The 54,544-nt window shown below is 38.8% G+C and carries 41 protein-coding genes and 1 pseudogene; 37 read left to right on the top strand and 5 right to left on the bottom strand.

Annotated features, from left to right (window positions below; translation table 11 throughout):
* Positions 1-74 precede the first annotated feature (74 nt).
* A pseudogene (locus ACR65M_RS11865) lies at positions 75-1,061 on the top strand (PTS fructose transporter subunit IIC); the annotation flags it as partial.
* 19 nt (positions 1,062-1,080) lie between these two features.
* Here the strand turns inward: ACR65M_RS11865 and ACR65M_RS11860 are convergent.
* Complete coding sequence (locus ACR65M_RS11860; protein ID WP_440273414.1) at positions 1,081-3,183, bottom strand: metallophosphoesterase family protein; 2,103 nt, start codon at positions 3,181-3,183, stop codon at positions 1,081-1,083.
* A gap of 344 nt (positions 3,184-3,527) precedes the next feature.
* On the opposite strand from ACR65M_RS11860, the gene ACR65M_RS11855 reads away from it, so the two are divergent.
* Both ACR65M_RS11855 and ACR65M_RS11850 read left to right on the top strand, forming a co-directional pair.
* A complete protein-coding gene (locus ACR65M_RS11855) occupies positions 3,528-5,246 on the top strand; it encodes an ABC transporter ATP-binding protein (protein ID WP_440273413.1) in 1,719 nt (572 codons plus the stop codon).
* A gap of 256 nt (positions 5,247-5,502) precedes the next feature.
* On the top strand, positions 5,503-7,077 hold the full coding sequence (locus ACR65M_RS11850; protein WP_440273412.1) for a SpoIID/LytB domain-containing protein: 1,575 nt from the start codon (positions 5,503-5,505) through the stop codon (positions 7,075-7,077).
* A 35-nt stretch (positions 7,078-7,112) separates the two neighbouring features.
* Here the strand turns inward: ACR65M_RS11850 and ACR65M_RS11845 are convergent, their stop codons facing one another.
* Positions 7,113-8,777 carry a glutamine--tRNA ligase/YqeY domain fusion protein gene (locus ACR65M_RS11845; protein WP_440273411.1) on the bottom strand — a complete coding sequence of 555 codons (1,665 nt, stop codon included), beginning with the start codon at positions 8,775-8,777 and terminating at the stop codon, positions 7,113-7,115.
* 405 nt (positions 8,778-9,182) lie between these two features.
* On the opposite strand from ACR65M_RS11845, the gene ACR65M_RS11840 reads away from it, so the two are divergent.
* The 4 genes from ACR65M_RS11840 (at position 9,183) to ACR65M_RS11825 (ending at position 11,881) form a co-directional block, all read left to right on the top strand.
* Entirely contained in the window at positions 9,183-9,926 is a 744-nt protein-coding gene (locus ACR65M_RS11840) for a threonine/serine exporter family protein (protein ID WP_341333335.1), read from the top strand.
* 17 nt (positions 9,927-9,943) lie between these two features.
* Positions 9,944-10,375, top strand: coding sequence for a threonine/serine exporter family protein (locus tag ACR65M_RS11835; RefSeq protein ID WP_341333334.1), 432 nt, complete (start codon positions 9,944-9,946; stop codon positions 10,373-10,375).
* 181 nt (positions 10,376-10,556) lie between these two features.
* Positions 10,557-11,378 carry a tryptophan 2,3-dioxygenase gene (gene kynA, locus ACR65M_RS11830; RefSeq protein WP_440273410.1) on the top strand — a complete coding sequence of 274 codons (822 nt, stop codon included), beginning with the start codon at positions 10,557-10,559 and terminating at the stop codon, positions 11,376-11,378.
* Between the two features lie 17 nt (positions 11,379-11,395).
* The gene (locus ACR65M_RS11825) at positions 11,396-11,881 is read left to right on the top strand and encodes a GNAT family N-acetyltransferase (RefSeq protein ID WP_440273409.1); all 486 of its coding nucleotides are present in this window, start codon (positions 11,396-11,398) and stop codon (positions 11,879-11,881) included.
* Between the two features lie 24 nt (positions 11,882-11,905).
* Here the strand turns inward: ACR65M_RS11825 and ACR65M_RS11820 are convergent, their stop codons facing one another.
* Complete coding sequence (locus ACR65M_RS11820; protein WP_440273415.1) at positions 11,906-12,742, bottom strand: GNAT family N-acetyltransferase; 837 nt, start codon at positions 12,740-12,742, stop codon at positions 11,906-11,908.
* 140 nt (positions 12,743-12,882) lie between these two features.
* On the opposite strand from ACR65M_RS11820, the gene ACR65M_RS11815 reads away from it, so the two are divergent.
* From ACR65M_RS11815 to ACR65M_RS11800, 4 genes are all read left to right on the top strand, one after another.
* On the top strand, positions 12,883-13,869 hold the full coding sequence (locus tag ACR65M_RS11815) for a LacI family DNA-binding transcriptional regulator (protein ID WP_341333330.1): 987 nt from the start codon (positions 12,883-12,885) through the stop codon (positions 13,867-13,869).
* Positions 13,870-14,190: 321 nt separating this feature from the next.
* Positions 14,191-15,588, top strand: coding sequence for a sucrose-specific PTS transporter subunit IIBC (locus ACR65M_RS11810; RefSeq protein ID WP_440273408.1), 1,398 nt, complete (start codon positions 14,191-14,193; stop codon positions 15,586-15,588).
* A 31-nt stretch (positions 15,589-15,619) separates the two neighbouring features.
* Positions 15,620-17,059, top strand: coding sequence for a glycoside hydrolase family 32 protein (locus ACR65M_RS11805; protein ID WP_440273407.1), 1,440 nt, complete (start codon positions 15,620-15,622; stop codon positions 17,057-17,059).
* A gap of 341 nt (positions 17,060-17,400) precedes the next feature.
* A complete protein-coding gene (locus ACR65M_RS11800) occupies positions 17,401-18,351 on the top strand; it encodes a carbohydrate kinase family protein (protein WP_440273406.1) in 951 nt (316 codons plus the stop codon).
* Between the two features lie 95 nt (positions 18,352-18,446).
* On the opposite strand, the gene ACR65M_RS11795 is transcribed toward ACR65M_RS11800, so the two are convergent.
* On the bottom strand, positions 18,447-19,820 hold the full coding sequence (locus ACR65M_RS11795; protein ID WP_440273405.1) for a dipeptidase: 1,374 nt from the start codon (positions 19,818-19,820) through the stop codon (positions 18,447-18,449).
* Between the two features lie 241 nt (positions 19,821-20,061).
* On the opposite strand from ACR65M_RS11795, the gene ACR65M_RS11790 reads away from it, so the two are divergent.
* The 22 genes from ACR65M_RS11790 to ACR65M_RS11685 all read left to right on the top strand — a co-directional run bounded on the left by ACR65M_RS11790 (position 20,062) and on the right by ACR65M_RS11685 (position 46,503).
* Positions 20,062-21,837, top strand: coding sequence for a SpoIID/LytB domain-containing protein (locus ACR65M_RS11790; RefSeq protein WP_341333325.1), 1,776 nt, complete (start codon positions 20,062-20,064; stop codon positions 21,835-21,837).
* Positions 21,838-22,258: 421 nt separating this feature from the next.
* Positions 22,259-23,419 (top strand): anhydro-N-acetylmuramic acid kinase, encoded by a 1,161-nt coding sequence (locus ACR65M_RS11785; protein ID WP_440273404.1) that lies wholly within the window; start codon positions 22,259-22,261, stop codon positions 23,417-23,419.
* 207 nt (positions 23,420-23,626) lie between these two features.
* Positions 23,627-24,964, top strand: coding sequence for an ABC transporter substrate-binding protein (locus ACR65M_RS11780; protein WP_440273403.1), 1,338 nt, complete (start codon positions 23,627-23,629; stop codon positions 24,962-24,964).
* A 68-nt stretch (positions 24,965-25,032) separates the two neighbouring features.
* Positions 25,033-25,953 (top strand): carbohydrate ABC transporter permease, encoded by a 921-nt coding sequence (locus ACR65M_RS11775; protein ID WP_341333322.1) that lies wholly within the window; start codon positions 25,033-25,035, stop codon positions 25,951-25,953.
* A gap of 12 nt (positions 25,954-25,965) precedes the next feature.
* Positions 25,966-26,934 (top strand): carbohydrate ABC transporter permease, encoded by a 969-nt coding sequence (locus ACR65M_RS11770; protein WP_440273402.1) that lies wholly within the window; start codon positions 25,966-25,968, stop codon positions 26,932-26,934.
* Between the two features lie 209 nt (positions 26,935-27,143).
* A complete protein-coding gene (locus ACR65M_RS11765; protein ID WP_440273401.1) occupies positions 27,144-29,021 on the top strand; it encodes a beta-N-acetylhexosaminidase in 1,878 nt (625 codons plus the stop codon).
* Positions 29,022-29,045: 24 nt separating this feature from the next.
* The gene (gene nagZ, locus ACR65M_RS11760; protein WP_341333319.1) at positions 29,046-30,656 is read left to right on the top strand and encodes a beta-N-acetylhexosaminidase; all 1,611 of its coding nucleotides are present in this window, start codon (positions 29,046-29,048) and stop codon (positions 30,654-30,656) included.
* Between the two features lie 104 nt (positions 30,657-30,760).
* A complete protein-coding gene (locus tag ACR65M_RS11755; RefSeq protein ID WP_121448380.1) occupies positions 30,761-32,374 on the top strand; it encodes an extracellular solute-binding protein in 1,614 nt (537 codons plus the stop codon).
* Positions 32,375-32,449: 75 nt separating this feature from the next.
* Positions 32,450-33,406 (top strand): ABC transporter permease, encoded by a 957-nt coding sequence (locus ACR65M_RS11750; RefSeq protein WP_440273400.1) that lies wholly within the window; start codon positions 32,450-32,452, stop codon positions 33,404-33,406.
* Between the two features lie 11 nt (positions 33,407-33,417).
* Positions 33,418-34,314 (top strand): ABC transporter permease subunit, encoded by an 897-nt coding sequence (locus ACR65M_RS11745; protein WP_121448379.1) that lies wholly within the window; start codon positions 33,418-33,420, stop codon positions 34,312-34,314.
* Positions 34,315-34,353: 39 nt separating this feature from the next.
* Entirely contained in the window at positions 34,354-34,974 is a 621-nt protein-coding gene (locus tag ACR65M_RS11740; protein WP_341333317.1) for a YesL family protein, read from the top strand.
* A gap of 18 nt (positions 34,975-34,992) precedes the next feature.
* Positions 34,993-35,931 (top strand): N-acetylmuramic acid 6-phosphate etherase, encoded by a 939-nt coding sequence (gene murQ, locus ACR65M_RS11735; RefSeq protein WP_440273399.1) that lies wholly within the window; start codon positions 34,993-34,995, stop codon positions 35,929-35,931.
* A gap of 294 nt (positions 35,932-36,225) precedes the next feature.
* A complete protein-coding gene (locus tag ACR65M_RS11730; RefSeq protein WP_121448376.1) occupies positions 36,226-36,936 on the top strand; it encodes a PIG-L family deacetylase in 711 nt (236 codons plus the stop codon).
* Between the two features lie 118 nt (positions 36,937-37,054).
* Positions 37,055-38,032 (top strand): ABC transporter permease, encoded by a 978-nt coding sequence (locus ACR65M_RS11725; RefSeq protein ID WP_121448375.1) that lies wholly within the window; start codon positions 37,055-37,057, stop codon positions 38,030-38,032.
* Positions 38,033-38,045: 13 nt separating this feature from the next.
* Positions 38,046-38,966, top strand: a complete 921-nt coding sequence (locus tag ACR65M_RS11720; protein WP_121448374.1) for a carbohydrate ABC transporter permease — start codon at positions 38,046-38,048, stop codon at positions 38,964-38,966.
* Between the two features lie 96 nt (positions 38,967-39,062).
* Complete coding sequence (locus ACR65M_RS11715; protein WP_440273398.1) at positions 39,063-40,658, top strand: extracellular solute-binding protein; 1,596 nt, start codon at positions 39,063-39,065, stop codon at positions 40,656-40,658.
* Between the two features lie 92 nt (positions 40,659-40,750).
* Entirely contained in the window at positions 40,751-41,374 is a 624-nt protein-coding gene (locus tag ACR65M_RS11710; RefSeq protein ID WP_440273397.1) for a YesL family protein, read from the top strand.
* 53 nt (positions 41,375-41,427) lie between these two features.
* Positions 41,428-42,576 carry an exo-beta-N-acetylmuramidase NamZ family protein gene (locus ACR65M_RS11705; RefSeq protein ID WP_121448371.1) on the top strand — a complete coding sequence of 383 codons (1,149 nt, stop codon included), beginning with the start codon at positions 41,428-41,430 and terminating at the stop codon, positions 42,574-42,576.
* Between the two features lie 12 nt (positions 42,577-42,588).
* On the top strand, positions 42,589-43,503 hold the full coding sequence (murQ, locus tag ACR65M_RS11700; RefSeq protein WP_440273396.1) for an N-acetylmuramic acid 6-phosphate etherase: 915 nt from the start codon (positions 42,589-42,591) through the stop codon (positions 43,501-43,503).
* 1 nt (position 43,504) lies between these two features.
* Positions 43,505-44,452 (top strand): GNAT family N-acetyltransferase, encoded by a 948-nt coding sequence (locus ACR65M_RS11695; protein ID WP_440273395.1) that lies wholly within the window; start codon positions 43,505-43,507, stop codon positions 44,450-44,452.
* 139 nt (positions 44,453-44,591) lie between these two features.
* Entirely contained in the window at positions 44,592-45,452 is an 861-nt protein-coding gene (locus ACR65M_RS11690; RefSeq protein WP_440273394.1) for a MurR/RpiR family transcriptional regulator, read from the top strand.
* A 73-nt stretch (positions 45,453-45,525) separates the two neighbouring features.
* Complete coding sequence (locus ACR65M_RS11685) at positions 45,526-46,503, top strand: N-acetylglucosamine kinase (protein WP_440273393.1); 978 nt, start codon at positions 45,526-45,528, stop codon at positions 46,501-46,503.
* 108 nt (positions 46,504-46,611) lie between these two features.
* Here ACR65M_RS11685 and ACR65M_RS11680 read toward each other — a convergent pair whose 3' ends face one another.
* Positions 46,612-49,245 carry a glycosyl hydrolase family 18 protein gene (locus ACR65M_RS11680; protein WP_440273392.1) on the bottom strand — a complete coding sequence of 878 codons (2,634 nt, stop codon included), beginning with the start codon at positions 49,243-49,245 and terminating at the stop codon, positions 46,612-46,614.
* A 348-nt stretch (positions 49,246-49,593) separates the two neighbouring features.
* Here ACR65M_RS11680 and ACR65M_RS11675 point away from each other — a divergent pair, with 348 nt between their 5' ends.
* The 4 genes from ACR65M_RS11675 (at position 49,594) to ACR65M_RS11660 (ending at position 54,450) form a co-directional block, all read left to right on the top strand.
* On the top strand, positions 49,594-50,550 hold the full coding sequence (locus tag ACR65M_RS11675) for a GNAT family N-acetyltransferase (RefSeq protein WP_440273391.1): 957 nt from the start codon (positions 49,594-49,596) through the stop codon (positions 50,548-50,550).
* Positions 50,551-50,558: 8 nt separating this feature from the next.
* Entirely contained in the window at positions 50,559-51,605 is a 1,047-nt protein-coding gene (locus ACR65M_RS11670; RefSeq protein ID WP_440273390.1) for a serine hydrolase domain-containing protein, read from the top strand.
* A gap of 662 nt (positions 51,606-52,267) precedes the next feature.
* On the top strand, positions 52,268-53,455 hold the full coding sequence (locus tag ACR65M_RS11665; protein WP_440273389.1) for a glycine C-acetyltransferase: 1,188 nt from the start codon (positions 52,268-52,270) through the stop codon (positions 53,453-53,455).
* Positions 53,456-53,490: 35 nt separating this feature from the next.
* Positions 53,491-54,450, top strand: coding sequence for an L-threonine 3-dehydrogenase (locus ACR65M_RS11660; protein ID WP_440273388.1), 960 nt, complete (start codon positions 53,491-53,493; stop codon positions 54,448-54,450).
* Positions 54,451-54,544: the final 94 nt, after the last annotated feature.

The raw sequence follows: 54,544 nt of genomic DNA, 5'->3' as shown, positions 1-54,544 counted from the left end.
CAAATTAATGAAAAAGTGTTAAATTTAATATGGATAGGTGTTTTATATATGTCTCATTTGGCTAGGTCAGTTCAATGAATGGTGTTTCTAATATGCTTCCGTTTGTTGTAGGTGGCGGACTCTTAATTGCCATTTCATTTATTTTTGGAATCAATGCTTCAGACCCGAATGATCCATCCTATAGTCCGATTGCTGGCGCGTTGATGACAATCGGAAGTGCTAATGCGTTTCAATTAATGATTCCTGTTTTAGCAGGATTTATCGCCATGAGTATTGCTGACCGTCCCGGATTAGCACCAGGCATGATAGGCGGTCTAATGGCGACAACTGGCGGAGCTGGATTTTTAGGTGGATTAATAGCTGGTTTCCTTGCAGGATATGTGGTCTTATTACTGAAAAAATTGTTCTCAGGTTTACCATCATCATTTGAAGGTCTAAAACCAGTGTTGATTTATCCGTTCTTTGGAATTTTGATTACAGGTGCAATTATGTATGTACTTGTTGGTCCGTTAAAATTTGTAATGGACGGATTGACCGGTTGGTTAGAAGGACTAGGTACAGGGAACTTGATTGTACTTGGTTTAATTCTAGGGGGAATGATGTCAATTGATATGGGTGGCCCAATTAATAAGGCCGCATTTACCTTTGGAATTGCCATGATTGATGCTGGAAATTACGCACCACATGCAGCTATTATGGCGGGTGGAATGACACCGCCGCTTGGACTAGCTTTAGCAACAACCCTCTTTAAAAATAAATTTACAAAGCAAGAGCGTGAAGCTGGAAAAACGGCTTATTTCATGGGTGCATCATTTATTACAGAAGGTGCAATTCCATTTGCTGCTGCTGATCCTGGGCGTGTTATTCCTTCTGCGGTCATTGGTTCAGCAGTTACGGGTGCACTTACCATGTTGTTTGGTATTGGCTTACCTGCTCCACATGGAGGAATATTTGTTATTCCTTTTGTAAATGGTAGTTGGGCGTTATACGTACTTGCGATAATCATCGGTACAATAATAACGGCGCTATTAGTTGGGTTCTTGAAAAAACCGATAAAATAAGGGTATTACCCCGTGCTATTTAGGCACGGGGTATTTTTAATGATAATGTAATGGGTTTATAAGTGATGGTGTTATTGTTTTGAAGTAGCGCATTGTTTGCTTGAGTCGAGGTGAGTACAAGGTGGCCAAGATTATTTCCAGTTTCAATGATTGGTCCTTGATCCATTGACAGGTAACGGATCTTTTCTTTCCACGTAAAGTTTGTGGGACAAGGGGTATTTCCTTTTTGTTTAATGATATCGTAGGTCGAATCACAGTATCTGTTGATTTCTTTATTCCTTCTTTTCGCTGCATTTATTGTAACGATTGCCTTCATCAATCCGCCTTGTATCCCTGAAAAACTCATATTGTTCATTGGACTACTCGTAAATTGGTAGATGCATAAACCTTCTCCATCGGGAAATTCGATATTGGTTGAAACAGCAGAAGCGTAATGAACATCTCCTGATAAAATAAAGCAGTGACTCGGGTTCCATTCTTTGATTTGGTGTAGGAGTTCACTAAAGCCCTCTCCGTTATACTTCCAGGATTCAAAGTCAAATGCTGTTGTTGCGGGAACTCCAATTGTTTTTAATGGATACATATATTGATTGAGAAAGGACTCAATTAAGCCAATTCCATAGACCGGTGCTGGGGAGATTACAAGGAGTGGTTCACCGCTTTTCCATCCACTACCATTTAAACAATCTGTTAAGTTCCGCCAACCGCGTTCACCAATGAGCTGCGGAGGACGGTCCTTTTCTTCGATCGTACGACCAAGGGAAACTGGGAGAGGGGTGTGATCGTACTTTCGTTGTGTTCTTGTATCAAGGAAAATGGATGCTGGGCTTGTCGGTGCAACAAAATTCCACTGATCGAATTTCCAAAGTATTTCTTCCCATGCTTCATGTGAACGTGAACGAGTATCATAAGTTTTACTATATCCCCACATCTTACGGAGAAATACAGGGTCAAATCGGTCTGGGTCATTACCCCATCCTTGAAACAGCCAATACGCCATAAGTCCATTGGCAACGACATGTCTTCCAAGTTTTGATGAATAGACGCTATTTTTCCAATTGTGACTGATGTTCCAATCATCTGTAATATCATGGTCATCAAAGATCATATAGGTCGGAATGTTAGCAAGTAATCTTCTTACCTTTGTAAGTGTTTGGTAGGTTTCCTTCACATCTTCCACTTGTTCGTTATACTCTTTTTCATATACTTTCTTTTCCTTCTTTCGCTTCCCTTTTTTGTAAATATAATAAAGTTGGTTTTTCCTAGTTTGGTCTTTAAATGAAGGAAAATCACCATCATCTGTGTAAGCACCCCAAAGTTCTGGTGACCATGCTAGTAAATATAGAGCGGCATATTCACCAAATGTCATTGCATGGTTCCGGGCATTTGCGGAGGTGAATTTGCAAAAATGCTCCATGATAAATTGTCTTCCTCGGGTTTGGTTTATTGATTTTTTGAAAGGTTTATTTTCTAGGCGAGGCTCTATTTCAGTAAGGTTTTCTCCTCTACCAATTAGTTTTTTACCTGCTTCTGTCATGATGTGAAATACTGGATCTGGCACATCATCTGCATAAATTTGGTCACCTAATAAAAATAAAGCGTCTGGGCGCTTTTCGAGGTCTAAAAAGTTCATTTTGATTGTTTCGTCTCCTTGGCTAAGGGCATCCTCACCTTTTCCATGAAGTTTTCGACATGAGCCATATAGGAGATTGGTTTTTTGTTGAGTTAGATCTCGAATAAAAAAGCTAGGAAAATCGAGGTCTCCATATGTGATGGAGTTTGGTTGCTCTTTTCCTAGGAGTCCGAAGTCTTGTAGGTCATAAATCTCAGAATTCTTTTGGAAAAGGAGATTATAGGCTAGGAGTGTGTTTACAGGGAACTGTGCTTGATACGGTGGTGTTAGTTTGATTAGGCTAATATAAAGTTGTTTTCCAGCACGGAAAGTGGTTGTTTCAGTATCACAATCTATTTCATGGTACGCAAAATTGGTATCATCTATTTTTTCAATTTGATACAGCTTTGCACCAAGTCTGTATCTTTTTCTTAACGCAATCCAAATATAAATGTGAGAAGGCTCAACTCGGCGTAGGATTGGCCCCGATAAAATTGTCGGTATATCCATTTTGTTCACCATCCCATTTTTTTATATCCTATTCAGGGTTCTAGGCGGCTGTTCATTTCAGGTATGTAACAGAATTGTGTTGGAACGGGAGATTGGGTGTTTTGATTGAGAGTTCGCGATGCAAGCTGGAGTGAGAAGGGAGAGTAAGGGTGTACTGTGGTTTCGCGAAACAATCTAGAGTGAAAAGAGCGTCAAGATTGGGTTCCCCGTACAAGTGGAGAAGAAAGTGCGTAAGTGAGAAAAGCCAAACAAAAAAACTTCGAGTAACAAAATAGTTTGTCAAATTTAGGTGATACAGCTTATAATTCGTTATAGCAGTAGGAAAATCACAAGGAGAGAGCAAAATGATTCGACGTTTTTTTACATATTATAAGCCCCATCGCACTTTGTTTTTAATAGATTTTAGTTGTGCGGTGATTGTTGCGATTCTAGAGCTGGCCTTTCCGCTAGCCGTGCAGTGGTTTATTGATAAACTTTTGCCAACTAATAACTGGTCTGCAATCATATGGGTGAGCATTGGATTGTTAGTATTATATTCAGTTAGCACAGGTCTTCACTTTATTGTAGGCTATTGGGGCCATAAGCTTGGGATTAACATTGAAACGGATATGAGGCAGCAGTTATTCCAACATGTGCAGCGGCAGTCTTTTCGCTTTTTTGATAATACAAAAACAGGTCATATTATGAGCCGCATTACGAATGATTTGTTTGATATTGGTGAGCTTGCTCATCATGGTCCTGAGGATTTGTTCATTGCCATTATGACATTTGTTGGGGCATTTTGGATTATGTTAACGATCAATGTGAAGCTTGCTCTAATTGCGATTATTGTTGTGCCATTTTTAGTATGGTTGATTGCATTTTCAAATGTCCGTATGAATCGTGCATGGAAGGCGATGTATAGCAATATTGCGGATGTAAATGCTAGGGTCGAAGATAGTGTGGCGGGGGCACGTGTTGTCCAATCCTTCACAAATGAAGAATTTGAAATTTCTAGATTTAGAGTTGATAACCGTAAGTTTCGTCGTTCAAAGCTTAGTGCTTATAAAGTAATGGGATCAGCATCTGCTGGTATCTACCTCATGACACGTCTGTTTGTCCTTATCGTGTTAGTAGTCGGTGCGTGGTTAAGCTTTAGCGGGGAGCTTACTTACGGAGAATTAGTTGGGTTCGTCTTATATGCCAATGTCCTGTTTAAACCGATTGATAAAATTAGTGCCCTATTGGAACTGTACCCAAAAGGGATGGCTGGTTTCAAACGTTTTACAGAGCTACTCGATATGGAGCCTGAAGTGAAAAATGCGAAAGATGCAATTGCAGTACCATCCCTTCGTGGAGATATTGCGTTTGATCAAGTAACCTTTGGCTATGATGAAAAGCAGGGACCGGTCTTAAAAGATATAAATCTTAAGGTTCATGCTGGAGAGACAGTGGCCTTTGTCGGCCCTTCTGGAGCCGGGAAAACGACTATTTGTTCTTTAATTCCTCGTTTCTACGATGTTGATGGAGGTTCCATTTCGATTGACGGAATGGATATTCGAATAATGACAAAGGAATCGTTGCGTTCCCAGATTGGAATTGTTCAGCAGGATGTTTTCCTTTTTACAGGAACGCTGCGTGAAAATATTGCATACGGATTGCTTGGGGCATCGGATGAACAAATTGAAGAGGCTGCAAGGCGTGCTCACCTGGAGGAGTTTATTGCTGGACTACCAGATGGCTATGAAACACAGGTTGGAGAACGTGGTCTTAAGCTTTCAGGTGGTCAAAAACAACGGATTGCCATCGCTCGAATGTTTTTAAAGAATCCACCAATCTTAATATTGGATGAAGCCACTTCTGCTTTAGATACGGAAACAGAGCAGATTATCCAAAAAGCCTTAACAGAGCTTTCAAAAAATCGCACAACACTTGTTATCGCACACCGTTTGGCTACAATCCGAAATGCAGATCGCATCATCGTGGTGACAGAAGAAGGTATTGCGGAACAAGGTGGACATGATGAACTACTAGAAAAAGGCGGGATCTTCGCAAATCTACATCAGGTCCAATATCAATCATAATAACCAGGAAACCCTGGTTATTTTTTTATGCCAAATTGGGCCAAAGGTCATATAAAAATTTCAGATAGATGGCGGCCAATCGCACGGAAAAGGGTAGAAGAAAAATGAATCTTGTCAGTTTCAATCGGATGGTAGGGAAAAAGTAAAATTTATTTGTAAAATTTTATTTCAAAAAATGGTAAATTTGTACGAAAGGATGTTTTATTCTCCTTAACGAACTAAAGAGTATGACGAAAAATTGTAGGGGGAATCGTGCGTGAAAAAGGTGTTTAAGCTATTATTTGTGTTTACCTTTGTCAGTATTTTTTCACTCCAGGGAATCTGGGGCAACCCAGCAGAGGCAAGTGAGGGAGAGGAGCCAGATATTCGGATTGGGGTTGTGCCTTCTGTAGAGTCTTTGGCAGTCGGTGCGGTAAGTAAGTTTGATGTGATTAACAAAGAAACAGGTGAGGTCCTTTTAACAGGTGATAATGAGGAGGTTCAAGTTGAGCTTGCAGGCTCATCTGTTATAAAAACAAATTATCGATTACAGGTTGCATATTCCACAAGCAATGCTTATATTCAGGATTGGTTACAGCGTGCTGAAACGTTTGGATATTCAACTTATCTTGAAGAATACAATAATGGTTGGCGTTTATTAATCGGAGAATTTCCGTCAGATGCATCTTTTACGGTAAGAACTGCTTTTAAAGATGAAATTGTGGCAAGAGGATTAGGTGCTAGTGATGCCTACTGGAGATTAATTACAACTGTTGAAGGCGAATCAACAATCAAAGTCTCAAAAGGGGAAACAGCCATCACCACAACAAATCCGATTCAGATTGTTTCAGAGGATTTAGTGACGATTAACGGGAATCAGTATCGTGGAATCGCTGAGGTTGGTTTTAATAGTTCGGGGGCACTTGCGGGAATCAACGAACTGCCAATAGAGGAGTATTTATATGGTGTTGTCCCACGCGAATTACCTCCTGTACCATACGGGGAATTAGAGGCGCAAAAGTCACAAGCCATTGCTGCAAGAACATATGCATTATCAAATATGGGTAAAAGAGGTAATGACGGGTATGATCTTCTTCCAACAACGTCTGACCAAGTGTATGGTGGTTTTGAGGCTGAACACCCCATTTCGAACGATGCAGTTGATGGTACACGAGGGATTGTTGCAACTTACGAAGGAAAATTAATTACGGCTGTCTTTAATTCTACTAGTGGCGGTTTTTCGGCCAATAATGAAGATGTGTGGAATTCAGACCCTGTTCCATACTTAAGAGGAGTTCCAGATGCACAAAGAGGTAAGGCGTTTGAGCACGTACCCTCTCTTGAGGTCTTCAAAAACAATAGCAACTCCAAATCCCTGCGTGCAGCAAGTGAGGGAGATTTTGAGGCAGATTGGTCTAAATACCATCGCTGGAATTTTGAATGGACAGCCGAAGAAATGAGCGATGTATTGAGTACATCCTTTAACACTGAGGTTGGTAAGGTTTATGAAATTAATGTTTTAGAGCGCTCAAGTTCAGGTCGTGTGCTCGAAATGGAGTTTGTTACGGAGAATGGTACATTTTATGAAACCAAGGATCGCATTCGAACAACTTTAAAATATATTAATGCAAGCGGTAACCAAGCTTCCCTGCTAAGTACGTTGTTCCACATTGAGCCAATTAAAGACAATAAATCAAAAGAAGTTACTGGATTTAAAGTATACGGTGGCGGCTGGGGTCATGGTGTTGGCTTGTCGCAAACTGGTGCAGTCGGAATGGCTGAAAAAGGGGCAACCTTTGAGGAAATCCTCAAGCATTATTACCAAGGAATCGACATAGAGGATAGATACTAATAAAGAAGACTCGTGCATGGACACGAGTCTTTTTCTTATAATTTAAATGAACTTTTCAATGAAACAGTTCGGTTAAAGACCGGTTTGTTAGTTGTAGAGTGTGTTGGATCCACGTTAAAGTAACCATGTCTAAAGAATTGGAATTTGTCATGCGGCTTGACATCTTTCATGTTCGGCTCTACGAATCCATTTAATATCTCAAGAGAGTTTGGATTGACGTAATCGAGGAATGTTTTATCCTCTTCTTCCTCTTTTTCTTCAGCATCTAAAATAAGTGGCTCATACAAACGGAATTCAGCAGGAATCGCTTGTGTTGCCTCAACCCAGTGAATGGTACCTTTTACCTTACGACCTGTAAAGCCTGTACCACTCTTTGTTTCAGGATCATACGTACAATGAAGCTCCACCACATTTCCTTCCTCATCCTTAATGACTTCTTCACATTTAATGAAATACGCGTGCTTTAGACGAACCTCATTGCCAGGGAAGAGACGGAAATACTTTTTCGGCGGATTTTCCATGAAATCCTCTTGCTCGATGTAAATTTCACGAGAAAATGGAATTTGTCTTGTACCCATTTCTGGATTTTCAGGGTTAATTTCTGCATCCAGCATTTCCACTTGTCCTTCTGGATAGTTGGTGATGACCACCTTAAGAGGATTAATAACCCCCATTGTACGTGGTGCTTTAAGCTTTAAATCTTCACGAACGAAATGCTCAAGCATTTGTGTATCAACGGTTCCGTTGTTTTTCGCAACCCCTAGCTCACGCAAGAATGTACGGATGGCTTCAGGTGTATACCCTTTTCTTCTAAGCCCTGAAATGGTTGGCATGCGTGGGTCATCCCATCCATCCACAAAGCCTTCGTCTACAAGCAGCTTTAGCTTACGCTTACTCATCACCGTATTTGTTAAATTGATACGGCCAAATTCAATTTGTTGTGGCTTACTTTCCATTTCACATTGCTCAACAACCCAATTATAAAAAGGACGTTGATCTTCGAACTCAATCGTACATATAGAATGAGTCACACCTTCAATTGCATCCTCAATAGGATGAGCAAAAGCATACAACGGATAAATGCACCATTTATCACCAGTATTGTGGTGAGTTGTATGTGAAATTCGGTAAATGACAGGGTCACGCAAATTGATGTTCGGTGATTTCATATCAATTTTTGCACGTAAAACTTTTTCACCATTTCCGTACTTACCAGCACGCATGTTTTCGAACAACTCAAGGTTTTCTTCAATTGAACGATCACGATACGGGCTTTCTTTTCCAGGTTCTGTTAGGGTTCCACGATATTCACGGATTTCATCTGCGCTTAAATCGTCGACATAAGCAAGGCCCTTTTTAATGAGTAAAACAGCACGGTCGTACATTTCCTCAAAGTAATTCGATGCAAAAAATAAACCGTCCCAATCATAACCAAGCCATTTCACATCTTCTTTAATCGAGTTCACAAACTCAATGTCCTCTTTTAAAGGGTTTGTATCGTCAAATCGTAGGTTCGTTTTACCTTTAAATTCATCTGCAAGGTCAAAATTTAGAATGATTGATTTAGCATGTCCGATGTGTAAATACCCATTTGGTTCTGGTGGGAAGCGGGTGACAACGTGGTCACGCTTTCCAGTTTCTAAATCGTCGATTATGATATTTCTAATAAAATTTGAAACATTATTATTTTCCACGGCCATAACCTCTTTCGTTATCCTGTACTGGACGCTCAAAAAGTCTTGGTACTATTAATTGCATTGCTTCTTTTTGAACATCGTCTATAATGGATGAATATATCATAAAACCAGAATAATTACCATTATTCTCATGTTTACCAAAGATTAAGTTGATTATTAGGCTGTCTTTCATATAAGCTTTACTTTATCTGAAATTATCAACTTTATTCAGTGGGGGTTAAACCCCACTGAATAAAGTTAAAGCCTCCGGCGGAGACATGCGATTTTTAAAGGAAGTTTTTCGATCAGTAAGATCAAAGACTAAAAGCGCCACTTCCTGTGGCAACGTCTTTATGACCCACTTCCTGTGGGCCTAAATCTGGGCGCAAATACGCCAAGGCGCATTTGAATTTATTGGAGCGAGGTTTTATGGAAAATAAGATTGAAATTATTGAGATCTGCCTGTTAGCGGGAAAGATTATGCTCGAGAGTGGGGCAGAAACCTATCGAGTAGAGGACACAATGAATCGTATGGCTGCCGCTTTTGGGAACGTAACGTCTCAAAGCTATGTAACACCAACGGGAATTATGTTCTCGACAAGTGGTACAGAACCTACAAATATAGTACGAATAAATGAGAGGTCTACTGATTTAGAAAAAGTAACCCTAGTAAATAACATTTCGCGAAAAATTAGCAGCGGGGAATTAACGCTTCAAGAAGCAAAGCGGGAGTTAGAGGAGCTTTCAAAAAAGAATCTTTCTTTTCCGATTTGGATTCAGGTTCTTTCAGCAGCCATAGCTAGCGGTTGCTTTACGATTATGTTCCTTGGGAGTTGGACCGATTTTTTACCAGCTTGTATCGCGGGAGGAGTGGGCTTTGCCTTTTTTTTCTTCCTTCATCAGCTGGTTCGAATAAAGTTCTTTGCGGAATTTATGGCGTCATTTTTAATTGGAATGATTGCCTATCTGTTTATTGTAACTGGACTTGGGGCTGAACTCGATAAAATTATTATCGGTTCTGTAATGCCACTTGTACCTGGTTTATTGATTACAAATGCCGTTCGTGATTTAATTGCAGGACACCTTGTTTCGGGGATTTCAAAGGGGGCGGAAGCATTTCTAACTGCTTTTGCCATTGGAACGGGAGTAGCGGTAGTTCTCGCTATTTTCTAAGTTGAAAGGAGTTTAAAATGCTTTCCCATCTGATTACAAGCTTAATTGCTTCAAGTACATTTGGAATCATCTTCAACGTTCCGAAAAAGTCGCTTATTAAATGTGGGTTTGTCGGAATGATTGGCTGGATGTTATATATCTTTTTATTTCTACAAGGGATTGATGCTGTATATGCGACACTTGCTGCCTCTTTTTTAGTTGCAGTCATCAGCCATATCTTTGCAAAGGTCTATAAAAACCCAGTGATTATCTACAGCATCGTTGGAATCATCCCCTTAGTACCTGGTGGAATCTCATACGACGCAATGAGGAATTTTGTTGAAAATGACTATTCAACAGCACTCCCACTAGCAGCAAGGGCATTTATGATTTCTGGCGCGATTGCCTTCGGACTTGTCTTATCCGAGGTACTAAACCAGTTAATTTTTAGGAGAAAGAAGAGAGTTTAGTTGAAGCTTCCGGAATATCATATTCCTGGAGGCTTTTTATTTTGGATAGGTGTATGGCTAGAGCCTTTGGTCCGAATAAAAAGTTCATGAAATATAAAGGAATCTCGGCATATTCATAGAAAGTAAGGGTGTATAATATTTGGTCACACAAACACCAGCCTCAAACCGAAGGGAGACGTCTATGAGCAAAAACGATGGCATTTATAATGATTTATCGAAGGACATGACATATGGTGACTATCTTCAACTAGATACATTACTCTCGAGCCAGCATCGCCTTTCCGAGCATCATGATGAAATGCTTTTTATTATTATCCACCAAACAAGTGAGCTTTGGATGAAGCTTATTTTACATGAAATTAAAGCTGCAAAAGCGTCTATCTTAAAAAACGACCTCGAACCTGCTTTTAAGATGCTATCAAGGGTATCAAAAATTCAGCAGCAATTAATTCAATCCTGGGATGTCCTTTCAACATTAACACCTTCTGAGTATATGGAATTTAGGGGGCAACTTGGAAAGTCATCAGGCTTCCAATCCTATCAAAATCGGTTAATCGAGTTTGCACTGGGCCATAAGAAGCCCAATGTGCTAGGGGTATATAAGCATCAACCTGAAATTTACAAACAGGTTGAAAATGCGCTTCAAGAAAGAAGTATCTATGATGCTGCTATCTTAGCTCTTTCAAAAAGAGGCTTTCACATTGATGAATCGTACCTTAAAAGGGATTGGACGGAGGATTATCAGGCAAATGATAGTGTTGAACAGGCCTGGCTAGAAGTCTATCAAAACGTAGAAAAGTATTGGGATTTTTACGAACTCGCGGAGAAGTTAGTTGATATTGAATCTCACCAGCAGAAATGGCGCTATAACCACATGATTACGGTTGAAAGAATTATCGGATATAAGAGAGGGACTGGTGGCTCGGCGGGAGTTGAATACTTAAAGCAGGTAATTAACCATCGCTTTTTCCCAGAGTTGTGGAATATGCGGACGAAATTATAAAGGGGCTTAATGCAAATATGGAGATACAAATTCAAGCCGTTTCAAAAGAGGAAGAAGACGTTTTACATAATCTCATGCAATTTTATATCTATGAATTTACGAAGTATATGAGTAGTATAACGATTAAAGAAAATGGCTGTTTTGAAAGATTTAATCTGGATGTCTATTGGTCTGAGCGTAATCATCATGCATATTTTGTAAAAGTGGATGGTTTACTTGCAGGATTTGTGTTACTTCAAAGTCAATCAGAGAAAGAACCCAATTCAATAGAAGAATTTTTTATCATGAGAGGTTATGAAGGCAAGGGTATTGGCTCCCGTGTTGCGGAGGAAATCTTTTCAATGTTTCCAGGAAGGTGGCATGTGCGACAGTCGGAAAAGAATGAGCGTGCCCGGGTGTTTTGGAGAAATATCATTTCAAAATGTACGACGGGAATCTTTGAGGAACGATTTGATGAAAGAAACTGTTCGATTCAAGAGTTTACTATAGAAGAAAGTATATAAGGAGTTCACCAAGTGGTGAATTCCTTATTTGATTATAAATTCCTCAAACGGCAAGTAATAAACGGGGTAGTGTTCTATCTGTTCAAAGCCTAGTTTCTTTGCAATTGCAATCGAGTCTTTGCGAAACGACTCCGTTGTCCAGTGAGGGATTACATCCCGTCTTATACATTCTTCGATAAATGCCCTGGCCATTGCGGTAGCAAGTCCTTTGCCCCGGTGGTTTGTGTCATATGTATTAATTCCAATTTCATATTCATTTTCAGATACAAAGACAGAGAGACAAGTTCCGATCACGTTTGATCCTTGAACAACAGCGTAGCCGAAGCCCTTTTGGAAAAATGGACCAAGGGATTCTCCCCAAAATTTTATGATTTCGTTTTTAACAATATCATCTCTATCTCTTTCAATTAGCTCCTGACTTATGGGTTGTACCTCATATCCTTCAGGCACATCTTTAGAATCACTAGAATTAAACCATTCTTTATGGAAAACAAACGGCACACGCTCCCCCTTCAAAAGGGAAACTCTCGTAAAAATGGATTCAACAGATCCATTCCATTCATGGTTTGGGTAAATTTCGAGATTTAAAGTATCCTCCTCTGGGAGTGCCTCAAGGCGGATTTCAGATGCGATATATTCCTCAAGTTCTGAGTTAAACTTCTCATTATCAATCCTACCGCAAAGATAGAACATCTCATTTTTTGCCCAAATAAAGGCGGTTTTAGGATTTCTCTCGTTATCTACGTAAATCTCACCGAGATTATTACCATCAATCACTCCATGCATAACTGGATGGTTTTCTAATCCAGTGAGGAGTGGTTTCACATTTTTAAACTTAACAGCATCGAGCTTCATAATCATTTTCTTCACGACCTTTTATCGATTCAGGTGTCTTCTTGAATCCTGTTACAACAATTATTCTCCAAATCGAGTAAAATTTCCTTTAGTCTCTGGAACTTTTGTGTAAAATAAAGAGGATGAATGTAATGGAGGAAAGTGACATGATTACGATGAAAGAAATTGCGAAGCTGGCTAATGTCTCTAGTGCAACTGTTTCGCGTGTGCTGAACAATTCAGGATATGTGAGTGATGACGTTCGCAAACGTATTTTAAAAATCATTGATGAAACTGGTTATATACCAAGTGAGCATGCGAAGGCATTACGGACAAAGCAATCCAATGTCATTGGTGTCATTTTACCAAAATTAAGTACTGAGACAGCTAGTAGAATTGTAAGTGGAATCAGTGAAGAACTAGCCAAACACGGCTATCAAATACTATTAACCAATACAAATCTTGATCCGAAAAAAGAAATCGAGTATGTAAAACTTTTAAAAAGCAAACAGGTTGATGGTATCATTCTTCTTGCCACAAACCGAAGTGAGACACTACTTAAGGAAATCGAAAAACTTCGCATCCCTTTTGTGGCGACTGGACAGGAATTTGAGGGGATACCTTCTGTTATTAACAATAACTACGGGGCTGCAAAAGACATCACCAATCTCCTAATCAATAAAGGCCATACTAAAATTGCTTTTATCGGTGTAGACGAGTCAGATTATGAGGTAGGATTCAAGCGTAAAGCGGGATACTTAGCGGCGCTGAAGGAAAGCCAATTACCGGTTATAGATCAGTGGATCCAAAAAGGGGAGTTCACGATTGAGTCAGGCTATATGATGGCAAAAGAGATCATTGAATCTTCTTCTGAAAAACCAACTGCAATTGTCGCGGTTACAGATCGTTTAGCAATAGGCACCATGGAATACCTGAAAGAACAAGGTTTACATGTTCCAAAGGATATTGCTCTAACAGGTATGGGTGCGTCTGATTTATCAAAATATATCACCCCTAAATTAACTACAGTTGATCTATTAAGTGAGCATACAGGAGCGGAAGCAGCCAAGACATTATTACAGATGTTGCAGGAAGGGATTTCCTTAGAAAAAAAACAAATCGACTATAGACTAATAATTAGAGATAGTATATAATCGGTTTTGTAATGAATGTGTAATCGATTACACACAGGACATTCATTTTTTTGAGTGATATGTAATCGATTACCTATTAACATAATTCAGCAGAAACACTGCTGAATTATGTTAAAGCCTCCGGCGGATGCCACAGATTTTCAATGGAAACTTTTCGAGCTTAAGATCAAAGACTAAGTACGCCACTTCCTGTGGCAACGTCTTTGTGACCCTCATCGTGTGGGCCTAAAAAATCTGGGCGCAAATACCTCAAGGCGTATTTGATTTTTAACGAATGTGTAATCGATTACACACAAACACTATTTAATAGAGGTGATAGTAATGTCAGAAAATCGTCGAATTGCTGAAGAAATTATTGCAGCGGTTGGTGGTAAAGAAAACATCCTTTCTGCCGCACACTGTGCGACAAGATTACGAATTATGGTACAAGATAAAGAAAAAATCAACCAAGAAAAGATTGAGAATGTAGATAAGGTTAAGGGGGCATTCTTTAACTCCGGTCAATTCCAAGTCATCCTTGGTACAGGAACAGTAAATCGTATTTATGAAGAAGTCGAGAAACTTGGAATTGAAACATCAACGAAGGCCGACCAATCAAAAGAGGCAGCGAAAAGTGGAAATGCCTTTCAACGTGCTATCAGAGCATTCGGTGACGTGTTCGTTCCAATCATTCCAGCTTTAGTTGCAACAGGTCTTTTCATGGGTGTACGAGGCTTAGTGATGCAGGAACAAATCCTTGCATGGTTTGGCTTAACTCCTGCTAGTATCCCTGAAAACTTCATTTTATTCACACAAATTTTAACGGATACAGCCTTTATTTTCTTACCGGCCCTAGTAGCATGGTCAACTTTCCGCGTGTTTGGAGGAAACCCAACTATCGGACTCATACTAGGATTAATGTTAGTTAGTCCATCATTGCCAAATGCATGGGGAGTGGCAGGCGGTGATGTTGAACCACTGAAATTCTTTGGATTTATCCCAGTGGTTGGTTATCAAGGTTCCGTGATCCCAGCATTTATCACAGGTATTGTTGGTGCAAAGCTTGAAAAGTGGATTCGGAAACGTGTACCAGAAGCATTGGATCTAATTGTAACGCCGTTTTTAACATTACTAATCATGATTGCTTTAGCACTCTTTGCAATTGGACCGGTATTCCACACAGTTGAAAACCTGATTTTAGACGCAACAGTAGCGGTACTTGAGTGGCCATTTGGATTAGCGGGTATTGTCATTGGAGCCTTAAACCAAATCATCGTTATTACAGGTGTCCATCACGTCTTTAACTTATTAGAAATACAACTACTTGAAAACTTCGGCAATAATCCATATAACGCGATTGTTACTTGTGCAACTGCAGCACAAGGTGGAGCGGCTTTAGCTGTAGGATTAAAAACAAAATCAAAAAAATTAAAAGCTTTAGCACTACCATCATCATTATCGGCATTTTTAGGAATAACAGAACCAGCTATTTTCGGGGTTAACCTTCGTTATGGAAAACCGTTTATTATGGGTATTATCGGTGGTGGTGTTGGTGGTTTCTTTGCCTCAATCTTTGGACTAAAAGCAACAGGGATGGCAATCACCGTAATTCCTGGAATACTGCTTTATCTAAATGGACAAATTTTGCTCTATATTCTCGTGAACGTAATCGCAGTAGCGGTAGCATTCATACTAACTTGGATGTTCGGTTATTCAGATAAAATGCTAGAAGGCAAGTAATGACTTGCCTTCTTTACGTAAGGAGTTCATCATGAATCAACATGAATTAATAGAAAAGGCAAATCAAGAAGTTGAGCGAAATAGGGAAATGGTAGAAAGTGATCCGTATCGTTTGCGATTTCACCTAATGCCCCCAGTTGGTTTGTTAAATGATCCAAATGGCTTCATTCAATTTAAGGGGGTATACCACTTGTTTTATCAGTGGAACCCATTTGAAACGGCACACGGTGCGAAGTTTTGGGGACATTATACCTCAAAGGATTTCATAAACTGGGAGCACCAACCAATTGCTCTAGCTCCAAGCGAATGGTATGAGAAAAATGGCTGTTATTCAGGAAGTGCCATTGAGAATGATGGGAAAATGGTGTTATTTTATACGGGAAATGTGAAGGATGAAAATGGGGACCGTGAGACGTATCAATGTATGGCAGTTTCACAGGATGGAATTACGTTTGAGAAAAAGGGACCCGTCATTTATCTTCCAGAAGGCTATACCGCTCATTTTCGTGACCCAAAGGTTTGGAAAAAAGAAGATACGTGGTATATGGTGCTAGGAGCACAAGACGAAGACAAGCAGGGGAAGGTTGTTCTTTATTCCTCTACAGACCTTATGAATTGGAATTTGCTCGGTCCACTAACGGGCTCGGCGATGAATCAACTTGGGCCATTCGGTTACATGTGGGAATGCCCGGATTTGTTCGAGTTAGACGGGAAGGATGTTCTGCTTGTTTCACCTCAAGGGCTTGAGCCAGAGGGAGACGTATATCATAATTTATTCCAAGCAGGTTATTTTGTTGGCGAGTTAGATTATCAAAAAGCTTCTTATCAGCATGGCTCTTTTACTGAATTAGATCGCGGGTTTGACTTCTATGCTCCGCAAACAACCGTTGATGAAAAAGGAAGAAGACTCCTTTTTGCATGGATGGGAATTACGGATGATAATGAAAAATATCAACCGACTATTGAAAAAGGTTGGATCCATGCGATGACCCTGCCACGTGTTCTTACACGTAAAGGGGAAAAAATTGTGCAGCAGCCAGTGGAAGAGTTGCAGCTGTTACGTAAAAATGAAGTGTCCTATAATGAGGTTCAAATCATAACATCTAATGTTACTCTTGAAGGGATAAAAGGAGAGGCGCTTGAACTCCTTTTTGATGAAATAATTTACGAAGGGGACTCCTTTGAAATCAATTTTAGAGGTGGAGCAAGGTTCGAATATTCTTCGAAACTAGGAAAAATGAGGCTCCAGCGCAAAAACTTTAAGGATGGAAGCATAGAATCACGCCATTGTAAGATTGATGCGGTGAAAAAACTACACGTGTTTATAGATACTTCTTCGATTGAGATTTTCGTGAATGATGGAGAAGAAGTGTTTACAGCAAGGTATTATCCAGATGTTGCGGATCAAACCATAACATTCTCAGCCTTTGGAAGGGTACAGTTTGATTTGAAGAAATGGGATTTGGGCTAAGGTACACGCTCGGAGTTAAAAGACTTGAGCTTGTTCTTTAGAATGGTTTCGCGGTACATGCTCAACGCCTAAAGGCTCGAGCGTGACCTGCAAGAAGGGCCTCGCGTACATGCTCAACGTCAAAAGGCACAAGCGTGTCCCGCAAGAAGGGCCTCGCGGTACATGCTCAACGCCTAAAGGCTCAAGCGTGTCCCACAAGAAGGGCCTCGCGTACATGCTCAACGTCAAAAGGCTCAAGCGTGTCCCGCAAGAAGTGTTTCGCGGTACATGCTCGACACCTAAAATCCTAAGCATGTACTTTTAGCCCCTAAAAATAAGTTTAAACGAAAGAAAGTGATGCGATGAAACAGGGTGTTATTTGTTTAGGTGAAGCATTAATCGATTTCATTCCATTTGACCAAGACAATATGCAGTTTCTCAAGAGTCCTGGAGGTGCACCGGCGAATGTTGCGGTAGGTGCAGCAAGACTTGGTGCAAAGTCGTCATTCATCGGGAAAGTTGGGGATGATGTTCTTGGCAATTTTTTAAAAGTGACTTTGGAGAATTATAATGTTCAAACGGAAACGATGTACCTTTCAAATGAAGTTCGTACAGCTATTACGTTTGTTACATTGGGAGAAGATGGTGAGCGAGAGTTTTCGTTTTATATCGAAAAAACCGCGGACCGCTATTTAACTCCTGAAGAGATTCCAGTGTCTCTTTTTGATGAGCATAATGTGTTCCACTTTGGTTCAATCTCTCTCATTGATGACCCGGCGGAGTCGGCGACGAAGAGGGCGCTCCAGCTGGCGAAGGAAAAAGGTTTAGTCGTTTCCTATGATCCAAACCTAAGGCCAATGCTATGGAAGGATTTAGACATAGCGAAACAGAAAATCACTTCTATGCTTCGTGAGGCAGATGTCGTGAAATTATCAGAGGTTGAGTTAGAGTTTATTACAGGTGAGAAAGATATTGAACGTGGTGTTACAAAACTAGCACAATACAATATTCCACTATCATTCATCACGCTTGGTAAGGATGGAGTGCATGCTTTCTTTAAGGGAGAGTCCATTTTTGTGGAAGCGAGAAAGGTAAAAAGCGTGGATACAACAGGTGCAGGAGATGCGTTTGTGTCTGGATTGTTGTACCAGTTCAGCCGTAGAGATAAAGAGATAGTAGAATATTCGCTTGACGAAATCAAGGAGATTGCTACGTTTGCTAGTGTATCCGGTGCACTTGCAGTATCACAAAAAGGAGCCATGTCTGCATTGCCGACACTTGAGCAAGTTCAGGCATTTTTAGCTAAAAAATGAGGTGGATCAATTGAGAGTCCGCCATTTAATTGTGATATAGTAGTGTGTTCAAACCAAAAAAAGGTGGATCCCAACGAGGGAATCCACCTTTTCTCTTACAATGACTTTTCTAATTCAAACCAATATGTGCATAGCGTTTCCAACCCTTTGTCAAAATTCTCGAGGTGGAAATGCTCGTTTGGTGCATGGAAATTTTCAGTTGGAAGTCCGAATCCCATTAACACAATTGGCGCATGTAGGACTTGATCTAGGGTTGAGATAATTGGCAATGTACCGCCACCGCGTGTAAATGAGGTAGGCACCTTATATACTTGCTCATAAGCACGACTTGCTGCTTGAATGGCAGGGTGGTCAAATGGAGTTACATATGGTGCACCTTTGTCAAAAAGCTGCAAGCTCACTTCAATTCCAACCGGTTTATTTTTCTCAATATGTTGTTTAAGTTGTTCGACGATTACATCAGGATCTTGATTCGGAACAAGTCGACATGTGATTTTTGCATGTGCCTCAGAAGGAATTACTGTTTTAATACCCTCACCTTGGAACCCTCCGTAGATTCCGTTAATATCGAGAGTTGGTCGGACCCAAGTGCGCTCAAGATAACTATAGCCCTTCTCTCCAAAAAGAGCAGGGACACCAAGCTCTTGACGTTGCTTCTCCTCATCGAAATTTAAATCTTTAAATGCTTGTCTTTCCTCCTCAGTTATTGGAAGAACATCATCATAGAACCCTTCAACAGTCACTTTTCCGTCTTCATTATGGAAAGAATCTAGTAATTGCACAAGTGCATTAATCGGATTATGTACGCCACCACCATAGAGGCCAGAATGTAGGTCACTTTTTGCACCTTTTATATCAATTTGAAGGCCTGCAAGTCCTCGTACTCCATAGCTAATGGTCGGTTTTCCGCGTTCATTCATACTAGTATCAGAAACTACGATAACATCTGCTGCAAGAAGTTCTTTGTTTTCCTCAACAAATGCTGGAAGACTCGGACTACCGATTTCCTCTTCACCTTCAATAAGAAACTTGAAGTTTAGTGGCAGTTTTCCTTCCGTTTTTAAAATCGTTTCCAAAGCCTTAAAATGCATAAACGTTTGGCCTTTGTCATCACTAGCTCCACGTGCAAAGATTTTATCGTCGCGAATTTCTGGCTCGAACGGAGGGCTGTCCCATAAATGAAGTGGGTCCACTGGTTGAACATCATAGTGTCCATAAATTAAAACAGTTGGCTTTCCTTCTGCGTGAAGCCAGTCCCCATATACGACTGGATGTCCTTCAGTAGGATGAATGCTGACATTGTCTATACCAATATTTCGTAGGCTTTGAGCAACCCATTCTGCAGTTGCGTTTACATCTTCTTTGTGATCAGGTAATGCACTGATACTAGGGATTGAAAGGAATTTGGAAAGTTCCTCTAAATGAGAATCTCTGTTTTCTTTTAGATAGGTTTGGATGTTTTTGTTCAAAGTTGTCTCCTCCTTTTTTGATGTGCAATAAACAACTCTATTACATTATTTTACATCAATTAAATGAATAGGGAAATAATTTAGAATCTTAATAACTAAAACAAAAGCACTAAAATTTTGTTTCATAAAATGGTGCAAAAGTACGAAGGTGAATTTCATAAATGTAAAGAAATAGAGGTTATAACAAAACTTTAAATGCATAAAGGGGCAGGTTTAAAACAATGGGGGAGTGTGATGGTATATGCTGATTAAAACGGCACGAAAGTTCTTGGGAGTTATGGTCATAATCGTTCTTGTAGCAAGCCTTTTTTCACAGGTTGGACAAGCTTCGGCAGCTGAAGAAAACAGATCGTGGAAAGAATACACAGAAAAAATTATGGCGAAGGATAAAGATAATGGAACTTTAGAATTGGAGCTTCAGGGCACTAAAACGCTTGCGAAGAATTATGACGTTACCCTAAGAGGAAAAAATAGAGTGTACCAAAAATCTCTTGCTGATGTAAGAGTTGGTGCGGAAAATGTAACCGTACGAGTCAATCACAAAAATGAAATTACGAAAATTTTTATCGATGGACCTACTCCAATTGAAACAATGAGGGTCGGGATCATGACCACAAACTTCGCATCTGTCGACCACGATACAATTGTGTTGAGTTCTCAAAGTGGACTAGAAATTGTGGATAAAGTGGCGGAACAGACATTTGAAATTCCAGCTAATGAAAAAGTAACTTTTACACCTTCTGAAAGTGAAATCACATTAACGAATGCTACTGGAGAGGTTTTATACACAACACCGAATCGACTTTATGCTTTTACTGAAGAGGGAAGTAAAATAAAGGTGGAAAATATTACACGGGCAAGTGGAGATCCATCTTACCGTGGGTTCTTTGAAATAACAACATCACAAGCAGGAGATCAATTGAATTTAATCAATGAAGTTGATTTTGAGCAATATTTATATCAAGTTGTTCCGAGTGAAATGCCAGCCTACTTTGGAGTAAATGCACTAAAGGCACAAGCAGTTGCCGCTAGAACCTATGCGTTAGGCGACTACTTAAGCGATCGTTTTGCAAAGGATGGATTTTTTGTATTAGATAGTGTCATGAGTCAGGTTTATAACAATACTCCTGAAAATGCTGCTACAACACAGGCTGTAAATGAAACAGAGGGAATCATTATGTTAGGTGAAGATGGCAGTTTAGTAGATGCACGATACTATTCAACCTCAGGGGGCTACGGGGCGTCTAAACACCAGGTTTGGGCTGAAGAAGACGGTACATTCCCAAGTAAGGTTCTACCTTACTTAATCGCGCAAAGTCATACATTTGATCCAAATGATCCTAGTAAAATGCTAGAAATTGACACACAAAGTGAAGAAGAGGTTCTTGCATTCTATAAAACATTATCTCATACAGGATATGATGGAAATTCTCCATGGTTTAGATGGAAGGTAAGTCTATCCAAGGAAGAATTAGAGAATACAATCAATGCTAACATAGTGAGTAGACAAGCCGCAGACCCTAAGTTTGTGTTAACTCAAAACGAAGCAGGAGAGTTTGTAAGCCAACCGATTCCTGCTGAAGGAATTGGGGAGTTTATCAATATGTACGTTGTAAAACGTGGTGATGGTGGAAACATTATGGAGCTTGTCATTGAAGGTACAACAGGAACGTACAAAATTATTAAAGAGTACAATATCCGTTTCACAATCAGACCATCAAATGCGTTTACACAAGGCGATACTGTTGTGTTGCATCGTGCCACTGCAGGAAGCTCTGAATACACAGGTACACTAGATAATTATACGATTTTACCTTCAGCTTTCTTTGGTTTTGAAATCGATGAAGAAAAGGGTGCAACTTTTTATGGAGGCGGAAACGGGCATGGTGTTGGTATGAGTCAATATGGCGCATACTATCTAGGAACTACTTTAGGATATGAGTTTGATAGAATCCTAACTTCTTATTATCCAAACATGTCTTTACAGAGTAAATCTGTTTTGAGTAAGGTGAAATAAGAAATACCACGGAAACTGCTGTTCGAGAAAGAGCAGCGGTTTTTGTGGTATATGGACTTATAAACTATTTTGAAGTAAATAAAATAATATTTTTCTTGTGCATACATAATAATAAAATAAAATGACGCTGTTCTTAAGAACTGCTAAGCAATGAATATTAGGAGATTAGATGAGTTTAACAGGTTAAAATATAAGTACATCATTTTTTGGTTTATTTTGAATATTTATTTCAAAGGAAATAAAGTTTTGTTATAATTAATTTACATTTTATCCCCTAAAAGGAAATAATTTATCAAAGGAGTCACGAAATTAAGATAGAAGGCTAATATGTAAGCGTTTTACTAGTGGAGATTTATATAAAAATAGATTTTAAGAGCTACTGTTCAGAAAAGCGAACGAACAAATGATGGGAGAGTTTGAAGTGAGCCAAAAGCAAGTTGTGGGCTTGATGTCTGGTACATCTCTAGATGGAATAGACGCAGCACTAGTCAATATTTCCGAAGATGACCATCAAAAAATTCAAGTCAATCTGATTCAATTTTCAACACTATCGTATTCAGAAACCATGCGTGCAAGAATCTTGGCATTATGTGACCCGAGTAAAGCTCGGCTTGAGGAGATATCTTTAACAAATATGCTTCTAGGTGAGTTGTTTGCGGAAGCAGCAAAAAAAGTTGTTACTGAAGCGGGTCTTGAAATGAAAGATGTAGACCTGATTAGCTCACATGGTCAGACTATTTTTCATCAACCTGAAGGTAAAAGGGTAGAAGACTATACGATTACTTCAACCTTGCAAATTGGGGATATTGCAGTGATTGCAGAAAGAACAGGTGTTATAACGGTTGGGGATTTCCGGACTCGTGATATGGCGGTTGGCGGCCAAGGTGCACCACTCGTTCCATATGCTGATGATCTATTATTTAGAGCGGATACAAGTGGTAGAATCCTAGCAAATATTGGCGGAATCGCAAATATCACCGTTTTACCCCCAGCTAAAAGTCATGAAAAGGTGCTTGCGTTTGATACAGGCCCAGGAAACATGCTGATTGATGCCTTTACAATGTGGGCAACGAACGGAAAACAAACCTATGATAAAAATGGGGAAATAGCTGCAGCTGGTAAGGTAGACGAACAATGGCTTGAGGAGCTTTTAGATCATGAATACTACCGCTTGCCGGCACCAAAAAGTACAGGTCGAGAGCTGTTTGGATTTGATTATGCAAGAGAACTTTGGAATGCAAAAGCAGATTTAGGACCTGACGATAAGGTAGCAACCATTACAGAACTAACAGCACGAACAATCGCTGAAGAATGTAAGAGATTTATAGATTCTTATAAAATCCAAGAGATTTTTATTAGCGGTGGTGGTTGGTACAATCAAACACTACGAAAGAGATTGCAAGCTAATCTGCCTCCGTCAATCAAATTAGGAAGTACAGATGAGCTGGGCATACAAGCTGATGCTAAGGAAGCCATTGTCTTTGCATTACTAGGCTACCAATGCATCAACAAACGACCCAATAATCTTCCATCGGCAACAGGAGCAAGCGCCCCGGTTATTATGGGGAAAATTGCTCTATAAATAAAACTTTTACATGTATAAATGAGCGAAAATAGCGAGATTCATGCGGGAAAAGTAGGTCAGGTGAGAACCCGCAGTGAAAGCGAGCGGTTTTCGCACATTATACCATTGAGTTACTGAAGGGAGGCGAGGGCAAGAGCTACGAATATAGTGTTCCGTTGGTACTGAAAAAACAATGATGAAAGATACGTAAGGGGGAAAAGTAGAATGAAAAAATGGCTTAGTCTTTTTCTTATAAGTATTTTAGTAGTTGGATTGTTAGCGGCATGTAGCAAGAAAGAGAACACAACAAAAGATGGCGGCGAAGATAGTGAAAAGGAATGGACGGGTACAATCACAGTATGGGATGGACCACGTTGGCCAGATGATAAAGACAATAAATTCCACTGGATGGAAAGTAAAATTAAAGAATTCGAAGCAGCGCATGAAGGGGTTAAGGTTGATCTAGTTCAAGTTCCATGGGCAGAGCTTCCTGATAAATTAGGCGTTTCAATCGCAGGGCAATCTTGGCCTGATGTTGCGCCAGTTGATATTAGTGGTAGTGCGGTAAGTATTGACCATATTGAACAAGGTGTAATTGAATCAGTTGATGACTTATTTACAGAGGATGAACTAAAGGACTTTTATGAAAATGCATTAGATGCTTACACATTTGATGGGAAATTATATGGAGTTCCAAACTCTCTAACTGTACATGCGATGCTTTTAAACCTAGATCTTTTCGAAGAGCGTGGAGTTGAGCCACCAGCAAATGGTGAATGGACATGGGATGAATTCTTTGCAGCAGCTGAAAAGCTAACATTTGATCGTGATAACGATGGTAAAACAGATGTATTCGGATTCTCAACATATATCCTTCCTGGTTACTATGAAGCATGGCCGTTCTTCTATATCAATGGTGGAAGCCCATTAAATGAAGATATGTCAAAATTTACGTTCACCGAGCCAGAAGCGGTAGAAGCGATTCAACAACTTGCTGATTTGAAATTAAAGCATAATGTAGCGCCTGAAACATTAGGTGGTCAGGATGTTGGTGGTACATTCCAAGCATGGGCAAACGAAGAGCAACGTACAGTTGCCATGCAGCCATGGGCTACATGGGCGATTAGCTCAGCACAAACAAAATATCCTACAAACTTTGCAGTTGCAAACTACCCAACAGGTAAATCAGGTGAGCCTGTAACAATCGGTGGTGTAGGTGGTTGGACAATGTTCCACCAAGAGGATGAAGGGAAAAAAGAAATGGTTGGCGAATTTATTAAGTTCATCTCAACAACTGATGAGCAATTTACGATGGCAACTGAGTATGGTATTTTCCCTGCACGTAAGAGCGCTGCAGACATGGACCCTTATAAGGACAATCCAGAAATGAAGCGTGCACAAGAAATGTCTTCACAAGTTGTTATGCTTCCACGTCACCCTGAATGGAAGAAAATTGATGAAGCCATTCAAACAGAGCTTCAGTTAGTATTCAATGGTGAAAAGACAGCAGAGGAAGCAATGAAGGCTGCTGAGAAGAAGGTCAATGAATTGTTAGGTGAGTAGTAATAGGCATAAGGTGGGTAGCCTTAAATGGGCTACCTGCTGCCAAATGAAAGATTGGGGGAATTGCGTTGAAACCCGTTCATCAAACTGCAAATGCAGTAGTACAGACAAAAAAACCAACTATCTGGCTACAAATGAAAAAGAACTATTCCGCATATTTATTTTTACTTCCAAAACTTATCCTGTTTATAGCATTTATTGCGATCCCGGTTGTGTGGGCGTTTATCATCTCCTTCCAGGAATACAAAATTTTTGGGAGTGAATGGGCAGGTTTAGACAACTATATCAAGGTGTTTAAAAGTGATGCCTTTTACGACGCGTTAGGAAATACATTCTTATTTACTGTTGTAACGGTACCTTTTAACGTAATAAGTGCACTTATCATTGCTTCTCTCATCCATCCTCTTGGCAAACTATCTCAAAGCTTCTTCCGAGGAGCCTTTTATTTACCAACAGTTACATCAATGGTAATTGTTGCGATGGTCTGGCGCTGGATGTACAACTACGACTTTGGATTGTTTAACTATGTGCTAGGGTGGTTTGGAATAGAACCTCTTAACTGGTTGGGACAATCTTCATCCGCACTTTGGGCCTTAATCATCATGCAATGTTTAATTCCATTTGGAGTCGGAATCATTCTCTATCTTGCTTCAATGGGTTCGATTTCAAATACATTATATGAAGCGGCAACTATTGATGGAGCAAATAGTTTTCAAAAGTGGTACCGCATTACATTGCCATTATTAAAACCGTCTACCTTATATTTAGTATTACTTAGTACAATCGGTTCGTTTCAGGTATTTACACAAATTATCATGATGACGGGCGGTGGACCAGGCACGGCTACAGAAACTCTTGTTCACTTAATCTATAAGACAGGCTTTAGAGACTTCGAGTTTGGCTTTGCAGCAGCACAATCCGTTGTTTTATTCTTTATCATTCTTTTATTTTCAATTATTCAATTCCGTTTACTTCGGTACGATGACTAGGAGGGAAGCATAATGACATCAGGTATTCAAAAAGTAAACAAGCTTATTATTTATGTATTACTATCGGTTTTTGCCATTGTTTCCCTTTTACCGTTGTATTGGGTATTTAGTACCTCCTTGCAACTAAGCAGCTACCAAGATGAAGAACTAGAACGTCAAGTATCTTATGTAGATTCAAATCCTCCGAAAATGTACCCAGTTGGGATTACAGAGTACTTTGAGCATTGGGGGAAGGCTAGGGACGCGGAAAGTGCTGGTGACGCTGAAGCAGCAGCCTATCATCGTGATGTTATGGACTACATCATTGAAGATACGTTCTCAGGATTTACGACCTTGTTTAATAAAAATAATGTAGGTATCTGGTTTTTTAATAGTTTTTATATAGCTGTAGTGGTGACAATTGGGATACTCCTCTTTGACTCAATGGCCGGGTACGTCCTCGCGAAAAAGCGGTTCCCGGGAAGGAATCTCATTTTCTGGTCGATTATTGCTACGATGATGATTCCAGGTCAAGTAACGTTAGTGCCGTTGTTTATCATGGTACGAAACTTTGGAATTATGGATACCCACTGGGCTCTTATTTTTCCAGACTTAGCAATGGTATTTGGGGTATTTTTAATGAGGCAATTTATGCACTCGATCCCGGATGAACTAATAGATGCAGCGAAAATCGATGGTGCAAGCGAATGGAAAACGTATTGGAAAATCATTCTGCCATTGGCAAAACCAGGTCTTGCAGCTCTAGGAATCTTTACCTTTATGAACGTCTGGAATTCATTCCTGTGGCCAATTATCGTGTTAAACGATGCAAATCTATATACATTACCTGTAGGGTTAAAAACATTACAGGATGCAAACCTTGCAAGTTTCAAGCTTCTAATGAGTGGGGCAGCTATTGCATCGATCCCTATGATTATTGTATTTATGATGTTTCAACGCCACTTTGTAAAAGGATTAACCCTTGGTGGGGTAAAAGAATAAATAGAAATAGTTTAACTTTGCTCCTATTCTCTGATAAGAACAGGGGCCTTTTTGTCATAAATGAAATATATATACAAAAAATTATAATATTATTTAAAATTTTATTTTAAAACCACTTCTTTTATGGTATCTTTATTAATAGAATAGCAATTTGGAAAACATTAACTTGGAAACGTTACCAAAGGCTGAACAAGGAGGATATTTTCAAAATGAAAATTAGATTTACGGGTGAAATCGAAAATATCAAAGACGGCATACATTTACTTTCCTCTGAATTATCATTTCAAGAAGAGGATGAAGGCTTCCAAGTTCAAGTCATTCAAAGAAAAGGACCAATCTTTGTTAAAAGTGAAGCGAATAAGGCAGAAATTCATTTCGAGGAAAAGATTCATTTCTTTAGAGGATTAGGTATATGGCTTGAATATTTCAAAAAACGTGGAGTGTTTGAAATAACAGAAGAACCACAATTTGAAATGACAGGGGCAATGTTAGACGCATCTAGAAATGGTGTTTTGACAGTTAGTGAGATTAAGAGCTTATTAAGGAAAATGGCAGTCATGGGATTAAATACTCTTATGATCTATACGGAAGATACATATGAGGTAAAGGAATTACCGTATTTCGGCTACATGAGGGGGCGTTATACAGAGGAAGAACTTAGAGTCTGTGATGAGTACGCCCAGGCTTTAGGAATTGAAATGATCCCTTGTATCCAAACACTTGCACATTTAACGGAAGCTCTCAAATGGAATTTTGCCACTAATATAAGAGATACAGCCGATATCTTATTAGTAGGTGAACCAGAGACCTATCAATTTCTGGAAAAAGTTATTACGGCTGCAACAAAACCATTCAAATCAAAAAGGATTCATATCGGAATGGACGAAGCACATCAGCTAGGATTGGGCCGATTTTTAGATAATAACGGCTATGAAGAGCGCTTTGTGATTATGAATAAACACCTTGAAAAAGTAGTTGATATCACGGAGGGGCTCGGACTAAAGTCAATGATTTGGAGTGATATGTACTTCCGATTGGGTTCAAAATACGGCGGTTATTATGACTTAGAGGCGGAAATCCCTCAAGAAGTTATTTCATCTATTCCAAATGCTCAGCTCGTATATTGGGATTATTATCATTCAGATGAGGAGTTTTATCGTACTTTTATTCAAAAGCATAAAGAACTTGGTTCTAATCCCATTTTTGCAGGTGGAGTATGGACTTGGAATGGGATATCCCCTAACTACGGAAAGGCAATTGTTACAACAGAGGCAGCATTAAATGCATGTAAGAAAGAAGGCGTAAAAGAAGTATTTGCAACGATGTGGGGGGACAATGGTGCTGAAACTCCACTAACAACTTCCCTGCCGATACTGCAGCTTTTTGCAGAGCATGCCTATCATAAAATCGTAACTAGACAGGAGGTTGCGGAACGATTTCACTTCTGCACAGGTGGAACATACAGCGATTTCATGGTTTTAAATCTTTTTGATGAAACACCTGGAGTATCTGAAAACAATCTACATGAATCAAACCCATCGAAGTTTTTACTTTGGCAGGATGTGTTAATTGGACTATACGATCAGAATATCAAAGGCCTGCCGATGAATCAGCATTACAAAAACTTGATTCCGAAGCTAAAAGATGCAAGTAGAAAGAATCCTGAATGGCAGTATATGTTTGAATTTTATGAGCAGTTGGCGCGAGTCCTAAGTGTGAAAGCGGAAATCGGAATCCAGCTTAAAGAAGCATATGATGCAGGTGATAAAAATGAGATGGAATCGATCAAAGTACAATTAGCTAGTTTAATAGAGAGCTCCAAAATACTACGCTTAAAACATAGAAAACTCTGGTTTTCGATGAATAAACCTTTTGGCTGGGAAGTCATTGAAATCAGATATGGTGGATTGCTTTCTCGTTTAGAAACGGCACAGTTCAGAATTGAAGAGTGGTTGAAGGGCAACATCAGTCATATTGAAGAACTAGAGGAAGAACGTCTTTACTTTGAAGGACCGTATAAAATGCCGGAGGGAACAATTGGACGGAATATTTACCGAAGGATTGTAACAGCAGGTAATCTAACGTAACAAAAAATAAAGGAAGGTGTAACGATGAATCGTGAAAAATTAGCAAAAAAAGTAGGACAATTACTTGTAATTGGCTTTAACGGAACTAAGGTCCCACAGGAGATACGAGATTTAATTCATACCTATCATATTGGAGCGATTATTTTATTTGGCAGAAATATTGGAGCCCCTAAGGAGGTACTAGCTCTTACTACAGACCTCCAACGAGAGGCAAAAAAGGCTGGGTATACGCATCCACTATTGATATGTGTGGATCAGGAAAATGGAGTGGTTCGTCGTTTAGGAGAGGGAGCTACTATTTTTCCAGGAGCTATGACCCTTGGTGCTACAGGTAATCCTAATCACGCATACAATGTGGGGGTCGCTACAGGAATCGAGCTAAAGGCTTTAGGGATTAACTGGAATCTCGCTCCTGTTTTAGATGTTAACAATAATCCGGATAATCCTGTTATCGGAGTTCGCTCATTTGGAGAATCCGCTGAAAGTGTCTCAAAGTTTGGCCGGGCTTCCATGCAAGGAATGCAAGAGGCTGGTATTGCTACAACCCTTAAGCACTTTCCAGGCCATGGGGACACCAATGTTGATTCACATTTAGATTTACCAACGATTCCACACGGATTGACAAGACTTGAAGAGATTGAATTAAAACCTTTTAGAGAATGTATTGCAGAAGGTGCAGATACAATCATGACTGCACATGTTTACTTTCCATCGATAGAAACAGAACCAGGTGTACCAGCAACGATCTCCAGGAAGGTTATCACGGGTTTATTGCGTGAAAAACTAAAATTTAATGGTGTTGTCACAACAGATTGTATGGAGATGAATGCAATTTTACATGGAGTTGGTACGGAAAAAGGAGCTGTTGCTGCCCTTAAAGCTGGGGTAGATTATGTGATGATTTCCCACACCCTTGAAAGACAGGTTGGGGCGATTGAGGAAATTTTAAAAGCAATTGAAAATGGAGAGTTAACTGAAGAAGAAATCGACCAAGCACTTCAAAGAATCAAAGTGCTTAAAGAAAAGTACTTGAGCTGGCAAGATATTTCTTTAGAGGATGAACCAATTGTACCTGAAACAGTAGGAAGTAAAGAGCATGAAAAAATTGCTTATGAAGCCTATAAGGATAGTGTGACGATTGTAAAAAATGATGGAATGTTACCGCTTCCCCAAAATAACTCGCGCATACTTGTAGTACATCCCGACAATGGCACAACCATGCAGGTGGAGGATAAGCGATATGCCAACCTTTCATTAGGTGCAGCAATAAAAGAGTATCAGCCAGAGGCGGATATCTACCCGTTTTCAAGTGCGTTAGATGAAAAAGAGGTTTCAGCCATTGTTGAAAAGGCAAAAGGGTATGACACGGTTATTGTAGGGACGCTCACAATTACCCCGAGCAGTAATCAAATTGCTTTAGTTGAGAAGCTAATAAAGGAGAAGGGCTCTGTCATTGTAATTGCGATGAGAAGCCCGTACGATTTTGGATATTTACCAGATGTTCCAGTCTATATAAATACCTATGAATTCACATATCCAGCCTTAAAAGTAGCAGCTGGCGCAATTTTCGGAAAGGAGGAAGTTAAAGGAAATCTACCGGTTACTGTTAAGAAAAGATTAGTGGAAGGTAAATAGTGAATCTATTATACCGCTATGAAAGGGAGAAAGTAATGCAGGGAACGGTGAGTTTCTGTAATTTGAATAAGCACAAAGAGTACCAATAAAGGGGGACTACAAATATGAAACTGACAAAACAATTGTTTTTAGTAGGAATAGCGTTAATCATGCTCCTCGCTGCATGTAGCAACAATACATCCTCAAAAAAGGAAGAAAATCCAAAATTAGATGAGGAAGCGTTAGCCAATGTTAATGAAACAGGTTTTCCTATTGTCAAAGATCCATTAACGTTAAAAGTCTTTACAGGGAAGTCGGCTCAAAATGTGAATTCCGATTGGAATGACATCTTGATTTGGAATACATATGCCGAAATGACAAATGTCAATCTTGAGTGGGAACAAATACAAACAGATTCCTTAGAAGAAAAAAGAAACCTTGCTTTAGCTGGTGGAAATCTTCCAGATGTGTTTTTCTTATCTGCAATGCCAACACTAGATCTTTTTAAATACGGTAAACAAGGAACTTTTTTAAAGTTAAACGATCTAATTGATCAATATGCACCAAATTTAAAGAAACTAATGGATGAAAACCCTGAAATACGAAAGGCAATTACTTTCCCAGATGGAAATATTTATTCTCTTCCATCTATAGTTTCACCAGATTTTATGTCTGTTCGAATTGCTAGTAGACCTTGGTTTAGTCAAGAAGCCCTTGATGCAGCGGGTATGGAGGTACCAGAGACAACTGAGGAGTTTTACCAATTCTTAAAAGCATCAAAAGAAAAAACCGGAAAAATACCATATGGTGGGACAAGTATGGCTGAATTTGTATCTTGGTTACAGGGTTCATTCGGAGTCAGTAACAAGGGTGTCAGAAATGCAAATATTGATGTAAACCCAGAAAATGAAGACGAGGTCCGCTTCTATGCAACATCAGATGATTTTAAAGCATTGCTAGAATATGTACATAAACTTTATTCAGAAGGCTTGGTTGAGCAAAATATTTTCTCCATTGATTGGGGTCAATACTTAGCAAATGCTTCAGAAGGAAAGTATGCAAGTACCGTATTCTATGATCCGATAGAACTTTTTGGAGATGAAATCGGAAGTGATTATGTAAGTGCATCAGCATTAAAGGGTCCTAACGGACATCAAGAATTTTCTAAGGTTGCACCGTCAGTATCTTCCATTGGAAACTTTGTCATTACGAGTGAAAATCCAAATCCAGCAGCTACGGTTAGATGGATGGACTACTTCTATAGTGATGAAGGTGCGAGACTTTACTACATGGGTGTAGAGGGAGAAACGTACGAGAAAACAGCTGATGGAAAATATGTATATACAGATAAAATCGTAAATAGTGCTGAAGGCTTAACGATGGAACAGGAGCTTGCAAAGTATCTTACTTGGTTAGGTGGAATTCAAGGAATCATCAAACAAGAATATTTCCAAGGCTCTGAAAATGCCCCAACCTCATTAGAAGCAGCAGAAAAGATTACGCCATATGTTCCTGAAGAAATTTGGCCAGCGTTCTTGTATACAGAAGAGGAAAATAGGTTTTTATCGTCTACAGGAGCAGATATTAATAAATATGTAGCAGAACAAAGAGACAAGTTTATTTCTGGTGACCTTCCATTCTCGGAATGGGATAACTACGTAGAAACGATTGAAAAAATGGGACTAGAAGAATTAATGAAGATCCATCAGGCTGCGTACGACCGTTATAAAAAAGAATAGTAACGAAACAGGAAGATAAAGGATGTCTAGGGGGAGACCTCTTCCCCCGTTTTTGTTTGGAAAGGAGGCTATTAAGTGGAGGCTAAACCAGAAACAACCATACAAACACAGGTATATGCGAGTAGTAGATTAAAACGTGCTAAAAAGAATCTATTACTCAATTGGCAGTTATATGTATTTTTACTACCAGCATTTACATATTTCACCATCTTCCACTACATCCCTATGTACGGAGTTCAAATTGCTTTTAAAGACTTCTATGCGAATCTGGGAATAGTAGGTAGTCCTTGGATTGGATTTGAACACTTTGAGCGTTTTTTTAATTCCTATTATTTTTGGCGACTCTTAAAAAATACAATCATATTAAGCGCGTATGGTTTAATACTATTTCCGTTACCAATCATTTTTGCCCTCGCTTTAAATGAGTTAAAGCATGGACCATTTAAAAAATGGTCGCAGACACTCACATATGCCCCACATTTTATATCTGTGGTTGTTGTTGTAGGTATGCTGGTTGCATTTCTAGATCCTGTAACAGGTTTAGTTAATCATATTGTTGTAACCCTGGGCGGTGAACCAATTAGATTCCTAACAGACCCTGACTGGTTTCGACATATATATGTTTGGTCTGGTCAATGGCAGTCACTTGGTTGGGGGACGATTATTTATCTAGCTGCGTTAGCAGGAGTAAATCCAGAATTACATGAGGCGGCAAGGGTTGATGGTGCGACCAGAATACAACGAATTATTCATATTAATATTCCATCGATATTCCCTACAATTGTCGTGTTATTTATTCTAAATATTGGAAGTTTCATGTCTATTGGTTTTGAAAAAGTTCTTTTGATGCAGAACTCATTAAATGCGGAGACATCTGATATCATTCAAACATTTGTATATCAAACCGGTTTGATTGAAGGACAGTATAGTTTTGCTGCTGCTATTGGATTGTTCGATTCTGTTATTAACATCATACTACTAGTACTCGTCAACTATTTAGCAAGACGTGTTAGTAACAATAGCTTGTGGTAAGAGGTGATCACATGAAAACATTTAGTCTATCAGATAAAGCGTTCGATATCATGAATACAATATTTGTAGCAGTTATTACGTTAATCATTGTATATCCGTTAATTTTTGTTATTAGTGCTTCTATTAGTGATCCCGATGCGGTAAATAGCGGTAGGATGTGGCTTTGGCCAGTTGATGTATCATTTGCAGGTTTTCAAAGGGTCTTTCAGAATGACGCCATATGGGTTGGGTATAAAAATACAATTATTTATACCATTGTGGGGACCTTACTTCACCTACTCGTTCTTCTACCTTGTTCATATGCATTATCTCGAAAAGAACTTAAGGGGAAAAAGATTTTGCTATGGGTGATTTTAATCACCATGCTATTTAGTGGGGGGTTAATTCCAACCTACCTTGTTGTTCAGTCCCTAGGGATGTTGAATACCATTTGGGCGATTGTCATCCCAGGTGTTGTAGGAGCATGGTCCATTCTTGTTGCTAAAACCTTTTTTGAACAGACGATTCCAGACCAATTAGTGGAGGCTTCTAAAATAGATGGTGCCTCTGACTTTACCATTTTTCGTAAAGTGGTTTTACCCTTATCGCTTCCGATTATAGCGGTAATGGCACTATTCCATGCTGTTGGATTATGGAATCAGTATTTTAACGCATTAATTTATTTATCTGATGAAAGTCTTTATCCACTGCAACTGATTTTAAGACAAATACTGATCTTAAATGAAGTTAGTGCTGAAGGTATCGCAGGGGGAGCGGGGACAGCTCAGTCTTTTGTTGAGCAAGTAAAAACGGCTTCACTAGTAAAATATGCGGTGATTATTGTATCGGCTTTGCCCTTACTTATTGTCTACCCATTTCTACAAAGGTTTTTTGTTAAAGGTGTATTAATTGGCTCCGTTAAAGAATAAGGCTACACAAAGACTATCAATCTATAGGGGGATGTTTGCATGAATGGCATAGCAAGTGGATATTATCGTTTATGTGTATCAATTACAAAGTTCGCATATCTCAATTTGCTATGGGTCGGGTTTGCCTTACTTGGATTAATTGTTTTTGGGTTTATGCCAGCAACGGTGGCAATGTTTGCTGTTGTCCGAAAATGGATTATTGGAGAAAAAGATATAGACATTTTTAGGTCTTTTTGGAAGTCATATAAAAGTGAATTTGTGAAATCTAATATCATTGGAATTAGTATGTTATTGATTGGTTATTTGTTGTCGATTGAATTTCAAATTTTAAGAAGTCAAGAAAGCCTAGCTTATTTTATAGCCAGTTATGGTGTAATAGCGCTATTTCTAATATACATTATAATTCTTTTGTATATCTTTCCTTTATTTGTTCATTTCAATTTAAAGATTGGACAATATGTAAAATGGTCATTCGTAATAGGGATGGTTCATCCAATTCTCACTATATTTTTACTTGTGATCATTAGTATAAGTATCTATTTATCTTTGAAGTTTTTCCCGGCTTTCCTTTTCTTTTTTGGGGGAAGTGTTATAGCTTACGTCGTTATGTGGGGGACAGCCAAAACGTTCCCTAAATATGAGAAAGCATCAGAAATATGAATACAGGATGGATGATACATGTTAAAAATTGAAGCATTAACGACAGAAATGAGAAATGAAAAAAGTATGAATATCGACCAATTGTCAACTCGAGAGATATTAGAGACCATTAATGACGAAGATAAAAAGGTTGCTGGTTGTGTAGAAGCAGTATTGCCTGAAATTGCAGCGACTGTCGATATCGTCTATCAATCGCTATTGAACGGTGGAAGATTAATTTATGTAGGAGCCGGTACAAGTGGGCGACTTGGAATCCTGGATGCTGTAGAATGCCCGCCAACCTATCGTACCTCGCCTGAATTGGTTCAGGGAATCATGGCTGGGGGAAGTCGTGCTTTAGTGGAAGCAGTAGAAGGTGCAGAGGACGACCCTCATTTAGGGGCACAGGATTTAGGTGCAAAAAACCTTACCAACCATGATGTTGTAGTAGCAATTGCAGCAAGCGGAAGAACGCCCTATGTAGTAGGTGCACTTCAGTATGCAAAAAAGATTGGTGCAAAAACGATTAGCTTATCGAGTAATCAGGATTCAATCATTAGTAAATACTCTGATATAGCCATTGAAGTATTAACAGGACCAGAAGTATTGACGGGCTCAACACGTATGAAAGCAGCAACCTCCCATAAACTTGTATTGAACATGATTACTACCTCATCCATGATAAAACTAGGTAAGGTATATGAAAATTTAATGGTGGACGTAAATGCTAGTAATGTGAAATTAAAGGAACGTGCAAAAAACATTGTATCTACAATAACGAAAGAGCCTTATAACAAGGTGGAACAAATACTAGAAATAACAAATTATGAAGTAAAGCCAGCCATTGTGATGATCAAGGCAGCAGTTAATTTAGAAGTCGCTAAAGAAAGCATCAAACTTACAAATGGGTTTGTTCGAGAAGCGATTGAAGTAGCACAGCAAGCAGTAAATTTAAATAGTGACTATGGAAAGGGCTGACTCTAATATGAGTCGGCCATTATTTTTGCATAAGAAGCATAAGTTAATAATTTTTGAAATATAAATACAATATATTATATTTTTTAATAAAATTAGATTTCATTTGTTTTTATTCCGTGATATACTGTTGATAGTTCAAAAGTTTAGTATAGAAGAAATTCTATATTTTTTATTTAGGTTTGTAAGCGTTATCTTCATTTATATGGTAATTAGTTCCTATAGTCTTACGTACAGTTTTGGGAGTATTCTAAAAATAATTACATATTAACAAAAAATAGGAGAGGTGTAAACAAAATGGAAAATAAGAAGCATTTAGTCCTAGTAGGAGCACACTGTGGGGACGTCGAGATTCAAGGTGGAGCAATTGCTCATAAATATGCAAAAGCTGGATGGGATGTGACATTTGTTCATTTGACTGCAGGTGAAAAAGGAAATCCTCCACATATATCAGTAGATGACTACCGTAAACAGAAAATCCAAGAAGCTGAAAAAGTGGCAGAAATCTTAGGTGGAAAAAGTATAACACTAGATTACAAGGATGCAGAATTGAAGCTGGATGATGAGATTGTTACCCGTGTGGCAACACTAATGCGTAAACTGCGTCCAACTGTTGTAATCACACACTGGGTGAACAGTATCCATCCCGACCATGCACTTTGTCCGAGAATTGTAGAAGCTGCCCAATTAAAGGCAGGTCTTCCAGGATTTGATCTAGAAGGTCTACCTCCACATTTCTACCCATTCTATCATAGTGAAAACTGGGAGGACATGGAGGGATACGTTCCTGATATTTTTGTAGATGTGTCTGAAGAATTTGAAACATATCTGGAAGCGTTGTCAAACTATTGGTTTATTATGAATTCAAAATCATTCCGATACTATGACTATTACAAAGCACTAGGGACAGTTCGAGGCTGTGTAAGTCGAGCCAAATATGCCCAAACGTTAAAATTCCCAACAGGTGGTAATGTGAGAAGAGGGTTTATTCCAGGACATGAAATTTAAGTTCTGAGAAGAACAAACCCCTATTTCCTATGAATAACTACTTGAAGAGGCGTTATGCGAGTGTGTAGCGCCAGGATTTTTCCCTTATATATGAATGAAAGGGGTTGTCTCAACTCTCATGAATAAAACAGTGAATATTGAAACCAATGACCCGAAAACTTCCATTTCAAACGGGGTACCAAAAGATCGTAAAGTAAGAACACAGAGAATGAGGAAGATCATTAAGCATTGGCAGTTATATATTTTACTAGCACCAGCAATTATCTATTTTCTAGTTTTTAAATACTATCCAATGTATGGTGTGCAAATTGCATTTAAGAATTTTCGAGCAGTAGATGGCATTCTTGGTAGTGAATGGGTTGGTTTCGATCATTTTACTAGATTTTTTGAATCGTATTATTTCTGGGACTTAATGTGGAATACATTATCGATTAATTTATATCAATTATTGCTTTTCCCAGTTTCTATAATTGTTGCATTGTCATTAAATGAATTAAGGGATGGAAAGTTCAAAAAAACCGCCCAAACTATTACCTATGCACCACATTTTATTTCTGTAGTTGTTTTCGTTGGTATGCTTATTGCATTTTTGGATCCCGCGACAGGTATTATCAATCATTTCATTCAACTATTAGGCTTTGAACCTATTGATTTTATGACAAGCCCTGCATGGTTCAAAACAATCTTTGTGTTTTCTGGAGAATGGCAAAACCTCGGATGGGGAGCGATTATCTACTTAGCAGCCTTAGCGGGGATTGATCCACAGTTGCATGAAGCCGCAAAAGTAGATGGAGCAACTAGATGGCAAAGGATATGGCATATAAACCTTCCTGGAATCATGCCAACAATTATTATTCTCCTCATCTTAAATATGGGTAACTTTATGTCAGTTGGTTTTGAAAAAATCCTTTTAATGCAGAATCCGTTGAACCTAGAGGCTTCCCAAGTCATTCAAACCTATGTATATGACATTGGATTATTGAATGGTCAGTTTAGCTACTCGACGGCTGTCGGATTATTTAACTCCGTAATAAACTTTATCATTTTAATCGTATTTAACAGACTCGCAAGAAAAACGGGTACAAGTCTATGGTAAAGGAGTATCCAGCATGAAGATAAAACCGAAAAAGTCTAGCAAAATCATGGAAACAAAATCGGATCGAATGTTTGATATCACGAATAAAATTCTCGTTTGGTTTTTCATCATAATTATCATGTATCCACTTATTTATATCGTGAGTGCATCGATTAGTAACCCGAGCTTTGTAAACTCTGGTGAAATGTGGTTGTTCCCAAAGGATATTACATTTGAAGGATTCCAAAGGGTCTTTGAAAGTAAAGACATTTGGATAGGATATCGAAACACGATTTTTTACACATTGTTGGGTACTTTTATTAACCTGGCTGTTACTTTACCATGCGCATATGCCTTATCTCGAACAGAGCTAGTTGGTAAAGGCGTCATAATGGGTATGCTGATTTTCACCATGTTCTTTGATGGTGGGCTTGTTCCAACTTATCTCCTCGTTAGAGATCTAGGAATGGTCAATACCATTTGGGCTATGGTTATCCCTAGTGCAGCATCTGTATGGAATATTATCGTAACAATGACTTTCTTTAAAGTAACGATTCCAAGAGGTTTAGAGGAAGCAGCAGAGGTGGATGGTGCTTCTGTATTCAGAACGTTCTTTCAGATTGTGCTACCATTATCCGCACCAATTATTGCAGTAATGGCTCTATTCTATGGAGTCGGCCATTGGAATCAGTATTTTGGAGCATTAATTTATTTAACGGATCGAGAACTTTTCCCACTACAGCTTATTTTAAGGGAAATTTTAATACAGCAAGAAATTGCAACAGAAATCATGATGCAAGGTGGAAACATAGAGGCGATTGGGGAACAAGCACGAATTGCAAGTATTGTGAAATATGCAGTCATGATTGTATCTGCGGCTCCATTATTAATCGCCTATCCATTCTTACAGCGCTTCTTCTTAAAAGGCGTCATGATTGGCTCTGTAAAAGGATGATTGTTTTCCATTTAACAAGGGGGTGAGAAAGAAGGGGGAAGTCTGACAAGGGGCATTTATTAGATGAAACATAATTACAATTAAGGGGGATTCTTTGTGAAGTTCAAAAAGCAAATGAAAATAGCTGGAACAGTGTTGTTAGCATCTAGTTTACTTCTTGGAGCCTGTTCGAATAAAGAAGAAGTATCAAAAGAGAAAGAAGCACCAAAGAACTTAAATGCAACAGGATATCCAATTGTAAATGAAGCGTTAACTTTAGAAATGATGGGACAGAGTTCACCGCTTCAGCCAAATTGGGGAGATATGAATTTCTTCAAGAAAATGAAAGAGTTAACTAATATGGATTTCACCTACAGAACTTCAACATCAGATCAATATGCACAGCAAAAACAATTAGCGTTTACGAGTATGGAGCTTCCGGACGTCTTTTTCGGAGCAAACTTCACTGCTGCCGAAGAGGTTGACTACGGTACACAAGGATTACTAGCTCCACTTGAGGACCTAATTGACCAATATGCACCAAATTTACAAAAGGTAATGGAAAAATATCCAGATTTAAAGTCTTCTATAACAGCACCAGATGGTCATATTTATGCGTTACCAGGGATTGATACATCTACAACATCTCAAGTACCAATTATGTGGATGAATGGGTACTGGTTAAAAAATCTAGGTGTTGATAAAAGACCTGAATCAACTGAAGAGCTATACCAATTATTAAAGGATTATAAAGAAAAAGATCCAAATAAAAACGGAAAAGCGGATGAAATTCCATTAACTGCTTCAAGTGTTGCTGAACTTAGATATCACTTTATGCCGGCTTTCGGAATTAACCAACAAGGCGGAATTTTTGAAAAGGATGGCAAGGTTGGATATGCATTCGTTCAGGATGGATATAAGGAATACTTAAAATACTTAAACCGTTTATACTCTGAAAAGCTTTTAGACCAACAGGTATTCTCTCATACATGGGAACAATATGTAGCTAAAGGAGCAGAAGATCTTGTAGGTGTTTTCCCTACTTGGCCAATTGTAATGGTAGGCTATGCTGATCCAACATTAGGGGCAAATTATCCATTGTTACCACCTTTAACAAGTGAGCTTAATAATCAAAAGCTTATGACAAAGCTTTCTGAAATCAAAAGAGGACGTGCAGCGATTTCATCAGAAAATGAACAACCGGAAGCAACTATGCGTTGGTTGGATTATATGTACTCTGAAGAAGGTACTTACCTAGCTCGTTTAGGTGTTGAAGGTGAGAACTGGGAGTGGGATGATAAAGGAAACTGGAAGCTGTTAGCCCCAGAAGGTATGAATACAACACAAGCAAACGCACAGCACGCTCCGGGCGCTGGCACTCCTGTACCAATGGTGTTAGAACAGGAGTTCTTTGCAAAAGAAGATAACCCAACTATTCACCTAATTTCAGGTTGGATTGAGGAAGAGTATTTACCATATGCGGAATTACCATTCCCGCAAGTGTACTTTACTGAAGAAGAACAAGCGAAACTCAATACAATTAAACCAGATTTAGATTCTTACTTAGAGCAAATGGAAGCGAAATTTGTTTCTGGTCAAGCATCCATTGAGGGTGAGTGGGATAATTTCGTAAAAACATTAAACAAATTAGGTGCTGAAGAAATGGCAAAAATCAACCAAGCAGCATACGACCGTTGGGCAGAAGCAAAATAAAAAACAAAGGATTCACTGTCCCTGGACCAAAGATGGTCACAGGGACAGGTTCCTTGTCCCAAATAGGGCACATGTTTTTGAGGTGAAATGTAATGGGTATAGGTTTTGAAGGATTAATTTGGAAAATTTATCGAATAGCGGAGGCTATAACTAGAATATTGTATATCAATCTTCTTTGGGTAGCCTTTTCATTGTTAGGAGTCATTGTTTTAGGCTTATTCCCTGCCACAGCAGCGATGTTTTCAGTTGTTCGGAAGGGGATGCTAGGTGAGAAAGATATTCCAATTTTTAAGACCTTCTGGCAATATTACAAATCCGAGTTTATTCAATCGAACCTACTTGGGTATGCATTGGTAGTAATAGGTGCAGTGCTATACATTGACCTTCGATTTTTCCAAAAATCTGATGGAATCATTACACTTGGACTTTCTTATTTATTTTTATTTTTATTATTGGTGTATTTTACAGTTGCGCTCTATATTTTTCCGGTTTTCGTTCATTATCAGTTTAAAACGTTAGAATATATCAAATATGCATTAATTATGGCGATTGGTCGTCCTTTTCAAACTCTATTCATGATCGTAGGCTGTCTTTTGGTGCTCACTCTCTTACGAATGGTACCGATGTTAATTCTTTATTTTGGTGGTTCTTTACTGTGTTATGTACTTATGTGGATTTCGATTAAATCATTTCCAAAAGAAGAAATCCAAGAATGATGAATATAAACATGAGCAGACCTATTGAGGAACGGATGGTTAGGAGTGGTTTAATGAAGATTGGTTTAGATGTTTTTTTAGAGAGTCAATATAAAGACTATCTAGGTAAACGTATTGGGCTTGTAACAAATATTACGGGTGTTAATCAAAACCTTGTTCCTTCAATTGACTTATTTTATGAACACCCAGACATACAGTTAGCAGCATTATACGCACCTGAGCATGGCATTCGTGGCGATGCGAAGGAAGGGGAAAAGGTAGAAACAACAGTGGATCCAGATACGGGGTTACCAGTTTTTAGTTTATATGGGGAAAGTCGAAAACCCTCTAAGGAAATGTTAGACCCAATTGATGTGGTCGTTTTTGATCTTCAAGATATTGGCTCAAGATATTATACATTTATTTACACGATGGCCTATGTGATGGAGGCTTGCGCGGAATACGGAAAAGAATTCGTTGTTTTGGACCGACCTAATCCTGTTTCAGGAGAAAGATTGGAAGGGAACTTAGTAGAAGAGGATGTAAGGTCGTTTGTAGGTTTACTACCAATACCGAACAGACATGGCATGACTGTCGGGGAACTTGCTTTATTATTTAAACATGAATTTGGGTATGATTGTGAGTTAACTATTGTTCCAATGCAAGGTTGGAATAGAGATATGTACTATGATGAAACAGGCCTTTTTTGGGTACCTCCTTCTCCGAACACAACAAACATTGATATGAATATCTTATATCCAGGTACTTGTCTTGTGGAAGGAACAAATTTATCAGAAGGAAGAGGAACGACAAGACCTTTTGAATATATTGGTGCTCCATATATAGACGGGCAAAGGTTAGCAAGGACATTTAACCAAAAAAAGATTTCTGGTGTGTTAGCACGCCCTACATCGTTTATTCCTACCTATCAAAAGCATAAAGACGAAGTATGTCGAGGAATACAACTACATGTAGTTGATAGACGAATATTAAATTCTTTGGAAGCAGGAATTTTACTTATAGAAACGATAGCTGACATGTATCCACATGATTTCAGCTTTATCAGTAATAATAATGGAAAATACTTTTTTGATTTATTAGCGGGAACGAAAAAGTTAAGGGAATACATTTTACATGGAACTTCAGGTGATTTCTTGGAGGCATGTGAAGGGCAAGTGGCTTCTTTCAAAAAACAAAGAGAACCATATCTTTTGTATAAATAGGATGGTAAAAATATGACAAATATTTCAACTTTAACAACCGAATTGAGAAATAAAAGTTCTGCGAATATCGATAATATGTCCACTATGGAAATCTTAAAGACTATTAATAATGAGGATAAAACAGTAGCTTATCGTGTAGAAGATGTTCTGCCCGAGATAGAAAAGACTGTAGAAATCGTCTATCAATCTTTAAGTCAAGGTGGCAGATTGTTTTATATTGGCGCAGGTACGAGTGGGAGAATTGGGATTTTGGATGCAGTTGAATGCCCACCAACTTTTAGTACTCCCACTGACCTTGTGCAAGCAATTATCGCAGGTGGAAATAATGCTTTTATTCAAGCAGTGGAGGGCGCGGAAGACAATATCCATTTAGGTGCTAGGGACTTGGAGGAAAGAAACCTTACAGAAATTGATGTTGTTATCGGGATTGCTGCAAGCGGAAGAACGCCATATGTGATTGGAGCGCTTCAATATGCGCAGCAAATTGGTGCGAAGACAGTTAGTTTGTCTAGTAATAAAAACTCAAAGATTAGCCAGCATGCTGACCTTGCCATCGAAGTTGAAACGGGACCTGAGGTACTGACTGGTTCAACCCGGATGAAGGCTGCGACTGCCCATAAATTGATCTTAAATATGATCACAACCTCAACGATGATAAAGGTTGGAAAAGTATATGAAAATCTAATGGTCGATTTAAAAGTAAGCAATATCAAGCTTCAGGAACGTGCAAAAAATATTGTTTCCACCATTACAAATGTTTCTTATGAAAAGGCAACAGAAATATTGGAAAAAACCAACTACGAGGTTAAACCAGCTATTGTCATGATAAAAGCAGCTGTCTCCTTTGAGGACGCAAAAAAATACATTCACTCAGCTAATGGATTTGTACGAAAGGCAATCGAATTGGCTAGTAAGGAAGGGAATTAATATGGTGGAATATAGATACTATCAATCAGGTGATGAAAAACAAATTGTAGAACTTTGGAATCAAACCTTATGGAAGGATCCGATCACTTCCAGGCGTTTTCGTAATCTTGTTTTATTAGATGCGAATTTTGATCCAGCAGGAATGAGACTTGCTTTTGAGAATCATAAGTTAATAGGCTGTGTGTATGCAGTAAGAAGGCTGTTGCCAATGTTCGGAACAGATTTGGAACCAGACAACGGATGGATACCTTTCTTTTTCGTCGATAAAGATTACCAACGGACAGGTGTTGGTGCACAATTAATGAAAGAGGCTGTTCATTTTCTAAAAGAGAATAATAGAAAGCATGTATTTTTCTCTTCTTATGCACCAAATTATATCATGCCAGGGATTGATGAAGCTGCTTATCCGCAAGCCTATCAGTTTTTACAGGCACAAGGTTTTACTAAGCTTTATTCTCCAATAGCGATGGATCGTAATTTAGTTGATTTTAAGCTTTCCGATGAGATAAAGGAACTTGTGAAACAAAGAGAGGAAGAGGGATACACCTTTACAAAAGCAGAGGATAAAGACCTTTATGAAGTTATCCAATTTGCAAACGTAAAATTTAACCCGGATTGGGGAAGAGCCATTCGTGAAGGCGTCCTACAGGGATTACCTATGGAGCGAATTCTTGTTGCCAGACAAGGTGATAAAGTTGTAGGGTTTTGTATTTATGGAGGCTATGAACAGGTACCAGACCGGTTCGGACCATTTGGAGTTGACCCGGAGCAGCAAGGAAAAGGGCTGGGGAAAATTCTATTGCATCTTTGCTTGCAGAGTATGAAAGCAGAGAGTTTACACGGGGCTTGGTTCCTTTGGACAGGTGAAAAGACCTCAGCTGGATACCTTTACAAAAAAACGGGTTTCATAATCACTCGAACATTCCATGTTATGAAAAGGGATATTTAATTTCATAGATGACGTGCTTACATTTAAGTTGAAATTAGGGATTATTTTAGTCTATTGTTATAATTGGGAACTATCCAACATGGAACGTAACAACTGTAAACAATAGTAGTTAGATAAATAGAAATGAGCTGATACATGTATGTCTACAAATGGAGGACTTGTTATTCTTACAGAAATGCTACCAAGCTTGCCGCCATCTGAGAAAAAAATTGCCTCTTATATCATTGAGAATCCACAGGAGTCAATTTCATTAACTGCAAATGAACTTGGAAAAAGAAGTTCAACGAGTGGTGCAGCAGTCATAAGGCTTTGTAAATCTCTTAATTTAAAAGGATTTCAAGATTTAAAGCTACGAATTGCAGGGGATCTTCAAAAAACAAATGAAATGGGATTTAGCGATATTGAGCCGAATGAGTCAATTGGTTCTGTAATTGAAAAGATGACGAATAATAGTATCCAAACAATTAGAGAAACCGCTGAGTTACTGAATGTTGATGAGCTCGAAAAGGCGATTGAGGTAGTCAGAAATGCAAGGAAAATCCATTTTATTGGTGTAGGGGCATCAAGCATTATCGCTCAGGATGCACAGCAGAAATTCCTTCGAATCAATAAAACGGCTTACGCATTCGCTGATATGCACATGGCAGCCACTCAAGTTGCAAATGCAGAAGCTGGTGACGTGGTTGTCGGAATTTCATTCTCGGGAGAAACAAAAGAGGTTGCGCGGGTATTGCAGCTAGCGAAGGAGAAGAAGGCTACGACGATTAGTTTAACAAAATACGGTAGCTCATTTGTTACCGATGCTGCGGATATTAAATTGTATACTTCTGTAACAAAAGAAACGACCTTTAGGAGCGGTGCTACTTCCTCGCGTATTGCGCAACTACAAGTCATTGACATTCTTTTCATGTGTGTAGCCTCATTACAATACGATGATACATTGATGCATTTAAATGCGACTCGTGAAGCGGTAGAGTTTCTAATGGGTAAGAATAAGTAAAAACAACTAAAATCTAGGGCTAACTCGAAAATGGGTTAGTCTTTTTTATCACAAAAATCGGGGGAATCATACCATGTATATTTTAGGCATTGATGGTGGTGGAACGAAAACAAAAGGGGTCATTGCCACAGAAGCAGGAACTATTATAGCTGAAGCAACAGTAGGGGCATCAAACCCTAATAATGTAAAAAAGGAAGATTTGAAAAAAGAGCTTGGTAAGTTAATAGATATATTGAAGACCGAGAGCAGGGATACCTTTAAAGAGGTGAAAAGAGCGTATGCAGGGATGTCAGGAGTTGACCATCCTTCGGCGCGTAAAGAGATGAAACTACTGCTGGAATCCCTATTACCAGAGTCTATTCTGGTAACGGTGAATAATGATGCAATCACTGCCTTGTATTCTGGTACGTTAGGAAAACCAGGTGTTGTCCAAATTGCCGGTACGGGTTCAATAACATTTGGGTTAAATAACGAGGGAATTCTTGACCGTGTTGGTGGTTGGGGCTATCTACTAGGTGAGGGAGGAAGTGGCTTTGCTGTAGGTAGCGAAGGATTACAGGAAGCCTTTCGTGCTCATGACGGATTAGGGAGCAGAACGGAGTTAACCTCATTAATATGTGGTCATTTTCAAGTAGAGACTCTTCCAGAAATCATCCATTCTATTTATAACGCAGTAAATCCTAAAGAATTGATTGCCTCTTTAAGTAGGCATGTCTTTACTGCTGCAGATCATGGTGACAAAGTTGCTCAAGCAATCATTCAAAAAAATGCCATTCATATTGGAGAAGCAGTGAGTTGTTTAATAAACAAGCAATTTAACGAAAACGAAAGAGCACATGAAATACCGGTCGTACTTGCAGGAGGACTGTTTAATCGCCTTGATTTATTTAAGGGACCAATGGAAGAGATCTTTGAGAAATATTCAATCAACACTAAGCTAATTAGACCGGAAATTGAGCCTGTTGGTGGGGCAGTGATTGCGGGACTGCTTGAGGAAAATATTAAAGTGGATGCGGGATTTATTGAGGGATTTAGTAAGGAAAAATTGTAAAGCAATCTTCCTGTTGCAATCAAGTATAATTGCACTTTATTTTTTGAGTTGCAAAATTGAAAAGAAGGTTTTCTAATATCCAAGAAAACCTTCTTTTTTTGATTCAACTTATATCTTAGTTAAATACGATTTCTCAATCGATTTCACGTTGCTTTCCAGCATCGCTTTTACTTCTTCAGAGGCATCACTCTTATTGAGGTGTTTTAGAAAAAAGCCTATATGTTTAATCGCTTGTTCATTGTTACCTTTTTGATAATGATGTTCTGCCTGAATTAGTCGGTTTGTTAACTGTTTTAATAGGGAATGCTTGATCACCCCATCTTCTTCTAAGCTAGTGATTTGTTCAATTAAAGAAGCCGTTGTTGTCTCGACTGTGATAGTAATGATATTCGACTTTACTTCTTTACCTTTATAGGTAACAATTGCGTGAATTTCTGTGGTGCCTGCGTTATTTGCATTCAGTTTGCCGTTTGCAATCGATGCAACATTGGAATTAGAGCTAAACCATTCAATGCCTGCATTTGTCAGGTCGGCTTTTTGGTTGTTAGCTAGAATACCTTCAAGGCTAAATTCTGCTTGAAGATTTTGTTGGATTGTTTCATTTTTAACGGATATATTAACCGTATTTAAGTTTACCTGAATCGGATCCTTTAAAACCTGATATAAAGAGTCTAGTAAATCAATACCATGGTCTTGACTGACCTCCCAAATCATTGCTCCTCCAAGGCCTCTCTCACGAATATAGTTAGCTTTGATCTGCATTGATTCTGGATCATCATATGTGATAAAAATTGATTTTTCAGCGTTAAATAAGTATGGTGTTTGTGTTCCTTCATCCCAGAAACGCTTATACCCATTATTTAAATAATCATCACGCATAATTCGACTGTATGTTGCTGACCCACTGCCCTCATATGGTTGACGAAGACCATTGTTTTCACTTGAAGTTACATCGTAACGGTATCCGTAAAATGGAACGCCCATTACGATTTTTTCAGCAGGTACCCCCGCATCTAAGTAGGCCGTTACTGCCTTATCCACACTCCACGTTTTACCGTTGTCATCATAAAGCGGTGCGTTATGATCCGCAAGTGGTTCCCAAGTTCCATGGATATCATATGTCATGATTTGTACATAGTCTAAATATTGTTGGGATTCCCCAAGTGTTGCATTCTGTACAAAGCCTGTATTAGCGGCTCCAGCAATGGACAATGAATAATGATTACCATCCTTTTCTCCTTGTTCATCAAGCTTTTCACGTATTTTTTCTAAAAGAAGAGGGTAGTTTTCTTTGTCAGCAGGGTTCGGGTATGTGCCAGGACCTCCGCCACTAACTGGATATTCCCAATCTAGATCAACACCATCAAAGCCATGTTCAATAATAAAATCTACTAAACTATTGGCAAAGATTGTTCTTGCTTCATCGGTGGCTGCAGCTTCTGAGAAGCCTCCAGAACCACCCCAACCACCAACAGCAATTGTTGTTTTCAAATGTGGATACTTTTCCTTTAATTTGCGGAGCTCTGCAAAATTAATCGGATCATTTGTAGGGTCACTCATTTTGATTTTATGGTCTTCTCCAACAAGCCCGAATGCATAGTTGATATGCGTGAGTCGACTTGCATCTAAATCATGCATAATATCGAATCCACTTAATGTAGCCCAGCCTGCTAAATAGGCAATCATGTAATTTTGTGGTGGTGCGTCAGCAGGATCCCATTCTGGTGGGATATATCCTTCTACGATATTATCTACTAAGAATATTCTTGTAACCGTTGTTTTTTGACCTTGCGCATCTGTAGCGACTGCTTTTATAATGGCAGTACCCTCGGGTGCAGATGTTGTATCCCAACCAACGCTGTATACATCACCGTCTTTTTTTGTACCAGGAAACTTCCAATAGCCGCTTTCCGGTGCAGCAGTTGTTTTAACAAATATCTCAACATTTTCTACACTTGGGTCTTCCGCAGATACTGAAACGTTAATCGAGCCGGAATAACCCTCGCTTCTAGGGGAGACTCCGTTTGGCTCAGGGGCTTGGATTTCACTGATAAAAGGTTGAGATGAAACAGCTTCATTTGTTAAAACAGTAATGGTATTGTCATCAATAGAAAGGTTATTATAAATGTCCTTTGCCTTCACCCTAAATGAATATAAGGTATCAGCTTCTAATCCTTCAATCTCAATTGAAGTCTCTTTCGTTTCTGCAATTTTTTCTCCACCTTGGTAAATCTCATAGTTAAATAGCTTTGTAGAAGTAGATTTAGTCCACGTCAAGTTAACACTTGAGGCTGTTCGAGATGTTACCTGTAAATCCTTAGGTGATGCAGGAGACGTTGGCTCTGCATAGTTTTTAACAAGAACGTTTCTTACAACTGTCTCAACTTCACCTGAAGTATAGGTGATATCAACTCGTAGGCTATATTCGCCATCTGGAACCCACGGATCTCCAGTAGCCCAACTCCACGAATAAGGAGCCTTTGATAAAGGGGCATAGGGATAGTAGATAGAATCAGGCTCATTAACAGCCTTTGCAAAGAATTGTACTTTTTCTACAGGTTTTGATGGATCAGGAACAGCTGTAACTAATGGACTGCCTTTTACGGTATTTCCACCTTCTTCAGTTGTGGTAACATCGATGTAAGAGGCTGAGTTGGAATCTCCGTCTTGTGCAAAAGCACTTGTGACAACGCTTCCAAAAATGATAATTAGTAAACAAAGTATTCGGAAAAATTTCGACAAACTTTTTCATCCCCTTATAAATTAATCCAATTTTTGAAAATGTACTTATGTTTAATCTTGAGGAAACTTGCTGGAACATATCGTGGTGGTAAGAGCATGGTGTAGGTTGTAATACTTTTTATCGATTTCCTAGAAATCACCTCCCACTGATTCTATCAACCTAGGAAAAAATGGCTGATATTGTAAATCTAGTGTATCACCATTGAATTTTTATTTCAATATTGTTAATATAGGTATAAATTATTATTTTAAAATGCTCGTTATCGATATATTCTTGTTGATTTGGAAATCGCGTTTTATCAATAAGTAGTGATAGCTTTTAAAAACCTACTAAAGGGAGCTGAATGTATGGAATACAGAAGTTGGAATATTGATAGGTTAGAAGAGTTGGTAGGTCTTTGGAATCGGGAGATAGGTCGCGATTTTCCGATGAGTCTTGATTTATTTAAACAAAATAGCTTTGATGATTGTAATGTGTTTACAGAGGGTTCACTTATTGCGGTAAATGAAGAAAATCAAGTAGTTGGATTTGTTGTAGCTAAAAGATGGCGGGATGAAATAGATGTTGGGATTAGTAAAGAAACGGGATGGATCCAAGTATTGCTTGTGGATCGAAATTACCGCAACCAGGGGATTGGAAAAAAACTTCTTCAGCATGCAGAGCAAAAATTACAAGAGAGTGGAATGAATCATATATGGCTTGGAAAGGATACGTGGCACTACTTTCCGGGAATTCCGTCTCAATATGGTGAGACTGCAAGGTGGTTTGAAAAGTTCGGTTATATACATAGTACCAAGGAGTATGATTTAGATTGTCATTTTGAAGAACATGAAATAGAGGTTCCTTTAAAACAGGGAGTGACGCATTCACTTCTTCAATTGGTAGAAAAGGAGGAGTTTCTATCATTTTTACATCGTTGTTTTCCTGGAAGATGGGAATATGAAGCGATTCAATATTTCCAAAAAGGTGGTCAAGGTAGGGAGTTTGTTGTCCTTAAAAAGAATGGTCGGATAATCGGCTTCTGTAGGATAAATGATTCGAAGTCACCTGTCATCGCACAAAATGTCTATTGGGCTCCTTTGTATCAACAAGAGTTAGGGGGGATAGGCCCACTCGGGATTGATTCGACTGAGCGAAAAAATGGGTATGGACTATTTATTGTCGAAGCGGCAGTCTCCTATTTGCATAAGCGTCATATTCATTCGATGCTTATCGATTGGACCGGATTAGTGACATTCTATAACAAATTAGGTTTTGAAGTTTGCAAAAGCTATCACTCGTACTTCAAAAAAATAGAAAGGTAGGTAACATAATGAGGGAAAAGATACTAGAATTTCTTCAGAGGGAGATTGACTTAAAGCATATACCTGGCGCGGTAATAGGTATTACTCATAATGGAAAAGTCATCATAGAGGAGGCAATAGGCCATAGTGCAGTATATCCAGAAAAAACACCGATGAAACAAAATACTGTATTTGACCTAGCTTCATTGACTAAAGTGGTAGCAACCTTACCTGTCATATTAAAGTTGATTGATGATGGGGAAGTTCGATTAGATGATCCAGTTTCTTTTTTCCTACCTGAGTTTGGACAGAAGGGTAAAGAGCATATTACAGTAAGACATTTGTTAACACATACATCCGGATTGCCTGCACATAAGCAATATTATGTAGAGGACTTAACGACAGACCAAATCCTTGAACGGATCTATGGAGAGTCACTCGAAGTACCGACTGGAAGCAAAGTAATCTATAGTGATTTAGGATTAATCACACTATATAAAATTATTGAGCTACTAACAGGGCAACCTTTTGAACGGTTTGTTGAGAAAGAAATCTTTGCCCCACTTGGAATGATAGAAACGGGATTTAATCCAACCTTTGAAAAAGAAAGGTTTGCTGCTACAGAATTTAGTGAAAAACTGAAAGGCTATAAAAAAGGAATCGTCCACGACGATAATACAGAGTCAATGGGTGGAATAAGTGGTCATGCAGGCTTGTTTTCAACCATTCAAGACCTTCAAAAATATGCTGAGATGATTGAAAATAATGGTGCATATAAGGGAAAGCAAATTCTATCAGAAGCTGTTCTACATTTATCAAAGAAAAATTTTACCTCTTTTGACCAGGAGTACAGGGGATTAGGCTGGATTTTAAAAAGCCCGGTGTTGTCATCCTGTGGTGATCTATTTTCGCAAGGTTCTTATGGACATACAGGATTCACAGGTACAAGTATCTGGTTTGATCCACAAGTGAACCTTACTGTTATTCTTTTGACAAACCGTGTGCATTTTGGGAGACAACCGCACATTTTACGGCTAAGACCGAGGTTGCATAATATGATTCGAGCCCATTTTTAGTCCGTTTAACATTAACCTTTACATGAGACCAGAGATGGTCTTTTTTTTGTTGCAGTTACTTGCGATTAAGTGAGTGGTTTTACTGGAATTCGCCAAAATCCCAGTCATTTCGCTCGTTTATGATCTGGGTTCTACCAGTGATCGCCAAAAGTCTTGTCATAATAAACGTCTATGCTCTTGGTTTTTCCAAAAAACACCAAAAGCCCAGTCATATCATACGTTTATGCTTTAGGTATTACCAAAAATAACCAAACGTCTAGTCGCATCACTCGTTTATGCTCAGGGTTTTACCAAAAATCTCCAAAACTTCGTTCATATCACACGTTTATACAATAAGTATTACCAGAAATCCCCAAAACCCTAGCCATATCCATCGTTTATTCTTAAATTTTTACCAAAATTCCCCAAAGGTGCTTTCAAAGCAGATCTTTGTCCTCCAAAACTCAAAACCAAACTGATTAAAACGCACTCTTTGTATCACAAATCCAAAACTAACAAATAATATAATAATAATAAGAAAAAGTGTCCACGGGGTATAAACATTTTATGAATAATGTGGTAAAGTAGGAAGTATAAATGTTGATATAAAAGGATTTATGAAAAGTGAAATGTATTCCCTAGAAATACACTTGTGTTTTGCAAACATACAAAGGAGGATTCAAATGTCGAAGGTGTTGGACTCATTTTTGCATGAAAATCTGGAGGATTTAAAGACGAAAGGTCTTTACAATGTAATCGACCCTCTACAAGGTGCAAACGGACCTATTATTAAAATCAATGGAAAAGAGCTTATTAACCTATCTTCTAACAACTACTTAGGATTAGCTACCGATGAGCGTCTAAAAGAGGTTGCGAAGGAAGCAATTGATACGTACGGAGTTGGAGCAGGTGCGGTTCGAACCATCAATGGTACACTTGATCTTCATATAAAATTAGAGGAAAAGCTGGCTGAGTTTAAACATACAGAGGCAGCGATTTCATATCAATCTGGCTTTAACTGTAATATGGCTGCAATTTCAGCGGTTATGGATAAAAACGATGCGATTCTTTCAGATGAGCTAAATCATGCTTCTATTATTGATGGATGCCGTCTTTCAAAGGCGAAAATTATTCGTGTCAACCACTCTGACATGGATGATTTACGAAAAAAGGCAAAAGAAGCAACTGAATCTGGTTTATATAACAAAGTCATGGTAATCACAGACGGAGTTTTCTCCATGGATGGTGACATTGCGAAACTACCTGAAATCGTAGAAATTGCAGAGGAATTTGATCTCATTACATATGTAGATGATGCACACGGTTCAGGTGTTTTAGGAAAAGGTGCTGGTACGGTTAAGCACTTTGGTCTTTCCGATAAAGTAGATTTCCAAATTGGAACTCTTTCAAAAGCGATTGGTGTTGTCGGTGGTTATGTGGCAGGTAAGAAGGCGTTAATTGATTGGCTAAAAGTTCGAAGCAGACCATTCCTATTCTCAACTGCTGTTACGCCAGCCGATGTTACTGCCGCTACAAAAGCAATTGAAATTTTAATGAGCAGCACTGAACTTCACGACAAGCTATGGGATAATGCCAATTACTTCAAGCAACAGTTAAAAGAGCGTGGTTTCGATATTGGCCACAGTGAAACTCCAATCACACCAGTAATTGTTGGGGAAGAAGTTAAAACACAAGAGTTCAGTAAGAGATTAATTGAAGAAGGCGTCTATGCAAAATCGATTGTATTCCCAACTGTACCAAAAGGAACAGGAAGGGTCCGCAATATGCCAACAGCTGCACATACAAAAGAAATGCTTGATGAAGCCGTTGCCATTTATGAAAAAGTAGGCAAGGAAATGAACATTATCTAAAAGCTGATCAGAAGATCATCTTGGGGGAATGAATAATGGAGAAAATTATTGTTACTGGAGCCTTGGGCCAAATCGGTTCAGAGCTTGTCACAAAACTTCGTAACGTTTATGGTGCTCAAAATGTTGTGGCAACAGATATTCGAAAAACGGATAGTGACGTTGTTCACTCTGGTCCGTTTGAAATTTTAGATGTAACAGATGGAAAAGCAATGTACGATATTACGAAAAAATACAATGCAGACACATTAATTCACTTAGCAGCATTGCTATCCGCAACTGCAGAAGCGAAGCCACTATTAGCTTGGAATTTAAATATGGGTGGACTTGTAAATGCATTAGAAGTTGCTCGTGAATTGCGTTGTCAATTTTTCACACCAAGTTCAATTGGGGCATTTGGTCCTTCTACACCAAAGGATGCAACCCCACAGGACACCATTCAGCGCCCTACCACCATGTATGGTGTGAACAAGGTTTCTGGCGAATTACTTTGTGATTATTACAATCATAAATTTGGTGTTGATACAAGAGGACTCCGTTTCCCAGGGCTTATTTCGTATGTGACCCCACCTGGTGGTGGTACAACAGATTATGCTGTGGAAATTTATTATGAAGCACTGAAAAATAAAAGCTATACATCGTATATTGATAAAGGTACGTATATGGATATGATGTATATGCCAGATGCGCTTCAAGCGATTGTAGACTTAATGGAAGCAGAGGAGTGCAAGCTAAAACACCGAAATGCTTTCAATGTTACAGCGATGAGCTTTGCGCCAGAAGAAATTGCAGCAGTTATCAAAAAGCATATTCCCGATTTTACGATGAATTATGATGTTGACCCAGTCCGTCAAGCGATCGCTGAAAGCTGGCCAAATTCAATTGATGCAACTGCAGCAAAAGAAGAGTGGGGCTTTAAAGCACAATATGATCTTGAATCAATGACCAAAGATATGTTAGAAAAATTGAGTGTCAAGCTAGTGAAAAATGCAGGCTAAATAAAAAGGAGGAGTATGAATGAACTGACCTAGCCAAATGAGACATATATAAAACACCTATCCATATTAAATTTAACACTTTTTCATTAATTTG

The organism is Ferdinandcohnia sp. SAFN-114 (assembly GCF_059415045.1).
This window is presented reverse-complemented; position numbering and strand designations above follow the sequence as displayed.

Coding starts and splice junctions, on each gene's coding strand:
- ACR65M_RS11860 (WP_440273414.1), bottom strand. CDS start 3,183: ATGGATATACCGACAATTTTATCGGGGCCAATCCTACGCCGAGTTGAG.
- ACR65M_RS11800 (WP_440273406.1), top strand. CDS start 17,401: ATGAAACAGGGTGTTATTTGTTTAGGTGAAGCATTAATCGATTTCATT.
- ACR65M_RS11685 (WP_440273393.1), top strand. CDS start 45,526: ATGTATATTTTAGGCATTGATGGTGGTGGAACGAAAACAAAAGGGGTC.
- ACR65M_RS11690 (WP_440273394.1), top strand. CDS start 44,592: ATGTCTACAAATGGAGGACTTGTTATTCTTACAGAAATGCTACCAAGC.
- ACR65M_RS11745 (WP_121448379.1), top strand. CDS start 33,418: ATGAAAACATTTAGTCTATCAGATAAAGCGTTCGATATCATGAATACA.
- ACR65M_RS11815 (WP_341333330.1), top strand. CDS start 12,883: ATGATTACGATGAAAGAAATTGCGAAGCTGGCTAATGTCTCTAGTGCA.
- ACR65M_RS11695 (WP_440273395.1), top strand. CDS start 43,505: ATGGTGGAATATAGATACTATCAATCAGGTGATGAAAAACAAATTGTA.
- ACR65M_RS11820 (WP_440273415.1), bottom strand. CDS start 12,742: ATGATTATGAAGCTCGATGCTGTTAAGTTTAAAAATGTGAAACCACTC.
- ACR65M_RS11720 (WP_121448374.1), top strand. CDS start 38,046: ATGAAGATAAAACCGAAAAAGTCTAGCAAAATCATGGAAACAAAATCG.
- ACR65M_RS11730 (WP_121448376.1), top strand. CDS start 36,226: ATGGAAAATAAGAAGCATTTAGTCCTAGTAGGAGCACACTGTGGGGAC.
- ACR65M_RS11835 (WP_341333334.1), top strand. CDS start 9,944: ATGCTTTCCCATCTGATTACAAGCTTAATTGCTTCAAGTACATTTGGA.
- ACR65M_RS11845 (WP_440273411.1), bottom strand. CDS start 8,777: ATGGCCGTGGAAAATAATAATGTTTCAAATTTTATTAGAAATATCATA.
- murQ (WP_440273396.1), top strand. CDS start 42,589: ATGACAAATATTTCAACTTTAACAACCGAATTGAGAAATAAAAGTTCT.
- murQ (WP_440273399.1), top strand. CDS start 34,993: ATGTTAAAAATTGAAGCATTAACGACAGAAATGAGAAATGAAAAAAGT.
- ACR65M_RS11825 (WP_440273409.1), top strand. CDS start 11,396: ATGGAGATACAAATTCAAGCCGTTTCAAAAGAGGAAGAAGACGTTTTA.
- kynA (WP_440273410.1), top strand. CDS start 10,557: ATGAGCAAAAACGATGGCATTTATAATGATTTATCGAAGGACATGACA.
- ACR65M_RS11705 (WP_121448371.1), top strand. CDS start 41,428: ATGAAGATTGGTTTAGATGTTTTTTTAGAGAGTCAATATAAAGACTAT.
- ACR65M_RS11670 (WP_440273390.1), top strand. CDS start 50,559: ATGAGGGAAAAGATACTAGAATTTCTTCAGAGGGAGATTGACTTAAAG.
- ACR65M_RS11765 (WP_440273401.1), top strand. CDS start 27,144: ATGAAAATTAGATTTACGGGTGAAATCGAAAATATCAAAGACGGCATA.
- ACR65M_RS11755 (WP_121448380.1), top strand. CDS start 30,761: ATGAAACTGACAAAACAATTGTTTTTAGTAGGAATAGCGTTAATCATG.
- ACR65M_RS11790 (WP_341333325.1), top strand. CDS start 20,062: ATGCTGATTAAAACGGCACGAAAGTTCTTGGGAGTTATGGTCATAATC.
- ACR65M_RS11780 (WP_440273403.1), top strand. CDS start 23,627: ATGAAAAAATGGCTTAGTCTTTTTCTTATAAGTATTTTAGTAGTTGGA.
- ACR65M_RS11770 (WP_440273402.1), top strand. CDS start 25,966: ATGACATCAGGTATTCAAAAAGTAAACAAGCTTATTATTTATGTATTA.
- nagZ (WP_341333319.1), top strand. CDS start 29,046: ATGAATCGTGAAAAATTAGCAAAAAAAGTAGGACAATTACTTGTAATT.
- ACR65M_RS11840 (WP_341333335.1), top strand. CDS start 9,183: ATGGAAAATAAGATTGAAATTATTGAGATCTGCCTGTTAGCGGGAAAG.
- ACR65M_RS11740 (WP_341333317.1), top strand. CDS start 34,354: ATGAATGGCATAGCAAGTGGATATTATCGTTTATGTGTATCAATTACA.
- ACR65M_RS11710 (WP_440273397.1), top strand. CDS start 40,751: ATGGGTATAGGTTTTGAAGGATTAATTTGGAAAATTTATCGAATAGCG.
- ACR65M_RS11855 (WP_440273413.1), top strand. CDS start 3,528: ATGATTCGACGTTTTTTTACATATTATAAGCCCCATCGCACTTTGTTT.
- ACR65M_RS11665 (WP_440273389.1), top strand. CDS start 52,268: ATGTCGAAGGTGTTGGACTCATTTTTGCATGAAAATCTGGAGGATTTA.
- ACR65M_RS11725 (WP_121448375.1), top strand. CDS start 37,055: ATGAATAAAACAGTGAATATTGAAACCAATGACCCGAAAACTTCCATT.
- ACR65M_RS11660 (WP_440273388.1), top strand. CDS start 53,491: ATGGAGAAAATTATTGTTACTGGAGCCTTGGGCCAAATCGGTTCAGAG.
- ACR65M_RS11805 (WP_440273407.1), top strand. CDS start 15,620: ATGAATCAACATGAATTAATAGAAAAGGCAAATCAAGAAGTTGAGCGA.
- ACR65M_RS11810 (WP_440273408.1), top strand. CDS start 14,191: ATGTCAGAAAATCGTCGAATTGCTGAAGAAATTATTGCAGCGGTTGGT.
- ACR65M_RS11675 (WP_440273391.1), top strand. CDS start 49,594: ATGGAATACAGAAGTTGGAATATTGATAGGTTAGAAGAGTTGGTAGGT.